General features: G+C 69.6%; 50 protein-coding genes, 1 rRNA gene, 2 pseudogenes and 1 riboswitch (1 of these 54 cut by a window edge). Of the genes and pseudogenes, 37 read left to right on the forward strand and 16 right to left on the reverse strand.

The genetic code is table 11. The annotated features are described in order from the left end of the window. Positions 1-161 precede the first annotated feature (161 nt). From rrf to ACFVKT_RS06445, 11 genes and pseudogenes are all read left to right on the forward strand, one after another. Positions 162-278: ribosomal RNA gene (rrf, locus tag ACFVKT_RS06395) — 5S ribosomal RNA — on the forward strand. Positions 279-429: 151 nt separating this feature from the next. Further along, positions 430-1,038, forward strand: coding sequence for a CDP-alcohol phosphatidyltransferase family protein (locus tag ACFVKT_RS06400; RefSeq protein ID WP_266824528.1), 609 nt, complete (start codon positions 430-432; stop codon positions 1,036-1,038). A gap of 114 nt (positions 1,039-1,152) precedes the next feature. After that, positions 1,153-3,648, forward strand: a complete 2,496-nt coding sequence (locus ACFVKT_RS06405) for a sugar phosphate nucleotidyltransferase (protein WP_385728205.1) — start codon at positions 1,153-1,155, stop codon at positions 3,646-3,648. A gap of 98 nt (positions 3,649-3,746) precedes the next feature. Further along, the gene (locus ACFVKT_RS06410; RefSeq protein WP_385728207.1) at positions 3,747-4,652 is read left to right on the forward strand and encodes a DUF881 domain-containing protein; all 906 of its coding nucleotides are present in this window, start codon (positions 3,747-3,749) and stop codon (positions 4,650-4,652) included. After that, positions 4,649-4,981 (forward strand): small basic family protein, encoded by a 333-nt coding sequence (locus ACFVKT_RS06415; protein WP_003988855.1) that lies wholly within the window; start codon positions 4,649-4,651, stop codon positions 4,979-4,981. Before ACFVKT_RS06410 ends, ACFVKT_RS06415 begins: the two co-directional genes overlap by 4 nt. Positions 4,982-4,986: 5 nt before the next feature. Continuing rightward, a complete protein-coding gene (locus ACFVKT_RS06420; RefSeq protein WP_385728209.1) occupies positions 4,987-5,853 on the forward strand; it encodes a DUF881 domain-containing protein in 867 nt (288 codons plus the stop codon). Between the two features lie 61 nt (positions 5,854-5,914). Continuing rightward, complete coding sequence (locus ACFVKT_RS06425) at positions 5,915-6,892, forward strand: FHA domain-containing protein (RefSeq protein WP_385728211.1); 978 nt, start codon at positions 5,915-5,917, stop codon at positions 6,890-6,892. A 42-nt stretch (positions 6,893-6,934) separates the two neighbouring features. Continuing rightward, on the forward strand, positions 6,935-7,678 hold the full coding sequence (locus tag ACFVKT_RS06430; protein ID WP_385728213.1) for a MerR family transcriptional regulator: 744 nt from the start codon (positions 6,935-6,937) through the stop codon (positions 7,676-7,678). An 85-nt stretch (positions 7,679-7,763) separates the two neighbouring features. Continuing rightward, on the forward strand, positions 7,764-8,237 hold the full coding sequence (locus ACFVKT_RS06435; RefSeq protein WP_006123076.1) for a bifunctional nuclease family protein: 474 nt from the start codon (positions 7,764-7,766) through the stop codon (positions 8,235-8,237). 217 nt (positions 8,238-8,454) lie between these two features. Further along, complete coding sequence (locus ACFVKT_RS06440) at positions 8,455-9,096, forward strand: MerR family transcriptional regulator (RefSeq protein ID WP_385728215.1); 642 nt, start codon at positions 8,455-8,457, stop codon at positions 9,094-9,096. A gap of 78 nt (positions 9,097-9,174) precedes the next feature. Further along, positions 9,175-10,667 (forward strand): annotated as a pseudogene (locus ACFVKT_RS06445) (DNA polymerase IV). On the opposite strand, the gene ACFVKT_RS06450 reads toward ACFVKT_RS06445, so the two are convergent. Next, positions 10,589-10,960, reverse strand: coding sequence for a PRC-barrel domain-containing protein (locus ACFVKT_RS06450; RefSeq protein WP_385728217.1), 372 nt, complete (start codon positions 10,958-10,960; stop codon positions 10,589-10,591). The pseudogene ACFVKT_RS06445 and the gene ACFVKT_RS06450 overlap by 79 nt on opposite strands. A gap of 115 nt (positions 10,961-11,075) precedes the next feature. After that, positions 11,076-11,171, forward strand: a riboswitch (glycine riboswitch). Positions 11,172-11,354: 183 nt separating this feature from the next. Between ACFVKT_RS06450 and gcvP the strand changes: the two genes are divergently transcribed. Further along, entirely contained in the window at positions 11,355-14,240 is a 2,886-nt protein-coding gene (gcvP, locus tag ACFVKT_RS06455) for an aminomethyl-transferring glycine dehydrogenase (RefSeq protein ID WP_385728219.1), read from the forward strand. A gap of 209 nt (positions 14,241-14,449) precedes the next feature. Here gcvP and ACFVKT_RS06460 read toward each other — a convergent pair whose 3' ends face one another. Both ACFVKT_RS06460 and ACFVKT_RS06465 read right to left on the reverse strand, forming a co-directional pair. Further along, on the reverse strand, positions 14,450-14,656 hold the full coding sequence (locus ACFVKT_RS06460) for a DUF5999 family protein (RefSeq protein WP_384388244.1): 207 nt from the start codon (positions 14,654-14,656) through the stop codon (positions 14,450-14,452). A 357-nt stretch (positions 14,657-15,013) separates the two neighbouring features. Further along, positions 15,014-15,598 (reverse strand): hypothetical protein, encoded by a 585-nt coding sequence (locus tag ACFVKT_RS06465; RefSeq protein WP_385728221.1) that lies wholly within the window; start codon positions 15,596-15,598, stop codon positions 15,014-15,016. Between the two features lie 544 nt (positions 15,599-16,142). Here ACFVKT_RS06465 and ACFVKT_RS06470 point away from each other — a divergent pair. Then, on the forward strand, positions 16,143-17,660 hold the full coding sequence (locus ACFVKT_RS06470; protein ID WP_385728223.1) for a glutamate--cysteine ligase: 1,518 nt from the start codon (positions 16,143-16,145) through the stop codon (positions 17,658-17,660). A 149-nt stretch (positions 17,661-17,809) separates the two neighbouring features. Here ACFVKT_RS06470 and ACFVKT_RS06475 read toward each other — a convergent pair whose 3' ends face one another. Next, a complete protein-coding gene (locus ACFVKT_RS06475; RefSeq protein WP_385728225.1) occupies positions 17,810-19,573 on the reverse strand; it encodes a substrate-binding and VWA domain-containing protein in 1,764 nt (587 codons plus the stop codon). A gap of 185 nt (positions 19,574-19,758) precedes the next feature. On the opposite strand from ACFVKT_RS06475, the gene ACFVKT_RS06480 reads away from it, so the two are divergent. Further along, the gene (locus tag ACFVKT_RS06480) at positions 19,759-20,559 is read left to right on the forward strand and encodes a CPBP family intramembrane glutamic endopeptidase (protein WP_385728227.1); all 801 of its coding nucleotides are present in this window, start codon (positions 19,759-19,761) and stop codon (positions 20,557-20,559) included. 71 nt (positions 20,560-20,630) lie between these two features. Here ACFVKT_RS06480 and ACFVKT_RS06485 read toward each other — a convergent pair whose 3' ends face one another. Then, on the reverse strand, positions 20,631-21,449 hold the full coding sequence (locus ACFVKT_RS06485; protein WP_385728229.1) for a PhzF family phenazine biosynthesis protein: 819 nt from the start codon (positions 21,447-21,449) through the stop codon (positions 20,631-20,633). 102 nt (positions 21,450-21,551) lie between these two features. Beyond that, a complete protein-coding gene (locus ACFVKT_RS06490; RefSeq protein WP_385728231.1) occupies positions 21,552-23,693 on the reverse strand; it encodes a SpoIIE family protein phosphatase in 2,142 nt (713 codons plus the stop codon). Between the two features lie 208 nt (positions 23,694-23,901). On the opposite strand from ACFVKT_RS06490, the gene ACFVKT_RS06495 reads away from it, so the two are divergent. The 5 genes from ACFVKT_RS06495 (at position 23,902) to ACFVKT_RS06515 (ending at position 31,431) form a co-directional block, all read left to right on the forward strand. Continuing rightward, positions 23,902-25,722: a glycoside hydrolase family 15 protein gene (locus ACFVKT_RS06495; protein WP_385728233.1), complete on the forward strand. Its 1,821-nt coding sequence runs from the start codon at positions 23,902-23,904 to the stop codon at positions 25,720-25,722. A 193-nt stretch (positions 25,723-25,915) separates the two neighbouring features. Then, positions 25,916-28,603 (forward strand): LuxR C-terminal-related transcriptional regulator, encoded by a 2,688-nt coding sequence (locus tag ACFVKT_RS06500; RefSeq protein ID WP_385728235.1) that lies wholly within the window; start codon positions 25,916-25,918, stop codon positions 28,601-28,603. 198 nt (positions 28,604-28,801) lie between these two features. Then, positions 28,802-30,430 (forward strand): MFS transporter, encoded by a 1,629-nt coding sequence (locus ACFVKT_RS06505; RefSeq protein WP_385728237.1) that lies wholly within the window; start codon positions 28,802-28,804, stop codon positions 30,428-30,430. Positions 30,431-30,448: 18 nt separating this feature from the next. Next, on the forward strand, positions 30,449-30,970 hold the full coding sequence (locus ACFVKT_RS06510; protein ID WP_385728239.1) for a hypothetical protein: 522 nt from the start codon (positions 30,449-30,451) through the stop codon (positions 30,968-30,970). A gap of 263 nt (positions 30,971-31,233) precedes the next feature. Beyond that, positions 31,234-31,431 carry a hypothetical protein gene (locus tag ACFVKT_RS06515; protein ID WP_385728241.1) on the forward strand — a complete coding sequence of 66 codons (198 nt, stop codon included), beginning with the start codon at positions 31,234-31,236 and terminating at the stop codon, positions 31,429-31,431. A 44-nt stretch (positions 31,432-31,475) separates the two neighbouring features. On the opposite strand, the gene ACFVKT_RS06520 is transcribed toward ACFVKT_RS06515, so the two are convergent. Further along, a complete protein-coding gene (locus ACFVKT_RS06520; RefSeq protein ID WP_385728243.1) occupies positions 31,476-32,885 on the reverse strand; it encodes a DUF2252 domain-containing protein in 1,410 nt (469 codons plus the stop codon). Between the two features lie 360 nt (positions 32,886-33,245). Here ACFVKT_RS06520 and ACFVKT_RS06525 point away from each other — a divergent pair, with 360 nt between their 5' ends. The 3 genes from ACFVKT_RS06525 (at position 33,246) to ACFVKT_RS06535 (ending at position 35,088) form a co-directional block, all read left to right on the forward strand. Then, the gene (locus ACFVKT_RS06525; RefSeq protein ID WP_385728245.1) at positions 33,246-33,908 is read left to right on the forward strand and encodes an HdeD family acid-resistance protein; all 663 of its coding nucleotides are present in this window, start codon (positions 33,246-33,248) and stop codon (positions 33,906-33,908) included. 229 nt (positions 33,909-34,137) lie between these two features. After that, positions 34,138-34,608 carry an SHOCT domain-containing protein gene (locus ACFVKT_RS06530; RefSeq protein WP_385728247.1) on the forward strand — a complete coding sequence of 157 codons (471 nt, stop codon included), beginning with the start codon at positions 34,138-34,140 and terminating at the stop codon, positions 34,606-34,608. 33 nt (positions 34,609-34,641) lie between these two features. Beyond that, positions 34,642-35,088 carry a hypothetical protein gene (locus tag ACFVKT_RS06535; protein ID WP_385728249.1) on the forward strand — a complete coding sequence of 149 codons (447 nt, stop codon included), beginning with the start codon at positions 34,642-34,644 and terminating at the stop codon, positions 35,086-35,088. Positions 35,089-35,144: 56 nt separating this feature from the next. Here the strand turns inward: ACFVKT_RS06535 and ACFVKT_RS06540 are convergent, their stop codons facing one another. Continuing rightward, the gene (locus ACFVKT_RS06540) at positions 35,145-36,122 is read right to left on the reverse strand and encodes a LacI family DNA-binding transcriptional regulator (protein ID WP_385728251.1); all 978 of its coding nucleotides are present in this window, start codon (positions 36,120-36,122) and stop codon (positions 35,145-35,147) included. Between the two features lie 147 nt (positions 36,123-36,269). Between ACFVKT_RS06540 and ACFVKT_RS06545 the strand changes: the two are divergent. Next, positions 36,270-38,192, forward strand: a pseudogene (locus ACFVKT_RS06545) (amidohydrolase). 164 nt (positions 38,193-38,356) lie between these two features. Here the strand turns inward: ACFVKT_RS06545 and ACFVKT_RS06550 are convergent. Both ACFVKT_RS06550 and ACFVKT_RS06555 read right to left on the reverse strand, forming a co-directional pair. Continuing rightward, on the reverse strand, positions 38,357-39,025 hold the full coding sequence (locus ACFVKT_RS06550; protein WP_385728253.1) for a class I SAM-dependent methyltransferase: 669 nt from the start codon (positions 39,023-39,025) through the stop codon (positions 38,357-38,359). A 26-nt stretch (positions 39,026-39,051) separates the two neighbouring features. Next, on the reverse strand, positions 39,052-40,182 hold the full coding sequence (locus ACFVKT_RS06555) for a serine hydrolase domain-containing protein (RefSeq protein ID WP_385728256.1): 1,131 nt from the start codon (positions 40,180-40,182) through the stop codon (positions 39,052-39,054). Positions 40,183-40,478: 296 nt separating this feature from the next. Here ACFVKT_RS06555 and ACFVKT_RS06560 point away from each other — a divergent pair, with 296 nt between their 5' ends. Next, the gene (locus tag ACFVKT_RS06560) at positions 40,479-41,123 is read left to right on the forward strand and encodes a PadR family transcriptional regulator (protein ID WP_385728258.1); all 645 of its coding nucleotides are present in this window, start codon (positions 40,479-40,481) and stop codon (positions 41,121-41,123) included. Positions 41,124-41,239: 116 nt separating this feature from the next. On the opposite strand, the gene ACFVKT_RS06565 is transcribed toward ACFVKT_RS06560, so the two are convergent. After that, on the reverse strand, positions 41,240-41,668 hold the full coding sequence (locus tag ACFVKT_RS06565) for an SRPBCC family protein (protein WP_385728260.1): 429 nt from the start codon (positions 41,666-41,668) through the stop codon (positions 41,240-41,242). 147 nt (positions 41,669-41,815) lie between these two features. Continuing rightward, entirely contained in the window at positions 41,816-41,983 is a 168-nt protein-coding gene (locus tag ACFVKT_RS06570; RefSeq protein ID WP_385728262.1) for a hypothetical protein, read from the reverse strand. A gap of 218 nt (positions 41,984-42,201) precedes the next feature. Between ACFVKT_RS06570 and ACFVKT_RS06575 the strand changes: the two genes are divergently transcribed. From ACFVKT_RS06575 to ACFVKT_RS06585, 3 genes are all read left to right on the forward strand, one after another. Then, entirely contained in the window at positions 42,202-42,750 is a 549-nt protein-coding gene (locus tag ACFVKT_RS06575; RefSeq protein WP_385728264.1) for a Clp protease N-terminal domain-containing protein, read from the forward strand. Positions 42,751-42,835: 85 nt separating this feature from the next. Continuing rightward, positions 42,836-43,858, forward strand: coding sequence for a DMT family transporter (locus ACFVKT_RS06580; protein WP_385728266.1), 1,023 nt, complete (start codon positions 42,836-42,838; stop codon positions 43,856-43,858). 206 nt (positions 43,859-44,064) lie between these two features. Further along, positions 44,065-45,036, forward strand: coding sequence for a DMT family transporter (locus ACFVKT_RS06585; protein ID WP_385728268.1), 972 nt, complete (start codon positions 44,065-44,067; stop codon positions 45,034-45,036). A 70-nt stretch (positions 45,037-45,106) separates the two neighbouring features. Here ACFVKT_RS06585 and ACFVKT_RS06590 read toward each other — a convergent pair whose 3' ends face one another. Then, positions 45,107-45,808 carry a pyridoxamine 5'-phosphate oxidase family protein gene (locus ACFVKT_RS06590; protein WP_385728270.1) on the reverse strand — a complete coding sequence of 234 codons (702 nt, stop codon included), beginning with the start codon at positions 45,806-45,808 and terminating at the stop codon, positions 45,107-45,109. Between the two features lie 23 nt (positions 45,809-45,831). Here ACFVKT_RS06590 and ACFVKT_RS06595 point away from each other — a divergent pair, with 23 nt between their 5' ends. Then, a complete protein-coding gene (locus ACFVKT_RS06595) occupies positions 45,832-47,163 on the forward strand; it encodes an aminotransferase class I/II-fold pyridoxal phosphate-dependent enzyme (protein ID WP_385728272.1) in 1,332 nt (443 codons plus the stop codon). A 1-nt stretch (position 47,164) separates the two neighbouring features. On the opposite strand, the gene ACFVKT_RS06600 is transcribed toward ACFVKT_RS06595, so the two are convergent. Further along, the gene (locus ACFVKT_RS06600; RefSeq protein WP_385729878.1) at positions 47,165-48,103 is read right to left on the reverse strand and encodes a DMT family transporter; all 939 of its coding nucleotides are present in this window, start codon (positions 48,101-48,103) and stop codon (positions 47,165-47,167) included. A 71-nt stretch (positions 48,104-48,174) separates the two neighbouring features. Here ACFVKT_RS06600 and ACFVKT_RS06605 point away from each other — a divergent pair, with 71 nt between their 5' ends. Further along, positions 48,175-49,077, forward strand: a complete 903-nt coding sequence (locus ACFVKT_RS06605; protein ID WP_385728274.1) for a LysR family transcriptional regulator — start codon at positions 48,175-48,177, stop codon at positions 49,075-49,077. Positions 49,078-49,100: 23 nt separating this feature from the next. On the opposite strand, the gene ACFVKT_RS06610 is transcribed toward ACFVKT_RS06605, so the two are convergent. Next, positions 49,101-49,568 (reverse strand): pyridoxamine 5'-phosphate oxidase family protein, encoded by a 468-nt coding sequence (locus tag ACFVKT_RS06610; protein WP_385728276.1) that lies wholly within the window; start codon positions 49,566-49,568, stop codon positions 49,101-49,103. Between the two features lie 202 nt (positions 49,569-49,770). On the opposite strand from ACFVKT_RS06610, the gene ACFVKT_RS06615 reads away from it, so the two are divergent. After that, positions 49,771-50,421 (forward strand): cysteine hydrolase, encoded by a 651-nt coding sequence (locus ACFVKT_RS06615; RefSeq protein WP_385728278.1) that lies wholly within the window; start codon positions 49,771-49,773, stop codon positions 50,419-50,421. 27 nt (positions 50,422-50,448) lie between these two features. Here ACFVKT_RS06615 and ACFVKT_RS06620 read toward each other — a convergent pair whose 3' ends face one another. Beyond that, on the reverse strand, positions 50,449-50,868 hold the full coding sequence (locus ACFVKT_RS06620) for a Rieske (2Fe-2S) protein (protein WP_385728280.1): 420 nt from the start codon (positions 50,866-50,868) through the stop codon (positions 50,449-50,451). Between the two features lie 334 nt (positions 50,869-51,202). On the opposite strand from ACFVKT_RS06620, the gene ACFVKT_RS06625 reads away from it, so the two are divergent. From ACFVKT_RS06625 to ACFVKT_RS06655, 7 genes are all read left to right on the forward strand, one after another. Then, a complete protein-coding gene (locus ACFVKT_RS06625) occupies positions 51,203-51,994 on the forward strand; it encodes a HipA family kinase (protein ID WP_385728282.1) in 792 nt (263 codons plus the stop codon). Continuing rightward, entirely contained in the window at positions 51,991-52,374 is a 384-nt protein-coding gene (locus ACFVKT_RS06630) for a DUF3037 domain-containing protein (RefSeq protein ID WP_385728284.1), read from the forward strand. Before ACFVKT_RS06625 ends, ACFVKT_RS06630 begins: the two co-directional genes overlap by 4 nt. Positions 52,375-52,586: 212 nt before the next feature. Further along, positions 52,587-53,348 (forward strand): 3-oxoacyl-ACP reductase FabG, encoded by a 762-nt coding sequence (gene fabG / locus ACFVKT_RS06635; RefSeq protein ID WP_384388170.1) that lies wholly within the window; start codon positions 52,587-52,589, stop codon positions 53,346-53,348. 17 nt (positions 53,349-53,365) lie between these two features. Further along, positions 53,366-54,127, forward strand: coding sequence for an SDR family oxidoreductase (locus ACFVKT_RS06640; RefSeq protein WP_385728286.1), 762 nt, complete (start codon positions 53,366-53,368; stop codon positions 54,125-54,127). 271 nt (positions 54,128-54,398) lie between these two features. Then, complete coding sequence (locus tag ACFVKT_RS06645; RefSeq protein ID WP_385728288.1) at positions 54,399-55,985, forward strand: ABC transporter substrate-binding protein; 1,587 nt, start codon at positions 54,399-54,401, stop codon at positions 55,983-55,985. Positions 55,986-56,090: 105 nt separating this feature from the next. Continuing rightward, positions 56,091-56,774 carry a uracil-DNA glycosylase gene (locus tag ACFVKT_RS06650; protein ID WP_385728290.1) on the forward strand — a complete coding sequence of 228 codons (684 nt, stop codon included), beginning with the start codon at positions 56,091-56,093 and terminating at the stop codon, positions 56,772-56,774. Positions 56,775-56,926: 152 nt separating this feature from the next. Beyond that, on the forward strand, positions 56,927-57,235 hold the 5' portion of the coding sequence (locus ACFVKT_RS06655) for a hypothetical protein (RefSeq protein ID WP_385728292.1). The gene runs 267 nt beyond the window's last position; 309 of the gene's 576 nt are visible here — the first part of the coding sequence; the start codon lies at positions 56,927-56,929; its stop codon lies beyond the right edge, outside the window.

A 57,235-nucleotide genomic window follows, 5' to 3' on the forward strand; every position in this document is an offset into this window, starting at 1 on the left:
GGTTGATAGGCCGGATCTGGAAGGCGGGTAACCGCTGGAGGTGACCGGTACTAATAGGCCGAGGGCTTGTCCTCAGTTGCTCGCGTCCACTGTGTTGGTTCTGAAACCACGAACAACCGTCGTAGCCATGCCACGGCTCCGGTTGACAAGTTTCATAGTGTTTCGGTGGTCATAGCGTGAGGGAAACGCCCGGTTACATTCCGAACCCGGAAGCTAAGCCTCACAGCGCCGATGGTACTGCAGGGGGGACCCTGTGGGAGAGTAGGACGCCGCCGAACTATCTTTAGAGCTCCGGCTCCTGGACTTATCGTCCAGGAGCCGGAGCTTTTTTGTTTTCTGATGGCGCCCCCACCCCTCCGCACAACAGGGTGAGCGCTGCGGGTAGGGTCAGGGGGCATCATTGGCTCATTTCCCACAGGAGGCCCCCGGGTGGAGGTCCAGGAGACCCGCGTCCAGACAGACCGGGTCCTCACCATCCCGAACATCCTCAGCATGGCGCGCCTCGTTGGCGTGCCCGTCTTCCTGTGGCTGATTCTCTGGCCCGAGTTCGGCGGCCCCAAGAGCGACGGATGGGCACTCCTGGTGCTCATGCTCAGCGGTATCAGTGACTATCTGGACGGGAAGCTCGCCCGTCGCTGGAACCAGATCAGCAGCCTTGGCCGGCTGCTCGATCCAGCGGCCGACCGGCTCTACATTCTGTCCACCCTCGTGGGCCTCACCTGGCGAGAGATTCTCCCGCTCTGGTTGACCGCTGTCCTCCTGGCGCGCGAGCTGGTCCTGTTGGTGATGGTGGGCATCCTCAGGCGCCACGGCTATCCGCCGCCACAGGTGAACTTCCTGGGGAAGGCGGCGACCTTCAACTTGATGTACGCCTTCCCGTTGTTGCTGCTCAGTGACGCAAGCGGGTGGATCGCGTCACTAGGTGCTATTTTCGGATGGGCGTTCGCCGGATGGGGTACAACCCTGTACTGGTGGGCAGGAGTCCTCTATGTGGTTCAGGTCCGCCGCCTTGTCAGGGCGGACGCCACGACCGATTGAGCTCGCCCATTGCGTGGCTGTAGTGGCTCGATGGCCCGCGGACGAAAAGTGCGGGACAATTTGGACGGGTGAAGTCGGCTAGACCGTCGTCTCTTCAAGGAGGACGCTTCCGACATGAAGGCCGTCGTGATGGCCGGAGGCGAAGGCACACGCCTTCGTCCGATGACCTCAAGCATGCCCAAGCCGCTCCTGCCTGTGGCCAACCGCCCGATCATGGAGCACGTGCTACGGCTGCTCAAAAGGCATGGGCTCAACGAGACCGTCGTAACTGTTCAGTTCTTGGCTTCTCTCGTCAAGAACTACTTCGGTGACGGCGAGGAGCTCGGTATGGAGCTCACCTATGCCAATGAGGAGAAGCCACTCGGTACTGCCGGGAGTGTCAAGAACGCCGAGGAAGCGTTGAAAGACGACACCTTCCTCGTGATCTCCGGCGATGCCCTGACCGACTTCGACCTCACGGATCTCATCAATTTCCACAAAGAGAAGGGCGCGCTGGTCACCGTCTGTCTGACGCGTGTACCGAATCCCCTTGAATTCGGCATCACCATCGTCGATGAAGAGGGCAAGGTCGAACGCTTTCTGGAGAAGCCGACCTGGGGCCAGGTTTTCTCCGACACGGTGAACACCGGCATCTACGTCATGGAACCGGAGGTCTTCGACTACGTCGAGGCCGATGTCTCCGTCGACTGGTCAGGAGATGTCTTTCCCCAGCTGATGAAGGAAGGCAAGCCTGTCTACGGCTATATCGCCGAGGGCTACTGGGAGGATGTCGGTACCCACGAAAGCTATGTGAAGGCGCAGGCCGACGTCCTGGAGGGCAAGGTCGACGTCGAAATCGACGGCTTCGAGATCTCGCCGGGCGTATGGGTGGCAGAGGGTGCCGAGGTGAGCCCCGATGCCGTACTGCGCGGGCCTCTCTACATTGGCGACTACGCCAAGGTGGAGGCGGACGCCGAGATTCGTGAGCACACCGTCATTGGCTCCAACGTCGTCGTCAAGACGGGGGCCTTCCTGCACAGGGCCGTCGTGCACGACAACGTGTACATCGGGCAGCACAGCAATCTGCGCGGCTGCGTGATCGGCAAGAACACCGACATCATGCGGGCCGCCCGGATCGAGGACGGCGCCGTCATCGGCGATGAATGTCTCGTCGGTGAAGAATCGATCATTCAGGGAAACGTCCGCGTCTACCCGTTCAAGACCATCGAGGCCGGCGCGTTCGTCAACACGTCGGTGATCTGGGAGTCGCGGGGCCAGGCGCATCTCTTCGGCGCTCGTGGAGTGTCCGGGATTCTGAATGTGGAGATCACCCCGGAACTCGCCGTGCGCCTCGCGGGTGCGTACGCGACAACGCTCAAGAAGGGCTCCACGGTCACGACGGCGCGCGACCACTCCAGAGGTGCTCGTGCCCTGAAGCGGGCGGTCATCTCGGCGCTGCAGGCCAGCGCCATCGACGTACGCGATCTGGAGAACGTACCGCTGCCGGTGGCCCGGCAGCAGACGGCCAGGGGCAGTGCGGGCGGGATCATGATCCGTACGACGCCCGGTGTGCCGGACTCCGTCGACATCATGTTCTTCGACGGACAGGGTGCGGATCTGTCGCAGGCGAGTCAGCGGAAGCTGGACCGGGTGTTCGCGCGGCAGGAGTACCGTCGTGCGTTCCCCGGTGAGATCGGGGATCTGCACTTCCCGGCCAGTGTCTTCGACTCGTACACGGGGTCCTTGCTCCGGAATGTCGACACGACGGGGATCACCGAGTCGGGGCTCAAGGTCGTCGTGGACGCGTCGAACGGTAGCGCGGGACTCGTGCTGCCCAGCCTGCTCGGCAAGCTCGGGGTCGACTCGCTCGTCATCAATCCTGGTCTGGACGAGTCCAGGCCGACTGAGACGGCCGATGCGCGGCGGTCCGGGCTTGTGCGGCTCGGTGAGATCGTGGCGTCCGCGCGGGCGGCGTTCGGAGTGCGATTCGACCCGGTCGGTGAGCGGCTTTCGCTCGTCGACGAGAAGGGGCGGATCGTCGAGGACGACCGGGCTCTCCTTGTGATGCTCGACCTGGTGGCTGCTGAGCGGCGCAGCGGGCGGGTGGCGCTTCCCGTGACCACAACGCGGATTGCCGAGCAGGTGGCCGCGTACCACGGCACGCAGGTGGACTGGACGACTACCTCCCCGGACGATCTGACGCGGGTCGGACGTGAGGACTCGACGATTTTCGGTGGCGACGGGCGCGGTGGTTTCATCATCCCGGAGTTCAGCGGTGTCTTCGACGGCGCGGCGGCGTTCGTACGCCTCATCGGGCTGGTGGCGCGGACACAGCTCACGCTGAGCCAGATCGATGCGCGGATTCCGCGGGCGCATGTCCTCAAACGCGATCTCGCTACTCCCTGGGCCGTAAAGGGACTTGTCATGCGGCGGGTCGTGGAGGAGGCCGGTGACCGGTTCGTGGACACCACCGATGGCGTACGGGTCGTGGAGACGGACGGGCGCTGGGTGATGGTGCTCCCGGATCCCGCCGAGGCGGTGACGCATCTGTGGGCCGAGGGGCCCGACGATGCCTCCGCGGAGGCGCTGCTCGATGAGTGGGCGGCGGTCGTGGACAGCGCCGGTCGCTGAAACGCCTGGCACGCGCGCGTGCCGGACAAGTGCCCCCAAGGGGGCCTGTCCGGCACGCCGGTGGGGCCATTCGGAGGTAGCGCCCGCGACGTGCGACGATGTGCGGCATGCCGCAGCAGCCCCCCGTTCGGAGCAGTCCTATGCGCCCCGCGCGCCCGGACGCCTCCATGTCGCTGCTCACCAATGTGATGGACCACAGCCTTGACGACGGATACGCCGAGGCGGCTGCCCGGAAGCAGGCCGAGGGTGCCGGCGGTATGCCGAGGACGGTGCGGGCGAAGCTCGGTCTGGCGGCCGGTCTGGTCCTCGCGGGCCTGGTGGTGACCCTCGGAGCGGCGAACGCGCGGATCGCGGCCCCGGTCATCGCCAAGGAACGCCAGGAACTCATCGACCGTATCGAGCGCGAGACCGCCGCTGCCGACAAACTCGAAGGGAATGTCGACACTCTGCGGGCCGATGTGAGTGCGCGGCAGCGTGCGGCGCTGAATGCAGACGGGGGCAGCGAGCAGGCCGACCTGGTGGGCATTCTGTCGGGCGCCACCGAGGTGCACGGCCCGGGCGTGAAACTCGTCGTCGACGACGCCAAGGAAGCAAGTCAGGACGGCAACGGTGATCCGCGGGAGACCTCCGGGTTCTCCGACACCGGTCGCGTGCGCGACCGTGACATGCAGCGGGTCGTCAACGGGCTGTGGGAGTCGGGCGCAGAGGCCATCTCGATCAACGGCCAGCGGCTGACCGCGCTGTCGGCGATCCGGGCCGCGGGCGAGGCGATACTGGTCGACAACAGGCCGTTGGTGCCGCCGTACACGGTGCTCGCGGTGGGGGACGGCCAGCGGCTCAGCACCAGGTTCCAGAACAGTGCCGACGGGCTGTATCTGCATGCCCTGCAGGAGAACTACGGCATCCGGACCAGCATTTCAGTCGACGACGACATCCGGCTGACCGCCGCACCGAGTGTGATCGTACGTACAGCACAGCCGAGCACAGAGAAGGGCACATCGTGATCGCCGTACTGGGCCTCGTCGTGGGAGTCGTGGCCGGATTGTTGGTCCGGCCCGAGGTTCCGGCAGTCGTCGAGCCTTACCTCCCGATCGCCGTCGTGGCGGCACTCGACGCCGTGTTCGGAGGCCTGCGCGCGATGCTCGACGGCATCTTCGACGACAAGGTCTTCGTGGTGTCGTTCCTCTCGAACGTGGTCGTGGCCGCGCTGATCGTATTCCTGGGCGACAAGTTGGGTGTGGGCGCCCAACTCTCCACGGGTGTCGTGGTCGTCCTCGGTATCCGCATCTTCTCCAACGCCGCGGCGATCCGTCGTCACGTGTTCCGGGCGTGAGGCCGATGAGCAACGACGACGAGGCATCGACGACTCCCGGCACCCCGGAGAATCGTCTGCGCAAGGAACTTCCCGAAGCGGTTCGGGCCGCGGCTCCCGCGCCACCGGAGCGGGAGCCGGAGGAGCCGCAAGTGGGCGCCGCCGGGCCGGCGCTGACCGGCCGTCAGCGACTGGTACAGGGCCTGTGGCCGCCGCGGGTGTCCCGTGCGCAACTCATCGTCGCGCTGCTGCTGTTCGGCCTCGGTTTCGGTCTGGCCGTCCAGGTGGCGTCCAACAGCGACAGCGGCAGCGCCCTGCGCGGCGCACGTCAGGAAGATCTCGTACGCATCCTCGATGAACTGGACAGCCGTACACAGCGTCTTGAAGACGAGAAGCAGGGTCTCGAAGATCAGCGCACCGAGTTGGAGAACAGTTCGGACCAGGCCGAGGAGGCACGCAAGCAGACTGTCGAGAGGGAGAAGCAACTCGGCATTCTTGCGGGCACCGTGGCCGCGCAGGGACCCGGCATCACCCTGACGATCAACGACACCAAAGGGACGGTCGAGGCGGACATGCTGCTCGACGCCATCCAGGAGCTCCGCGCGGCCGGTGCGGAGGCGATCCAGGTGAACGGTGTACGGGTCGTCGCCAGCACCTATCTGACGGATTCCGACAAGGGCGTGAGCGTGGACGGGAACAAGATCACCCAGCCCTACCGTTTCAAGGTCATCGGCAAGTCGCAGGATCTGGAGCCGGCGCTCAACATCCCCGGAGGGGTGGTGCAGACACTGGAGAAGGAGCAGGCCATCGTCACGGTCGAGCCTTCGACGAAGATCGTCGTGGACGCCTTGCGACCGGCGAAGCAGCCTGACTACGCTCGGTCGTCCGAGTGAAGAGGGGCTGCATGAGGGGTGCCCGGCCAGGGCATGAGGTTGCGGGGGGTCGGCGCACCGAATGGGTGGTGCGTGGTGGAAACTGTCAGGTGGATACGGACGTTGTGAGGATGTCCGGGTCGACCGGTGTGTTCAATCAGGGTTCGTCCTGCCCCACGGGCGGGTCTGTTTCGGTCAAGGGGAATCGCCCGTGAAGTTGTTTGCGAAGTTGTTCGGCAAGAGCGCACGAGGAGAGGGCGGCGACAACGCCACTGCCCGGCACCGTGCACCACGCCATGGAGATGCCGAGGACCAGAGTGGCGAACGTCCACTGTTCCGGGACGAGGTCGGTGGTCCTGGCAGTGACATTTCCGGTGGTCAGGGCGCGCCGTCTGTTGACCCTGCCCAGTCCGGCCGCATAGGTTTCGGGGAACCGTCAGCCTCAAGTACGGGTGGAGGGTTCGCCGCCGACCCGTACGCTTCCCATGCCCCTGGAGGGCAGCCGCGGCAGGAGGATCCGTCCATGTCGGCCCTGGTGTGTACGAGGTGCGGTAACCGCAACGCGGAAAACAGCCGTTTCTGCTCCAACTGCGGTGCGCCGCTGCGGGGCGGGGTGACCGCGGAGCGTCCGTCCGAGACGACGTCCACGATCTCCATTTCGGGCCTCGAGGCCTACGACGCCGAGGTGACGGGCCAGACGCTCTCGCCGGCGCTCTCCCCGGAGGCGCAGGCGGCTGTCGACGCGCTGCCGCTCGGCTCGGCGCTCCTGGTGGTGCGCCGCGGTCCGAACTCGGGCAGCCGTTTCCTGCTGGACGGTGAGCTGACCACGGCCGGGCGTCACCCGCAGAGCGACATCTTCCTGGACGACGTGACCGTGTCACGCCGCCACGTGGAGTTCCGCCGCGTCGCCGACGGCTCGTTCACGGTGTCGGACGTCGGCAGCCTCAACGGCACCTATGTCAACAGGGAGCGGATCGACTCGGTCTCGCTGTCGAACGGCGACGAGGTGCAGATCGGCAAGTACCGGCTGGTCTTCTACGCGAGCCAGCGGGGCATCTGACCCTCCCCCGGGCTCCGTCCGGGGGGACCCTCAGGAAGGTCCATGCTTCGATCACCGAGCGGCGGTGCCGGCCACGGTACCGCCGCCACGGACAGCGGACTGATGAGCATCGGCACGGTGCTCAACGTGCTGCGCGACGAGTTCCCCGAAGTCACGATCTCCAAGATCAGGTTCCTGGAGTCGGAGGGGCTCATCGAGCCGCAGCGGACCCCTTCGGGGTATCGCAAGTTCAGCGCCAACGACGTCGAGCGCCTCGGTCACGTCCTGAGGATGCAGCGGGACCACTATCTGCCGCTGAAGGTCATCCGTGAGTATCTGGACGCCCTGGAGCGCGGTGAGGCGGTGCGGCTGCCGACTGTGGGGCGTCAGCGCGACTCGGGCGAGGGCGAGCTGTTCACCGACCCCGACGCGCCCACGGCAGCCCGGGTCGGCCGCGCGGAGCTGCTTGCCGCTGCCGAGATCGGCGAGCCGGAACTCGAGGAGTGGGAGTCGTACGGCCTCATCGTGCCTCTCTCGGACGGGGCGTACGACGCCGAAGCGGTGACCGTCGCCGCGCTCGTCGTCGAGCTGGGCCGGTTCGGGATCGAGCCGCGACACCTGCGCGCGATGAAAGCCGCGGCAGAGCGTGATGCGGGTCTGGTCGATCAGGTGGTGGCCCCGCTGCGGCGGCATCGCAATCCGCAGACGAGGGCGCACGCGGAGGCGCGTACGAAGGAGCTGGCGGGGCTCACGGTGAAGCTGCACGCGGCGCTGGTGCAGACCGCGCTCGGCGTGCGGCTGCCCTGACCCCGGGCGCTTCGCGGGTGTCGGATCGCCCACCCGTTCCGTGCCCGACTACCCAAACGTCCCGGGCACGGCCTAGGGTTGCTGTGTGAACGAGCTCGATGTCGTAGGTGTCCGGGTCGAAATGCCCTCCAACCAACCGATCGTGCTTCTGCGTGAAGTGGGAGGCGATCGTTACCTCCCCATCTGGATCGGACCGGGGGAGGCGACGGCGATCGCCTTCGCCCAGCAAGGCATGGCCCCGGCGCGACCGCTGACCCACGACCTGTTCAAGGACGTGCTGGAAGCCGTCGGTCAGGAGCTCACCGAAGTGCGCATCACGGACCTGCGTGAGGGCGTCTTCTATGCGGAACTGGTGTTCGCCAGCGGGGTCGAGGTAAGTGCGAGGCCTTCCGACGCCATAGCGCTGGCCCTGCGCACCGGGACGCCGATCTACGGCAGTGACGGGGTGCTCGACGACGCCGGGATCGCGATCCCGGACGAGCAGGAGGACGAAGTGGAGAAGTTCCGCGAGTTCCTCGACCAGATCTCGCCCGAGGACTTCGGCACCAACAGCCAGTGAGGACACGGGCCTCGGAGAGCTCCGGGCGGCAATTGCCAGCGGCCAGTGTGGTGTGCCGCGGCTCGCTCGGAGAGCATTCGGCTAGCCTTTCCCCGCGGTGGGGCACGGGAAACCACTCCTAGGGTGATTATCACTCGGCGTGCCGAGTGTGGCGATCGTTGACGCACCCCTGGTGACTGCCTACCGTCGAGAAGGCAGGTCAAGGACGGAGGTCGGCGTGAGAAGCAGCGGCGACGGTACGGCTGGGGGTGCTCCCGGACGCGGTCTGGGGGAGAGCGGTCCGTACCCGCTTCATGGCAACACGGCCGATCACGTTTTGCGGCGGCCGACAGCAGTGCCCGGTGAAGGTGAGGGTGAGGCGGTTTCCGAGGAGATCGGCTACCGCGGTCCCACGGCGTGCGCTGCCGCGGGCATCACCTATCGGCAACTGGACTACTGGGCGAGGACCGGACTGGTCGAGCCGAGCGTGCGGTCCGCCTACGGGTCGGGGACGCAGCGGCTGTACAGCTTCAGGGACGTGGTCGTCCTGAAGATCGTCAAGCGATTCCTCGACACCGGGGTGTCGCTGCAGAACATCCGCACCACGGTCCAGCACCTCAGGGAGCGCGGTTTCCGGGATCTGGAGCGGATGACGCTGATGAGCGACGGCGCCACGGTCTACGAGTGCACGTCCCCCGACGAGGTCCACGCGCTGCTCCAGGGCGGCCAGGGGGTCTTCGGGATCGCCGTGGGTGTGGTGTGGCGGGATGTCGAGGGCGCGCTCTCGCAGCTGCACGGGGAGCGCGTGGACACCGGCGAGACGCTGGTGCGGAACAACCCCGCCGACGAGCTGGCGCGAAGGCGCAATCGCGCGGTCTGAGGATCTGTGGAGCGGAAGAGGCTGATGGTGCCCCGGCTTGCCGGGGCATTGTCAGTGGCGTAGGGCAGCATCGGAGATGTGAGAACCGCGCCCACGATCCTGCATCTCGACATGGATGCCTTCTTCGCCTCGGCGGAGCAGGCGTCCAAGCCGAGCCTGCGCGGGAAAGCGGTCGTCGTGGGCGGGCTCGGACCACGTGGAGTCGTCTCCACCTGCTCGTACGAGGCGCGGGTCTTCGGGGTGCACTCCGCGATGCCCATGGCCCAGGCACGCCGGCTCGCGCCGAACGCCGCGTATCTGGTGCCGCGCTTCGGGATCTACCGGGAGGTCAGCGAGCAGGTGATGGGGCTGCTGGGGGCTCTGTCGCCGCTGGTGGAGCCGTTGAGCCTGGACGAGGCGTTCGTCGATCTGGAGGCAGGGGGAGCGGCCTGGGACGAGGCGTCGGCGCGGCTGACCGGGGTGAAGCTGCGTGCGGAAATCCGGGCCGTCACCGGTCTCACCGGATCGGTGGGGCTCGCTGCGTCCAAGATGCTCGCGAAGATCGCCTCGGAGCAGGCAAAGCCCGACGGTCTGGTGCTGATAGAGCCGGGGACCGAGCGTGCGCTGCTGGGGCCCATGCCGGTGCGGACACTGCCGGGCGTGGGGCCGGCGACGGGTGACCATCTGCGACGGGCCGGGATAACCACCGTCGAGGAGCTCGCCGAGGCGGGCGAGGACGAGCTCGTACGGCTGCTGGGGAAGTCCCACGGGCACGCGCTGTACGCGATGGCGCTGGCGCACGACGACCGGCCCGTGGTGGCCGAGCGGGAGACCAAGTCGGTGTCCGTCGAGGATACGTACGACGTGGACATCCATGACCGGGTGCGAGTCGGTCTTGAGGTGCAGCGGCTCGCCGACCGGTGTGTGCAGCGGTTGCGTGGAGCCGGGCTGTCGGGGCGCACCATCGTGCTGAAGGTGCGCAGGTACGACTTCTCGACGCTGACCCGGTCCGAGACGCTGCGGGGGCCCACGGACGACTCCGGGGTGGTGCGGGAGGCGGCTGCGCGGCTCCTGGAGTCGGTGGACACGACCGGTGGCGTACGGCTGCTCGGTGTTGGTGTCTCCGGTCTTGCCGACTACACGCAGGAGGATCTGTTCGCACAGGCGCAGGCCGCCGCGGGGGAGCTGGCGGCGCAGGAGCACACGGAGGAGGAGGTGGCGCAGGAGTCCGCGGAGGAGCATGTGCCGCCGGCTGAGCGGCGGTGGCCCGCGGGGCACGATGTGCGGCACGCCGAGTTCGGGCACGGGTGGGTGCAGGGCAGCGGGCTCGGGCGGGTCACGGTTCGGTTCGAGACGCCGTACTCCGGGCCCGGGCGGGTGCGGACGTTCCGGACCGACGATCCGGAGCTGGAGCCGGCGGAGCCGTTGCCGTTGGTGGCAGGGAGCGTCGGTCATCACCGTGAAGGTTGAGCCGCGGGCATTGCTTTGGGGCGGGGCGGGGCGGGTCGCGGCTTCAGGCCTCGTCCGGGCCCGCCAGGCGGCCGAAGTCGCGGTCCGGTAGGGGAGGCGGGGATGCCAGGTCGAGGCCGTAGTGGTGGTAGAGCTGGAGTTCCTGTTCGGGGGAGAGGTGGCGGCCGACGCCGAAGTCGGGCGCGTCCTTGATCAGCGCTCGCTCGAAGGGGATGCGCAGAGTGCCTTCGACGAGTTCGCTGGGCTCCAGGGGCACGAAGGCGTCCCTGCTGAACAGTCCCGTGCGTATGGCCGCCCACTCCGGGATCCCGGTCGCGTCGTCGAGGTAGACCTCGTCGATCGTGCCGATCTTGGCGCCGTTGCGGTCGAATGCCTTGCGGCCGATCAAGTTGCGCGGATCGATGTCGGTCTGCACGGTGCCCTCCATTTGGTCGCAACTCATCCGTAAGCACTACAAAAGAGCAGATTCAGGAAGGTGGCCACTCGAAGGCTCGGGAGTTGTCCTCGCTGGTAGGCTGGCAAACGGCTGCTGACCCTGTGCGGGAGAGTCCTCCGGACACCACCGGAGGCGCCGAAGGAGCAAATCCTCCCCGGAATCTCTCAGGCCCACGTACCGCACGGACGAGGTCACTCTGGAAAGCAGAGCGGGTGCCGACGACGGCTCCCGCTCTCACCGACGGTGAAAGTCGGGTCGCAGCGGGCGGGCGGGCCGGTGAAACTCTCAGGTTGAGATGACAGAGGGGGAGGCCGTCGGGGTACCCGTGCCGGGGTGCCCCTCGAAGGTCGCGTCAGACCAGGAGGCCTCCGCAATGACCGCCCCTCGCATTCCGCTCTCCGAGCTCGAACAGGGAATCCCCTTCGAGCAGCGCCATATCGGCCCCGACACCGAAGCCCGGGCCAAGATGCTCGCGCAGGTCGGATACGGCTCGCTCGACGAGCTCACCGCCACCGCGGTGCCGGACGTGATCAAGAACGCCGAGGCGCTGGAGCTGCCGGGCGCGCGCACCGAGGCCGAGGTACTGGCCGAACTGCGCTCCCTCGCGGACCGCAATCAGGTACTCGACTCGATGATCGGGCTCGGCTACTACGGGACCTTCACTCCGCCGGTGATCCTTCGGAACGTCATGGAGAGCCCGGCCTGGTACACGGCGTACACGCCGTATCAGCCGGAGATCTCGCAGGGCCGCCTCGAAGCGCTGCTGAACTTCCAGACCGTCGTCGCCGAGCTGACCGGGCTGCCGACGTCCGGCGCCTCGCTGCTCGACGAGAGCACCGCGGCCGCCGAGGCGATGGCGCTGTCCCGGCGCATGGGCAAGAACAAGAAGGGTCTCTTCCTGGTCGACGCGGACGCGCTGCCGCAGACCGTCGCGGTCATCCGGACCCGCGCCGAGCCGACCGGCGTCGAGGTCGTCATCGCCGACCTGGGCGAGGGCATCCCCGCCGAGATCGCCGGGCGTGAGATCAACGGCGTGCTGATCCAGTACCCGGGCGCCTCTGGTGCCGTACGCGACATCAAGCCGCTCGTCGAGCAGGCGCACGAGCTGGGAGCGGTCGTCACCGTCGCCGCCGATCTGCTCGCCCTGACCCTGCTGACCTCGCCGGGTGAGCTGGGCGCGGACATCGCGGTCGGTACGACGCAGCGGTTCGGGGTGCCGATGGCCTTCGGTGGTCCGCACGCCGGGTACATGGCGGTGCGCGAGAAGTTCGCGCGCAGCCTGCCGGGCCGGCTGGTGGGGGTGTCCGTCGACGCGGACGGACACAAGGCGTACCGCCTGGCCCTGCAGACGCGGGAGCAGCACATCCGTCGCGAGAAGGCGACGAGCAACATCTGCACGGCTCAGGTGCTGCTCGCGGTGATGGCCGGCATGTACGCCGTCTATCACGGTCCGGAGGGGCTGAAGACGATTGCGCGGCGCACGCACCGCTACGCGACGATCCTCGCCGAGGGGCTGAAGGCGGGCGGAGTCGAGGTCGTACACGGCGCCTACTTCGACACGCTGACCGTGCGCGTCCAGGGCCGGGCCGCCGAGGTCGTGGCGGGCGCGCGCGACCAGGGGGTCAACCTGCACCTGGTCGACGCCGACCTGGTGTCGATCTCGTGCGACGAGACCACCACGCGCAGGCAACTGGCCGCTGTGTGGAGCGCGTTCGGTGTCGAGGGTGATGTCGAGGCGCTGGACTCGACCGCCGAGGACACGCTTCCGGCCGCACTGCTGCGCACCGACGAGTATCTCGCGCACCCGGTGTTCCACTCGTACCGCTCCGAGACGGCGATGCTGCGCTACCTGCGCAAGCTCTCCGACCGTGACTACGCGCTGGACCGAGGCATGATCCCGCTCGGCTCCTGCACGATGAAGCTCAACGCGACGACCGAGATGGAGCCGGTCACCTGGCCCGAGTTCGGGCAGTTGCACCCCTTCGCGCCCGCCGAGCAGGCGCAGGGCTACCTCACGCTCATCCATGAGCTGGAGGAGCGGCTCGCCGAGGTCACCGGGTACGACAAGGTGTCGCTGCAGCCCAACGCCGGTTCGCAGGGCGAGCTGGCCGGGCTGCTCGCCGTACGCGGATACCACCGTGCGAACGGCGACGAGCAGCGGACCGTGTGCCTGATCCCGTCCTCCGCCCACGGCACGAACGCGGCGAGCGCCGTGATGGCCGGCATGAAGGTCGTCGTCGTGAAGACGGCGGACGACGGGGAGATCGATGTCGAGGATCTGCGGGCCAAGATCGAGCAGTACCGCGACGAGCTGTCCGTGCTGATGATCACGTACCCCTCGACGCATGGCGTCTTCGAGGAGCACGTCGCCGACATCTGCGCCCAGGTGCACGAGGCGGGCGGCCAGGTGTACGTGGACGGCGCCAACCTGAACGCCCTTGTGGGGCTTGCCAAGCCGGGGCACTTCGGCGGTGACGTCTCGCACCTCAACCTGCACAAGACCTTCTGCATCCCGCACGGCGGCGGCGGTCCGGGCGTCGGTCCGGTCGGGGTGCGCGCGCACCTGGCGCCGTACCTGCCCAACCACCCCTTGCAGCCGGCGGCCGGTCCCGAGACCGGTGTCGGCCCGATCTCGGCCGCTCCCTGGGGTTCCGCGGGCATCCTGCCGATCTCGTGGGCGTACGTCCGGCTCATGGGCGGCGAGGGGCTGAAGCGGGCCACGCAGGTGGCCGTGCTCTCCGCGAACTACATCGCCAAGCGCCTTGAGCCGCACTACCCGGTCCTCTACACCGGTCCCGGCGGGCTCGTCGCGCACGAGTGCATCATCGATCTGCGGCCGCTGACCAAGGCGACCGGTGTGAGTGTCGACGACATCGCCAAGCGCCTGATCGACTACGGGTTCCACGCGCCGACGATGTCCTTCCCGGTGGCCGGCACGCTGATGATCGAGCCGACCGAGTCCGAGGACCTGGTCGAGCTCGACCGGTTCTGCGAGGCGATGATCGCCATCCGCGCGGAGGTCGAGAAGGTCGGCTCGGGCGAGTGGGCGGCGGACGACAACCCGCTGCGCAACGCTCCCCACACCGCCGCCTCGCTCGGCGGGGAGTGGGAGCACGGCTACAGCCGTGAGGAGGCCGTCTTCCCGGCCGGTGTCTCGGTCGCGGACAAGTACTGGCCGCCGGTGCGCCGGATCGACCAGGCGTACGGCGACCGGAACCTGGTCTGCTCCTGCCCGCCGCTGGACGCCTACGAGGACTGACCTGGTCTGCGGTCGGGGACTGGATGCCTACCGGGACTGATCAGCGCTGACACCTGAACGCTTGCTGGGACTGATCAGCGCTGGCGACCTGGACGGCTACGGGGAGTAATCACCCTCGGATGCGCGTCGGGGCCGGTTCGGAGAATGCGTCTCCGGGCCGGCCCCTCTATGTTCTGGGTGGCTCTGCCGCAGCCGCCCGGTGGTGCGGTTCAGGCCGCCGTCATCACGTGCTCGCTGCCCAGCGGGCGGTGCGGGGCGATGATCTGGCCGTCCGGCAGGAGCTCACCGGTGTCCTCGAAGAGCAGAACGCCGTTGCACAGCAGGCTCCACCCCTGCTCCGGGTGGTGCGCCACGAGACGGGCGGACTCCCGGTCGGCGGATTCGGCTGTCGGACACGGCGTCTTGTGCTGGCACATTGGTGGGATCTTTCGCTGGGTTGAGAGGTGAGTGATGGCTGTGGTGTCTGTCCCGCGGCTCGATGTGGTCATGGCCGCCCCCCGTTGCTGTGTGGTTTGGAACCCAGTGTTGCCCTACGGGCGTCAATCCGCAGGGATTTAGCGGCAGCACTCCTCACAGGTTGATGACGCATCACCCGTGCGGACGGTTCATTCCAACTGTGCCGTCTTTTCGGGTGGTTCGCGGTGGCCGAATAGGGCTAGTCCGGTCGGGAGCGGGCTGCGTTTTCCCTCGTACGAGCGGTATGGGGCCCGAACGAGCGACGTGCCCCGCTGCCGAGGGAACGGTGGCGGGGCACGGAAGCCGGCGTGCGGGTGCTACGCGGGGGAGCTGAGCAGAGGTGCGGGAGTGAGCCGGTGGGTGAGGACCGGCAGGAGCTCGGCGACGCGGTGCGGGCGGTGTGCCGCGATGCCGGGTGGGGCCGGTGCCAGCGGGACCAGGATGTCGGTGGCGGCGGGGTGGCCGTCGGCGCCGTCCGCGGTGGTGTTGCCGTGCAGCCAGAGCGTGAGCATGTACAGCTCCGGCACGGAGAGGAGACGTGCCTGGTAGGGCTGTTTCATGGCCTCGGCCTGACGCAGCGCGCGTTCGGTGGCGGCGATGTACGGGCCCTCGAAGAAGCGTGAGAAGGCCCAGCCGTCGGGGGTCAGCATGGTGTCGGCCGCCGCGACCATGCGGTCGCCGCAGCGGATCAGGAAGCGCCACCCGGTGAGCCGGGTGGCGGACGCGCCCGCGGGGGCGATGCGGTCCAGGATGTGTACGGGCAGCGGGAGTTCGGGTGTGACGGGTCCCTGAGCCATACGCAGGGACGGCGTACGGGCCTCCCGGACGGCGGTGGGGGAACCGAGTGCCGTGAGGACGGAGCGCAGGGCCGGCGCGGGAGCCGGGGGTAGGTGCAGCGGCATGATGGGTCGCCTCTCGTTCGACAGGCAAGGTGGCGCGAGGGAGGGGGCGGACGGCGTTGTCAGCTCTCGGGGCCGAAGGGGCGAGGGATCTGGATCCGCCGACAATGTGTCGCCTGCCGCGTGGCACCTGGACAGCAGGACCTAGGACCGCGAGCGCCAACTCTCTGCCTCGTTCGCGGAGTTTATACGAGCCGTGTTCACGCGGTGTTTCGTCTAGTCGTCCCACATATGAAGGGCAAGGCACTATTCGGTCGCCGAAACGAGAGGTTTATCCTGGTTCTGTGCGAAAGCGCGGCGATGACCTCGGAATGCTTCGTCGGAGCGGTCGGCCGATTCTCGTCGGCGTTTTTCACGAGATCGCCTCGGAACGAAACCGGGCGCTGGTTCATGCCTGGTGAATGTGCCTGTGGGTACTCGAGTCCAGAGTAGCGGGCAGCGGGTGCCTCCAGGACGTTATCGATCGCGTTGCCTGGGCATTATCCCCGGTGACCCGGGACGCCAGAGGCCGGAGTAACGGCCTGCCCATCCGAGGAAGGACGCTTCGATGGGAGAGAAGGTCGAGGCAGGGCTGTTCGACCTGTCCGATCGCCGGCACTACCGCGACAAGCTCCGGCAGTGTCTGACGGGGCTGGCGCGGTTGCTGGCGGAGGAGCGGTTCGATCGCCCGAAGAACCTCATGGGCCTGGAGATCGAGCTGAATCTCGCAGGGACCGACGGCACGCCCAGAATGATGAACGCGCAGGTACTGGAAAGGATTGCGAGCCGCGATTTCCAAACAGAACTCGCCATGTTCAACCTGGAAGTCAACATAGCCCCACACAGATTGGGCGGCCGGGTATTCGACCAGCTCGCCGAGGAGCTGCGTACCTCCCTCGCATACGCCCACAGGAAGGCGAAGGAAGTCGACGCCGGAATCGTGATGATCGGCATTCTGCCGACACTCGCCCAGGACGACCTGGTCTCCTCGAACCTGTCGGACGTCGACCGCTACACCTTGCTCAACGACCAGATCGTCGCCGCCCGCGGCGAGGATTTCACGCTCGACATCGAGGGAGTGGAACGCCTCGTCTGTACGTCGAAGTCCATCGCGCCCGAAGCCGCCTGCACCTCCGTGCAGTTGCACCTCCAGGTCACCCCGGGGCGGTTCGCCGATGTGTGGAACGCCGCGCAGGCGGTCGCCGCGGCCCAGGTCGCGGTCGGTGCCAACTCGCCCTTCCTCTTCGGTCACGAGCTGTGGAGCGAGTCGCGGCCCCCGCTGTTCCAGCAGTCCACCGACACCCGGCCGCCCGAGTTGCAGGCCCAGGGAGTGCGGCCGCGCACCTGGTTCGGGGAACGGTGGATCTCGTCCGCCTACGACCTCTTCGAGGAGAACCTGCGCTTCTTCCCGCCGCTGCTGCCCATCGGCGACCAGGAGGACCCGCTGGGTGTCCTCGACGCCGGGGGCATCCCCAAGCTCGCCGAACTCGTGCTGCACAACGGCACGGTGTACCGCTGGAACCGGCCTGTGTACGGCGTCGCCGAGGGCGTCCCGCATCTGCGCGTCGAGAACCGCGTGCTGCCGGCCGGTCCCACCGTCACCGACGTCATCGCCAACGCCGCCTTCTACTACGGGCTCGTCCGCGCCCTCGCCGAGGAGCCGCGGCCCGTGTGGACGCGGCTGCCCTTCGCCTCGGCGGCCGCCAACTTCGACGCCGCCTGCCGCCATGGCATCGACGCGCGCCTGGAGTGGCCCGGGCGCGGCCGGTACGGCGGGACGCACGAGGTCGAGGCCGTCGCCCTGGTACGGGACGAGCTGCTGCCGCTCGCCGCCGCGGGACTGGACGCGTGGGGGATCGAGCCCGCCGACCGGGACCTCTACCTGGGCGTCATCGAGGAGCGCTGCCGGCTGCGGGTCAACGGAGCGAGCTGGCAGGCCGCGACCTTCCACCGGGCGCTGGAGAAGGGGCTGGCGCGGGATGTCGCGCTGGCCGCGACCACGCGGCGCTACGGCGAGCTGATGCATCTCGGGGAACCCGTGCACACCTGGCCGGTGGGCTTGCCGGAGCCGGCTTCGTTGAGCTGAGAAGTGGGGGCTTGGAGTGGCGGTGGGCGTCAACTACGGCTGTCCGTCTCCGTGATCGCCTTTTCGTGAGCTGAGAGGCAGGGTTCCGGAGTGGCGGTGGGTGCCTGCTGCCCGTCTCCAAAGCGGAGGTCCTGGAGTGGCCGTGGGCGTCAGCCTTGGCTGCCCGCCGCCACGATCGCCTTGAGGATCACCGAGTGGATCTGCGACGGGTCGTTGACCTGGTGGCCGGAGCCGCCGGTCGCCTGGGCGATCTCCTCGACCTCCGCCTGGTCGGCGTCCGGGCCCACCGCGATCGCGATCAGCAGCACCGGGCGCTCCGGGGTGGTGAGCTCCTGCAGCCTGGTGACGAGGGCCGAGCGCGAAATGCTTCCGGGGTCCTGGTTGACGCCGTCGGTCAGCAGGACCAGCGCGTTGAACTTCTCCTCCTCGTAGGAGGACGTGGCCGCCTCGTACGCGGCGAGCGTCGTGTCGTACAGGCCGGTCGCCCCGCCGGGGACGGGCTCCAGGGCGCTGAACGCGGCCGACAGCCTGTCCCGCTGGGTGCCGTCGCCCACGGCGCCGCCGAGCCGTTCGGTCGGCACGACCAGCTGGTAGTCGCGGTTGCCGTCGAGACGGGTGGAGAACCTCCACAGCCCGATCTCGTCCTCCGGAGTGAAGGTGGCGAGCGCCTGCAACAGCGACGCTTTGGTGACATCCATCCGGGACTGGTCGGTGCCCGGCACCGGCTCGGTCATGGAGGCGGAGGCATCGACGACCGTGGTGATCCGGGCGCTCTGCACGGTGATCGTCCACATGCCGAGGGCTTCCTCGATCGCCTTCGTCGAGGCCGGTTCGGCCGCGGCGCGGGCGAAAGGCTGTGGGGCGCGACCGCCCGCCGCGGTGACCAGTGCGGCCGAGGGGTTCTCGTCGTCGGTGCGGAAGCCGTGCCTCTCCAGGACCTTCTGGGGTTCCGGCTCGCCGAGCAGCGCCATGAACCGCAGCGCCGCGCGACTCTCGTCGGTGCTCAGCCGCACCTCGTCTACCAGCGTGAACGGGTAGTCGAGCTGCGGCGATCCGTCCTTGGGGTAGAAGAGGTCGAGGCTGTCGGGACTGTCGTCCGAGGAGTTGTGGGCGAAGGCCGCCTGTTCGGAGAGGATCAGCGCCTGGTTCCGCTTCGGGTTGCCCTGCTCGGTGCCTGAGGAGTCGCGGGGGAGCGTGTCCAGGACCTGGCTGTCGCTGTCGGAGGTGCGCTGCGAGAGTGCCTCGGCCATGGCGGCCGCCTGGGTGTCGCCGCCCTCGGTCTGTCCCGCCGCGGTGCTCAGCTGCGTCAGTGCGAGCAGGCCTGTCGCGCTGCGAGCCGGGTCGGCGGCCCCGAGCTTGAGGCGGTCGCTCGTCATCGTGGCGCCGGCCAACTCGGTCCAGGTGTACGTCTTCTGGGGCCACCCCAGCGACTTGGCGGCCGTCGGGACCATCGCGACGCCGACCGGAGACGACGCGACGTTGCCCACATCGCTCACCTGGGTCGCGTCGTTGTCCCCGGTGACGCGCTGCACCCACAGGTTCGAGTCGGGCACCCACGCCTGGACGTCGGACTTCTTGCCGGTCAGCAGCGCGTCGGCGACCTTGTACGACTCGCGGGCGGTCACGCCGACGTCGAGGCAGCGGCCGTCGGAGGTGATGTCGCGCTCACGGGCGTAGTCCGCCGTAGCCGTGAGAGCGGGTGCCAGGTCCGGCGATACGGCGATGTCGACGTGCACCGCGTCGTCCTGGCAGGAGGAGCCGAAGGAGAGCAGGCCACCGCGCGCCGCGGCCGCCGTGCCCCCCGCCACCGTGAGTACGAGCGCCGTCGCGATGGCCACTGTGCGACGGCGCGCGCGTGGTCGGGGGTCGGCGGTGCCCGCCCCGTACTCGTCGGGCAAGCTGTGACGTCCCATGAAGGTGGTGCCTCCCTGTTGAGCCTTGAGCCGTGAAACGGTCGCAAGGCAGGTAAAAGGGGAGGTACGCCCCGTACGGCGCCCGTCCCCCCGACGGCCAGTCGCGCACGATCTTCGTAACTTCTTTCGAGACCCTAGCGGGGGGAAGATGGGGATGAGGCGGGATTACTCAACTGGAGGCGGGAGTGCAGGTGGAGGCAGGGGCGGTGGCCGATTCTTTTCCGACGAAGGGGCTGACGCGACGAATTTTCCGGGACGAGACGCTGCTCGTCCTGGGACTCTCGCTCGGTGCGAGCGGGGTTTCCGCGCTGATCAGCTTTGTCGGGTCGGCCACCAAGCCAGGGGGGCTCAAGGACCAGGCGGCCACCCTCAACGCCTCGGCCGCGCCCGGGCGTCCCTGGCTTGATCTGGCCTGGCAGCTCTTCGGAATCGCGTCGGCGCTGGTGCCGGTCGCGCTCGTCGCACACTTCCTGTTGCGCGAGCGCGAGGGGCTGCGCGTGATCGGCTTCGACCGCTCGCGCCCCTGGCCGGACCTCGGGCGCGGGGCCGTGATCGCGGCGGGGATCGGCAGCACGGGCATCGCCTTCTATCTGGCGGCCCGGGGGTTCGGCGCCAACCTCACGGTGGTGCCCGAAGCACTGCCGGACGTGTGGTGGAAGTACCCCGTGCTGATCATGTCCGCGATCCAGAACGCGGTCCTCGAAGAGGTGATCGTCGTCGGGTATCTGCTGCGCCGCCTGGGCCAGTTGGGCTGGACGCCGGTCACCGCGCTGGTGGCGAGCGCGGTGCTGCGTGGTTCGTACCACCTTTACCAGGGCATCGGCGGCTTCGTCGGCAACATGGCGATGGGCGTGGTCTTCGTCTACCTGTACCGGCGCTGGGGCCGCGTCGGGCCGCTGGTCGTGGCGCACTCATTGCTCGACATCGGGGCCTTCGTGGGCTACGCGCTGCTGGCGGGGAAGGTGGGCTGGCTGCCCACGGCATGACCCCGCACTGAAGGGCGCGCGCGGAGATGTTGGAGGGGCGTACGGCATTCTCGTACGCCCCTTCTGCTCTGTTACGCGAGCAGCTCGCCGTCGATGACCGTGACCGCGCGGCCGGTGAGGAGCGTGCGGTCGCCGCGCAGTTCGGTGCGGACGAGGCCGGAGCGGGCGGAGGCTTGCAGGCCGGTGAGGTCGGGGCTGCCGAGGCGCTCGGACCAGTAGGGCGCGAGGGCTGTGTGGGCGCTGCCGGTGACCGGGTCCTCGTCGATGCCGAGGTTCGGGAAGAAGCCGCGGGACACGAAGTCGTAGCCCTGGGAGGGGTCTTCGGCTCGGGCCGTCGCGATGATGCCGCGTACCGAGTACCGCGCGAGGGCCTTGTGGTCAGGGGTGAGGCCGCGGACCGTCTTCTCGTCGGCGACCTCGATGACCAGGTCGCCGATGTTCGGGCCGGTGTCGAAGACCGCGAGCGGCTCGGCGCCCAGGGCTTCGGCGACGCCGTCCGGGATCTCGACCGGGGTGAGCGGCGCGGTGGGGAAGTCCAGCGTGATGGAACCGTCCTCGTGGGGCGTGGCGATGAGGACGCCGCTGAGGGTGGCGAACCGTACGGGTCCCTCGTGGGCACCCGTGGTGTGCAGCACGTGGGCGGTCGCCAGCGTCGCGTGCCCGCACATCGCGACCTCGGCGACGGGTGTGAACCAGCGCAGCGCCCAGTCGGCGTCGGCGCCCTCGGGGAGGCGGTGGGTGAACGCCGTTTCGGCGTGGTTGACCTCCCGCGCCACGTTCTGGAGCCAGGTGTCTTCCGGGAAGGACGGGGCCGGGTCGAGGAGGAGGACCCCGGCCGGGTTGCCGGCGAAGGGGCGGTCGGTGAACGCGTCGACGATTCGAATCCGCATGGGAGCGACGCTAACCGCTCCGCGAAACAGTCCGCCAAGGCCAATTCCGTTGTGCTGGCTCGGTTTTGGGCGGAGGTGCTCCCCGGTCCGGACATTTGGGGGTCAGCCCACGCCGTCAGGCCCCGTGACGCCGGGCAGTGCCTGCTCGGTCCAGATCGTCTTGCCCGGCGCCGTATAGCGGGTGCCCCACGTCTGGGCGAGCTGCGCGGTGATGAAGAGACCGCGTCCGTCCTCGTCGACCGTGCCGGCGTGGCGCAGGTGGGGTGCGGCCGCGCCGGCGTCCCGTACCTCGCAGGTCAGGGTGCGGTCATGGATCAGGCGGAGCTCAAGTGGCGGGCTGCCGTACTTGACCGCGTTGGTGACGAGTTCGCTGACGATGAGCTGGGTGCTGAAGGCCGTCTCGTCGTCCACGTGCCACGCCGCGAGCTGTCCGCGCGTGCGGTGTCGGGCGAGGGACACGGCCGCGGGGTCGGGGTCGAGCGGCCACGCGGCGATCCGGTCCGGCGGGAAGGACCGGGTGCGCGCGACGATCATCGCGGCGTCGCCGGCGCCCAGACCTGCCGGGAGGGCGTAGACGAGGGCGTCGCAGAGGTCCTGGAGCGGGCGCTCGCGGTAGTCCGGCGCCGACGGCAACGGGCCTGAGGGTTCGGCGAGATACGCGGTGAGCAGCGGATCGCTCGTGAACACCAGGACGCTGCCGTCCGGCACCTCGATGTCGACGGCGGCGAAGGGCGCGCCCTCCGCCGTGCCCAGCCGCGGCCCGGCAGGTGCGCCGGGGCCGGTGACCGTGCGGTCGGGGCGCACGACGAGGGGAGCCAGCTGACCCCCTGCCGCCATCGTGCACGTGCCGGTGAGGGGGTCGTGTACGGCGTACACGCAGTCGGCGGTGAGCGCCTCCCGGCGCAGTGGATCGCCGAACGGGAGGTGTGACCGTTCGGCGGCGAGCTGTCCCGCCGTGTGGTGCAGACGGGCGAGGAGTTCGTCGGGGGCGAGGTCGAACGCGGACAGGGAGCGTACGGCGGTGCGCAGCTGCCCCATGGTCGCGGCCGCGTTCAGGCCGCGCCCCGACACCTTGCCGACGACGAGGGCGGTGCGGGCGCCGGACAGGGCGATGGTGTCGTACCAGGCACCGGGGTCGGCGCCGGAGATGGCGAGGTAGGCGGTCTCCAGCGACGGGTGGGTCACCGGGCGGCGGGGCAGCAGCTGGCGCTGGACCGTCGCGGCGACCGTGTGCTCCCGTGTGTAGCGCCGCGCGTTGTCGATGCACAACGCCGTGTGGGTGGCCAGCTCGACCGCGAGCTCCCGGTCGCCTTCGTCGAACGGGGGAGAGTTTCCGCTTCGGTACAGGCTGACCACGCCGAGCGCCGAGTCGCGCAGTGCCAGGGGGACGACGAGGAGGGAATGGGCGCCGGATGAGTGGATGGCCTCCGCGCGCGGGGGATCGACGGAGAGCCACGGTGCGGTCGGGTGGAGCGCGACCACGCGGGGACTCAGGTCGGCCAGGGCCTGGGTGAAAGGGGTCGGGGCCGGCAGGCGGCGTACGTCGCCCACCGGATGGGCCTGCGGCGGCTGCGCCCGGCTGCTGCGGAACGCCGTGCGCATCAGGGGCGTGCCCGCGGGCAGCGGGGCGTGCGGTGGGTCGTCGCCGCGGATCACGGCCTCCACCACCTCCACGATCGCGATGTCGGCGAACGCGGGGACCACGGTCGGGACGAGCTCCTCGCCGGTCACGGCCGGATCCAGGGTGCGTCCCACCTGTCGGCGTACGGCGGCCAGCACCTCGGTGCGGGTGCGGGCCCGTTCCCGTTCGGTGACGTCGATCGCGGTGACTGCCGCACCGAGCACGGACCCGCGTGGGCTCTCCAGGCGCAGCGCGCTGATCTCGAAGCGCCGCTCCTGAGGCGGGTTCCCCTTGACGCGCGCCCGGACGACGCGCTGGAGGAGGGGGACTCCGCTGTCCAGCACCTCGCGCAGGAGTGTCTCGAGATCGCTGCCTTCGACGATGTCGTAGACATCGCGGACCGGGCGTCCTTGCAGGTCGCCCAGGGGCACTCCGCGCATGAGGGGAGTGGCGGTGTTGACCCGCACCACCCGAAGGTCGGTGTCCAGCAGGTGGAGCCCGATCGGTGACTGCGTGAACAGCGCCTCCAGCATCGAGAGTGCCGTCTCGTCCACGTCCCGGCCGGGATCGCTGTGCGCCACGGCGACCACCTCCGAGCTCCCACTGCGCTTGGTCCGGCGCACGGCTGCCCCATCTCCGGGCGCGCTTCCAGCCTGCTCCGCGGTGGGCTCGACCGCACCCGCAGAGCGCCGGACGCGCTGATGTCCGAGAACTCACCCGTGGCGGGGGAGGCCGGGCGCGCCCCGGCGCGGCGAGGGTGGCAGATGCGGGGCCCACGGTGCCCGGGTTGCCCGGGTCCCCAGGACGATCCGGCCGGAAGGGAACACCGACATGCGACGATATCCCCCGATCGCGGACCATGGGCTGGTCGGAGACCTGCAGACCGCCGCGCTGGTCTCCTCCGACGGCACGGTCGACTGGCTGTGCGCGCCCAGGTTCGACTCGCCCAGCGTGTTCGCCTCGCTCCTCGACCATGACCGCGGCGGGCACTTCACCGTCGCCGCCGATACCCAACGCCCGCCGGTGCAGCTGTACTTGCAGGACACCGCGATCCTGGTGACCCGTTTCCTGGGGGAGGCGGGGGTGGGCGAGGTGATCGACTTCATGCCGGTGGAGCATCCGGAGCGCGCGGCGGCCCGGCACCGGCTGGTCAGGATCCTGAGGGTGACCCGTGGCCAGGTCCGCTTCACCCTGGAGTGCCGGCCCCGCTTCGACTACGGCCGAGCCGGGCACCGCACCGACGTGGGCGAGGACGCGGTCCGCTTCGAGGCTCCCGGCGCCCAGGCGTCGCTGCGGACGGCCGGTCCCATCCGGTGGAGCAGGGAGGGGGACGACGTACGCGGTGAACTCACCCTGGCCGAGGGCGAGTTCGCCGCCGTACTGCTGACAGTGGGTGATGCGGACGACGCGCCCGTGCCACCGCTGACGGAGGAGGGCGTGCGGACACTGTTCAAGGGGACCCGGGACTTCTGGCATGCGTGGGTACGCCGCAGCCGGTATCGCGGACGCTGGCAGGACATGGTGAACAGGTCGGCCATCACCCTGAAACTGCTGACGTACGCGCCGACGGGAGCACCCGTCGCGGCGCCCACCATGGGGCTGCCCGAGCAGCTCGGCGGCACACGCAACTGGGACTACCGCTACACCTGGGTGCGTGACGGCTCGTTGTCGGTCGGTGCGCTGCTGGGACTCGGCTACATCGAGGAGGCCTACGCGTTCCGCAAGTGGCTCGGCGACCGGGTCCGGGCGGGCCGCACCGTGAGCGGTGAGCCGCTGCAGATCATGTACCGCATCGACGGCGAACCGGACCTGCCGGAGGAGGCTCTCGACCACTTCGAGGGCTACCGGGGATCGGCGCCGGTACGGGTGGGCAACGGCGCCGCCGGCCAGCTGCAACTGGACATCTACGGTGAGGCGGCGCTGGCGCTGGCGCAGGCGACCGAGGACTCCGGCGAGGTCCCGCCGTACGACGGCTGGAAGGCCCTGTCCGGGGTGCTCGACTGGCTGGTGAAGGCCTGGGACCGGCCCGACGAGGGGATCTGGGAGACCCGGGGCGGGCAGCGGGACTTCACCTACAGCCGCGTCATGTGCTGGACCGCCTTCGACCGGGGCATCCGGATGGCACGCGACTTCGCCCGGCCCGCCGACCTCGTGGAATGGGGCGCTGCACGGGACAACATCATGCGCCAGGTCATGGAGCGCGGCTGGAGCACGGAGCGCCGGGCGTTCGTCCAGCAATACGACGAGACCACCCTCGACGCCTCCCTGCTGCTCATGCCCACCGTCGGATTCGTGGGGCCGAAGGATCCGCGCTGGCTGTCCACGCTGGAGGCGATGGAAGAGGAACTCGTCTCCGACAGCCTCGTCCACCGGTACGACCCGGAGGCGTCTCCGGACGGACTGCGTGGCAGCGAGGGCACGTTCTCCCTGTGCAGCTTCCTGTACGTCGACGCGCTCGCGCAGGCGGGACAGCTCGGTCCGGCCAGGTACGCCTTCGACAAGATGCTCACGTACGCCAATCACGCGGGTCTGTTCGCCGAGGAGATCGGTCCGACGGGCGAGCAACTCGGGAACTTCCCGCAGGCCTTCACTCACTTGGCGCTGATCACGGCCGCTCTCTCGCTGGATCACCAGATGGACGCGATCCACTGAGGACGGGCCTTTCCACGGACTCGGCGGAGTGCACGGCGGTCGTCGATCGCTCCGCCGGACGAGAGGCCGGGCCCGGCAAGCACATGCGCGCGAACGCTGGGGCGAGGGGCCGGATCCCGCGCACATGCGCGGGAACGCTGGGATGCTGGAGGGAGCGCTGCCCATGAGCTGACGAACAGTGGCGGTGAGTTCCATGGCCGGGTTGGCGGAAGACGGTCCGGAAGCGACCGCGCCGCGCACCGATCCCCAGGGAGACCCGTTTCTGCGTACGCGGTTCGCGATACCGACGCGGCCCGCGACCTTCCTGCGCCGGGAGCGGTTGGTCAGGCACCTCGATCAGGCACTTCTGACTCCGTTGACCCTGGTCAACGGAGCTGCCGGGGCGGGCAAGACACTGCTGGCCGCCGACTGGACCGCGGCACGGGACACGCCCGTCGCCTGGCTCACCACGGACGCGGACCAGGGGTGCGGAACGTTCTGGGCGTATCTGCTGCAGGCCCTGCGCGTCTCCGGTGTGCCGTTGTCCGCCAAGGTCGGTTTCCCCGCCGACCCGAGCCGCGTCGACCACACGCTCCTGGTACGACTTGCCGCCGAACTGAGCGATCGGGACCGGCCCGCCATCGTGGTGCTCGACGGATACGAGCGGGTGACCGACCCGGAGATCGCGGAGCAGTTGGAGTTCGTCCTGCACCACTCGGGACAGGGCATGCGCCTGATCGTGGTCACCCGCACCGAGCCGCTGCTGCCGCTGCACCGTTACAGAGCGGCCGGCGACATGACGGAGATCAGGGACGCGGAGCTGGCCTTCACCCCCGACGAAGCGGCCGTGCTGCTGGAGTCGCACGGGCTGCGCCTTCCCGTGCACGCCGCCCGCGCGCTCGTGGAGCGGACCCGGGGATGGGCCGTCGGACTGCGGCTGTGCGCCCTGGCCGCGCGGGAGAACCCGGATCCCGAGACGTATCTGAAGGAGTTCGAGGCCGACCACACCACAGTCGCCGACTTCCTGCTGGCGGAGGTGCTCAAGGGGCAGAGCCCCCCGACGCAGGACCTCCTGCTGCGGGTCAGCGTCCTCGAACGCTTCTGTCCCGAACTGGCGAACGCGCTGACGGAGCGCACCGATGCCGCGTCCGTCCTGGCCGCACTGCACCGCGAGAACGCGTTCGTGGAGCACCTCGGGCACGACTGGTACCGCCTCCACCCGCTGTTCGGAGAGATCCTCCGTGCCCAACTGCGGGCACAGTCTCCCGGCCTGGAGCCCGAACTCCACCGGCGGGCGGCAGCATCGCTGCGGCGCTCCGGATCCCTCGCGGAGACACTCGGGCACGGTGCGGCCGCGGGCGACTGGGAGTTCACCGCCGGTGCCCTCGTCGACGATCTCGCCATCGGGCAGCTCTTCACCGGCCTGCGCTGCGACGACCTGACCGAACTGTTCTCACGGATGGGGCCCGAGGCCACGAGCCCCGCCACGGATCTCGTCCGTGCGGCCCGCGAGCTGTCCCGGTACGACCTGGACCGCGGCCTGTCCCACCTGCGGCACGCCGAGCAGGGCCTGGCGGGGCAGCCGGTGCCCGCGCAGGGCGGCTCACCCGGCTTCGCGGCGGCCCGGCTGAGCTGTGCCCTCCTGGAAACCCTGGCGGCCCGGCTGACCGGTTCGCCGGGAAGGGCGGAAACGGCCGCGGCGGCGGCCCAGGAACTCCAGGAGGGAATGCCCACCCGCCTTCTGGAAGGGCACCCCGAACTCACCGCCCTCCTGATGACGCATCTTGGCTCGACGCGGCTGTGGGCCGGGCGCTTCGACGACGCCCGTGCCGCCCTCACCACGGCGGTCGGCTGCTCCGGGGGAGCTTCGACGGCACTCCCGCGCGGGGAGGCCCTGGGACATCTGGCCTTGATCGACTACTTGAACGGCTGGCTCGGCAGAGCGGAACGCAAAGCGCTGGCGGCGATGCACACGGCGGAGCGGTTCAGTCTGCCTCAGGAGTCCGGCTCCGGCCTCGGGCTACTGGTCCTGGCGGCCGTCGCCGTCGACCGGAACCAACTGGCTGAGGCCCGGGGTCTCCTCGACGCGGCGGCCGGCCCGCAGCGCGAGATGCGGGACCCGGTGACGGAAGCGGGGCGGGCCATCGCCACCGCAGGCCTGCTGTCGGCCAACGGCCACACCAGAGCCGCGCTCGCAGTGGCGGAACCGGCGGTCGCAGCCGACGTGGTCTCCCCCTGGGCAGTGGGGCAATCCGCGCTGGTCGCCTCCGCCGTGCACCTGTCGGAGGGCAGGCCGGAGACGGCCGCCGAGCTGCTGCAAGCGGTGCCCGACGGCCAGGCGGCATGCGTCGTGGGGGCCGCGCGGGCTCAGCTCGCCGCGGGCAGGCCCGCCGCGGCGATCGACCTGCTCGACGGCCTGCGCCCCGAGGGCCGCATCGGACCGGCGGTGACCGTCCGGGCCTCGCTGGTGCGGGCGCGGGCCGCCCACCAGGCGGGGGACGTCACCGCCTCGCGCAGGCTCGTTCGCCAGGCTCTCCACGAGGCCCGGCGTGAGCGGCTGCGGCGTCCCTTCATCGAGGCCGGGCCGTGGATCCGGCCGCTGCTGGGCCTCGTACCGCTGCGGGGGTTGGCCGCGGGCTGGCTCACTCCTGGCCCGCCACCGGACGGCGGACCGCCCCCGACCGAGGACAAGTCACCGGCGCCTGTCGTGGAGGAGCTGACCGGACGCGAGCGGGATGTGCTGCGACGGCTGGCCCAGATGATGTCGACGGACGAGATCGCCGCCGACCTGTATGTCTCGGTGAACACGGTGAAGACCCACCTCAAGAGCGTCTACCGGAAGCTGGCGGTGAGCCGGCGTTACGACGCGGTGCGCCGCGCGCGAGAGCTGCGGTTGCTGTGACCGTCTGGGCGTGAGTGAACCCGTGGAGTGAACCCGTGGAGTGAGCCCTGCGGTGGGCGGGCTCGGCCGGGCTCGCCCGTGGGGGGTGAGGCGCAGGGGGAGCTCGTCGGCTGCGATAGGGGTGGCGGCTGGGAACTTCTCCGCCGCTGCCCGGCCGACTTCGCCGCCGTCCCGGGCCGACTCGGCGAGGTGGACACCGTGACGCACTGGCGGGCGCTGATCGTCCTGGGTACCGCTCAGTTCCTGATGGTTCTCGACACGTCCGTCATGAACGTGTCGATCAGCCAGTTGGTCGAGGACTTCGACACCGAGGTCACCGCCATCCAGGCCGTCATCACGCTGTACGCGCTGGTCATGGCGGCATTCATGATCATCGGCGGCAGGCTCGGAGACATCTTCGGCCGACGCCGCCTCTTCCTCGCGGGCCTCGTCGTCTACGGCACGGGGTCGGCCCTGACTGCCGTGGCTCCCACCCTGTGGGTCCTCATACTGGGCTGGTCGGTCATCGAAGGGCTCGGTGCCGCGATGGTGCTGCCGGCCATGGCGGCCCTGGTGGCCGAGTCCTATCGCGGTCGGGACCGGGCCGTCGCCTACGGGGTCATCGGCGGACTCGCCGGGGCCGGGATCGCGGTCGGCCCGCTCCTTGGCGGCTGGGTGACGACGTACCTCACGTGGCGGCTGGTGTTCGCCGGCGAGGTTGTGGTCGTCATCGCCGTACTGTGCTTCCACCGGGCGATCACGGAATCGCCCCGTACCGGTCCGCACCCCCGGCTCGACGGAGTCGGCGCCGTGCTCTCGGCGGCCGGGCTGGCGCTGGGTGTGCTCGGCGTGCTGCAGAGCAGCACCTGGGGATGGGTCCAGCCCCGCAATCCGCCCTTCACCGTTGTGGGCTTCGCGCCCACGCTGTTCGTCATCGGCGTCGGGGTGGCCGTACTGGCCGTCTTCGTGCACTGGGAGCGGCGACGGGAGGCCCGCGGTGCCGAGCCCCTCGTACATCTGCCCCTGCTGCGCAAGCCCGCGCTGCGCTCCGGCCTGATGTCACTGCTGAGCCAGAACCTCATCCTGCTGGGGCTGTTCTTCACCATCCCGCTGTACCTGCAGGTGGTTCAGGGGTTCGACGCCTTCCAGACCGGTCTGCGGCTGCTCCCGGTGTCCGTGACCATGCTCGCGGCCTCGATGTGCGCCGCACGGCTGGCGCGGGTGGCCGGACCGCGCCGGGTGGTCCGACTGGCTCTGACAACCCTGGCCGCCGCCATCGTGTGGCTGCTGGCCACCATCGACCCGGTCATCGACGACGCGCAGTTCGCCGGCGCCATGGCCCTGCTCGGCGTGGGTATGGGCCTGCTCGCCTCCCAACTGGGCAACGTCGTGCAGTCCAGCGTGAGCGAGGAGGAACGCAGCGAGGCCGGCGGACTGCAGTTCACGGCCCAGAACCTGGGCTCCGCACTGGGTACCGCGCTCATCGGTTCGCTGCTCATCGGTGCTCTCGCCCACGCCTTCACCACACAGGTGGAGAACCACCCGCGACTGTCGGAGGAAACCCGTCAGCAGACCGGTGTCGCCCTCGAAGCAGGGATCACCTTCGTGCCGACCGAGCAGGTGCGCTCGGCGGCCGAACGGGCCGGGCTGCCGGCGCCCGAGGTCGACGCCCTCGCGGACTCGTACGCGTCGGCGCAGTTGGACGGTCTGAAGGCGGCGATCCTCGCCACCGGTGGAATCACCCTGGTCAGTTTCCTGGTCACACCGCATCTGCCGAACCGGCGGGCCGACCGTCCGAAGCGGTCCGACACCGGCGCACCGGCCGATGCACTCGGCTCGGCCGGCTGACTTCGAGGGAGGGCCGCGATGTCCAAGGCGGAGCAGGTCACGGACCGAGCGCGCCGCGTCGAGGAGCGCCGGGCCCGTGCCGACTACACCGGTGGGGTGTACGGGTCCATGCTCGCCGCCTCGGTGGTGGTCGGCGCCGGCGCACTGGGATCGTTCCCGCGCCTGGAGCTGGTGCTGCTGTTGTTGCTCACCGGCGTGGTGTTCTGGGTCGCGCATGTGCACGCCCACCTTTTCGGGGCGCGCCTGGCGGAGCACCGCCTGGACCGTCGGATCGTGTTCGAGGTGTGCCGTGACGAGTGGCCGATCGTCAGGGCGGCGGTACCGCCTGCCCTGGCTGTGGCCGTCAGTCCCCTCCTCGGCCTCGATGTGACGGGCGCCCTCTGGCTCGCGCTCTCCGTCGCCGTGGCCGGCCAGGTGGGCTGGTCTGCGGCCGCGGCGCGGCGTGCCGGTGCCTCGTGGCGCCTGGTGACCGTCACCGCGTCGGTGAATCTGCTGCTGGGCCTGCTGATCATCGCGTTCAAGATCTTTGTGACGCACTGATCTTCCAGATGTATTTGTTTGCTGTGTTTGTTTGCGTGCTCTGGAGCGCCGGCCTATTTGAGGCGCTGCTTGAGGCGCTGTTCCAGGGTCGCGCCGACGGCACGGTCCTCGGCGAGCCCCTCGGGCCGGTGCAGTTGCCGCAGGTGGAGCGCGTGCCGGGGCTATCACCTGTACGGGGTGAGGCCCGCCGGCGGCTTGCGGCGGACGATCGCAGAGTAAGGGCGCAGCCCGCCTGTCCCAGGCCTCCCGGGGGAGAGCAGCTCATGCGCTACGAGATCCGTGTCGACGGACACATGTCGGAGACGCTGACCAAGGTCTTTCCCGAACTGGACCATGTGGTCATGTCCGGCCAGACCGTCCTGTTCGGGCACGTCATCGACGAGGCGCACCTGTATGGGCTGCTGGCCCGCTGCCAGTCGCTGGGGCTACGGGTTCTGGAGATGCGTCAGATGCCGGAGTAGCCCGTAGGCACGGCGAGCGCCGTCCGCTGTGCGCGCTGCGGGCCTCAGAGGCTCGCCGTCCGGATCCGGCCGGAGCGGGCGGCGGCGCCCAGCGCCTCGAAGTCCCGCTCGTTCTGGTCGGCGTAGGCCTGGGCGAATTCGATGAGCGCGCGCTCGAAGCGGTCGCTACCGCCCAGGTAGGCGCCGATGGCGACAGGGTCGCCGGAGCGGGCGTGCGCTCGCGCGAGACTGGCTCCGCACAGTTGCGCGAACAGGCTCAGAAGGTCGGGGTCCATGGTCTCCGGCCGCGCGATGCCCTTCCAGTCCCGCAGTTGGCGCACGTAGAAGTCCCGGCCGCGTCCGTCGAGGCCCACGACGTGGGTCCAGCCCAGGAAGATGTCGCTGGTCGTCTGGATCAACCGCTGACCCGCCACCACGCGGCGGCCCTGGTTGTCGTAGGGGTCGCCGCCCATGTGGGCGGCGAGCACCGATTCCTGCGCCTCCTTGGCCTGCAGCAGCAGGGGGTCGCCGTCGTCCCTGCCGAGGAGGAGCAGGATCCAGCAGCGTGTTCCGACGCTGCCGACGCCCACCACCTTCCGGGCCATGTCGACCAGGCGGTAGTGGCGGAGCAGGTGCCGGCGCTCGGACGACAGGGTTCGCGCGTAACCGTCCACGATGGCCTGGAGTTCTTTCTCCTCCGCGTCCTCGGAGGAGTCCGTGAGCAGCTCCCGGAGCGGGGTGACCAGCGGTGGATCCGGTGCGATACGCCGTCCGTCGGCCGTGACCCGGGTGAGCTTGGCGAAGGCCTGGAGGTGGGTGCGGGTGCGGGCTCGTGACGTCGCCTCGGCCGTGCGGCGCCTGGCCTCCTTGTCCATCGACGAGGCCAGCAGTTCCCGCATGTGGTCGGCGTCGTCCTGCGCGTACCAGATGTCCAGGGTGCGGATGCCGGCGAACTCCCGCATCCGCTGCCGGTAGGCCCGTACGCATGCCCGCACAGCGCCGCTCTGCTCCTTGACGGAGAACCCATTGGCCCTGCCCGCGATCGCGAAGCTGGCCGCCAGCCGTTTGACGTCCCATTCGAACGGCCCGGCCAGGGTCTCGTCGAAGTCGTTGATGTCGAAGACCAGATGTCGTTCCGGAGAGGCCAGCAGCCGGAAGTTGAGCAGATGAGCGTCTCCGCAGAGCTGCACCGTCAGGCCTGTGTCGGGGAGGGGCCCGAGGTCCCTGGCCATGATTGCGGCCGCGCCACGGTAGAAGCGGAACGGGGCCTCGAGCATGCGGCTGTGGCGGATCGGCACCAACTCCGGCAGTCGCGACTCGGATTGACGCCCTATCACCTCGACGGGGTCGGGTCGCTTCTCGTCGGCCTCGAACCGGCCGTGGCAGGAACGCGAGGCCCGTTTGCGCGCGCTCCTGCCGTACGCCGCTCTCTCGGCCGGTGACAGGGATGCCGTGAACGCGCTCGGAATGGCCATGGCTCAGTCCTCCTGAACGGTTTCTCTTTCCCTCGTGCGGCCCCGTCGCTCCGGCGGCGCCCCCCGCGAGTAGCCGTGCGGCGAGGTCGCCGAACCCGGGCGGCGGTGCAGAACGTGGTCGGCGGCGCTGAACGTGGTCGGCGTGGTGGGACGCGTACAGGGGCCGTCCGCGTACATGGGGGCGTGAACCTCCACACATGTCCTCGGGCTCCCACCTCATCGGCTCGGCGGCGGGCACGGATCACCCGCCGGGGGTGACCCGGTGGCCGACGCCTGGAGAGATGCTGGCCCGGTGAGATCTCCGCACACCGCCCCGTCGGCGGTCCGGAAGCGACTCGCCCGATCGCGTGAGGAGGAGCCATGACCATGTCGCGTGATCCGGCACCGCGTACCGAACCGGAACACATGCCCGGCGGGGCGGCTCCCGCACCGGCGGGTGATCCCGCGGACGTGCTGGCCAGACTCGGGCGCTCGTGGGAGTGGATCCTGGGTTCGGCGATCGCGACGCTCGTTCCGGGCGTCCTCGTCCTGGTCTGGCCGGACGAGACCCTGCACGTTCTTGCGGTCCTGATCGGTCTGTACCTGCTGGTGACCGGGGCCTTCCGGTTCGTGGCGGCCTTCGCCCGGGACGAGCACGAGGAACGGCTGCCAGAGCTGCTCCTCGCGGTGCTGTTCGTCCTGGCCGGGGTGCTCTGCCTGAGGAATCCCCTGCAGACCGTCGCCGCGCTCTCGCTGATCGTCGGGATCGTCTGGCTGGTGTCCGGCATCCTCACCCTTTACACCGCCATCGCCGCCAAGGACCTGCCTCACCGAGGCTTCGTCGTGGGTGCCGCGGTGATCGCCGTCCTCGCGGGGATCGTGGTGCTGGCCCTGCCTGCCGAGTCGGCCCGGGCTCTGACCCGGCTGCTCGGCCTCTGGCTCGTCCTGCTCGGCCTGGTCGAGGTGGCCATCGCCTTCGCATGGCGAGCGGCACTCCGCCGGTCCGGCATCGCGGGAACGCACGGCTCCGACGGGACGGTCTGAGTCCTCGGGTGTCCTCGGGTGTCCTCGGGTGTCCACGGGTCGACCCGCGGGCCGATCGGAGAGTCGCCGTGCCGACTGTGCGGGCCCGGGATGCGACCGGCCCTCCCGGCCCGGGATGCGACCGACCGTCTGCTCACCCTCCGCGGGTGAAGCCGACCCGTCCTTGCCTGGGCAGGCTTGAGGCGGCAGAGAAAGGCTGCCGGGCGAACGCCCGGGACGGAGGAAAGACATGAGTGGGCAGATGTACCTCGCGTACGACTATCCGCTGCTGAGCGTCTTCTGGTCCATGCTGTGGTTCTTCCTGTGGATCATGTGGATCGTCCTGCTCTTCCGGATCGTCGTCGACATCTTCCGGGACGACGTCCTGAGCGGCTGGGCCAAGGCCGGCTGGCTGGTGTTCGTCATCGTCCTGCCCTTCCTGGGCGTCCTCGTCTACGTGATCGCCCGCGGCAAGAACATGGGCCGCAGAGAGGCGGCCCAGGTACGCGCGCAGCAGGAGGCCTTCGACAGCTACGTCCGGGAGACCGCCCAAGGCGGTGGCGGCCGGCCCAGCAGTGCGGACGAACTCGCCAAGCTGTCCGAGATACGTGCCCGCGGCGACATCACGGACGAGGAGTTCCGCAGGGCGAAGGAACTGGTCCTCAGCGACCACGGCCCGGCGGCACGGGCGGGTGCCGTCGCCTCCGGCTCCGGTCACTGACATCACCGCACGAGCCTGAAACGAGGTAGCACCATGACCGCGACCCACACCGCGCATGCGCAGACGACCGAACGGCCATGGGCCGAGGGCCTGACGGTCTTCGCAGCCGTCATGCTCGTCATCGCGGGCGTACTCGACATCTGCCGGGGCGTGATGGCGATCGCCGAGGACGACGTCTTCGTCGCGACACGCAACTACGTCTTCGAGTTCGACCTCACGAGTTGGGGCTGGATCCACCTGGTTCTGGGCGCCCTCGCCGTGATCGTCAGTTTCGGACTCTTCCAGGCGACACTGTGGGCGCGCGTCGCCGGGGTGGCCATCGCCGGCCTCATCATCATCGCCAACTTCCTCTCCCTGCCCTACTCGCCTGTCTGGTCAATCGTGATGATCGCCTTCTCGGCGTTCATCATCTGGGCGCTGTGCGTGGTCCGGGCGGACGAGTCCACCGAGCCTTTCGAGGGTCCGCCGCAGGACGTGTGACCGAGACACGCTGAACGACACGTCGTGAAGGGGGCCTGCCGGGAGGCCGCGCCGCGCTAGCCGCGGCGGGGCCGGCGCAGGGTCGAGTCCCGTACGGTCAGGCGGTGGGGCACCATGACCGGGGCGTGGGCCCCCGGTGATTCGATGGCATCCACGAGCGCGGTGACCGCAGCCTCCATGGCCAGCCGGGGGAAGAGGCTCAGCGTGGTGACCGGCGGTTCCGTGTCCGTATAGACGGGGTCTTCGCTCATGCACGCGACAAGGAGGTCGTCGGGCACCCGCAGACCGTGGTGCCGGGCCGCGTCAAGCAGTGAGCGTCCCGACATGCTGTAGATGCCGTAGACGGCGTCCGGACGGTCGGCGTGCCCCAGCAGTGTGTGTGCGGCGGGGTCGGAACCCACTCCTGGGACGAGCGGCGCCGACAGCGGTTCCTGGCCGTGCTCGGCACACCAGTCCTGGTAGGCCTCCAGACAGACCCATGAGTAGTACTCGGGGCCCGGGCCCGCGATCAGGGCGATCCGGCGGGCGCCCTGATCCGCGAGGTGATCGAGGACGGAGCGTACGGCCAGGGTGTGATCACTGCCCACCCAGCGGTCGCCAGGGCGGCCGTCCACCGGTCGGCCGACGAAGACCAGCGGTGTCCCGGCCCGACGCAGGGCGTCCGTGAGGGAGTCCTTGGCCGGCGCGTCGATCAGGACCACGCCGTCGAGGTCGAGGGCTTGCCCGCTGCCCGGCGTGGACGGCAGCACGCTGAGCGCGTAGCCGTGGCGGTGGGCGACGGACGTGGCGGCGGTGACGGCCTGCGCGTAGTAGGCCACGTTGACGAAGTTCCACGCCAAGTCCCGGTGCGTGGGCACCGCGAGGCCGAGAGTCCCGGTGCGGACGTGCGCCTCCCGGGTCGGGTAGCCGAGCAGCGAGGCGATCTCCAGTACGCGGCTGCGGGTCGTCTCGGTCATACGGCCCGTGCCCTTGAGGGCGTGCGACACGGTCGCCGTCGACACCTCGGCCGTCCGCGCTATGTCCACGATTCTCACCGCATTCATCATCCAAGAATACGGATCCCATTGTTACAGCGGCAGTCCACGACTAATTCCGTTTCCAAGTCGTACTTGTGGTTAACCACGTAACCAATGACCGTTTGAGCCAACAACTCCGGGCGACATCCTGGTGAAAGGACGGTCATGACCCAACGGACCGATCGCAGAACATTCCTCGTCGGCGCGGGCGCTGCGGCGGCAGCCGCCGCCTTTCCCCTCACGGCTGCCACGCCTGCTTCCGCCGCCACGCCGGCCCCCACTTCCACGCGGCGTCGCTCGGCGGCGACGGTACTTCACAGCGGGGTGATTTTCACCGGGAGACCCGATTGTCGTCCCGCGCAGGCACTGGCCGTCGGCCGTGACGGGACCATCCTGGCCGTCGGCTCCAACGGCGAGATCCGCCGGTTCGTCGGCAGTGACACCGAGTCGGTCGACCTCAAGGGCGGCTTCGTCATGCCGGGCCTGCACGATGGGCACGTCCATCCCGTCTCCGCGAGCCTTTCCCTGCACACCGTCTCGCTCGGCGACGCCCAGCTGACGATCGCGCAGATCAGGTCCGTCATCACCTCCGCCCTCACGGCGTCCGCCGACCAGGAGCCCGACGGCTGGCTTCAGATCGGCATGTGGAACTCCAGCGGCGTCCTGCCGGCCGGGACCGTCGTGACCAAGGCCGACCTGGACTCGCTCGCCACCCAACGGCCCATCTACGTCCGCTCCTCGGACGGCCACAACGCCTGGGTCAACTCCCGTGCCCTGGCCGTGGCGGGGATCACCAGGAGCACCCCGGACCCGGACGGCGGGACCATCGTGCGCGATGCCTCCGGTGAGCCCACCGGCCTGTTGAAGGACACCGCCGGAAGCCTGGTCGGAGATGTCATCCCGGATTCCACCCCGTCCCAGCAAGTGGCGGCGTTGGGCGAGGCGTTCGCGATGCTGGCCGCCGCCGGGGTGACCTCGGCCATGGACGCCGCGACCGGAGACGACTCCGTCGCGCTGTACTCGGCCCTCGCTGCGGCGAACAAGCTGAAGCTGCGCACGCGCCTGGCCTACCGCCTCTCCGCCGAACAGGCCAAGGACCCCCGAGCCGCCCTCGCCACGCTCCGGGCCTTCAAGAAGAATCTGGCCGGCTCCGACCTGGTCACCACGGGCACCGCCAAGGTGTTCATGGACGGCGTCATGGAATACCCGGCGCACACCGCCGCGATGCTCGACCCCTATCTGGTCAACACCGGAACCGACGCCCACCCGCACTGGGAACCCGGCACCGACCGCGGCAACCTCTACTTCGACCAGGACACCGTCACCAACCTCGCCCTCGTACTGGACCCGGCCGGCTGGCAGATACACGCCCACGCCATCGGCGACCGCGCCGTACGCACCGCGCTCACCGCGTACGAGACGGCCTTCCGTCACGGCGGACGGCACCGCGACAACCGGCACACCCTCGCGCACATCGAGCTCGTCGCCGCGTCCGACATCCGCCGAATGGCCCGCGCCCGCGTCCTGGCCTGCCTCCAACTCCAGTGGACGGAGTACGACTCGTACACCACCGACTCGCTGCTGCCGTACATCGGCGCGGGGCGGCAGGCCCGCATCTACCCCGCGCGCGCGATGGAGCGGGCCGGGGTCCGTCTGACCGGAGGCACGGACTGGCCGGTCGACGACTTCAACCCCTGGCGCCCGGTCGACTAGGCCATCACCCGCACCGGTCCGGACGGCACCCCGGCCTTCCACCCGGAGGAGGGCCTGTCCAGGCTCAGTTCGCTGCGCATGCACACCCTGGGCAGCGCCTACCAACTGCACCAGGAGCACCGCACCGGCACTCTCGAAGTCGGCAAGCAGGCCGACCTCGTCCGCACGGACCGCGACCTGCTCAAGATCAAGGCGAGCGAAATCCACGGCACCCAGGCCGAGTTCACCATGATCGGTGGCGAGATCGTCCACGACGCCGGTTCGACGACGGCGGCCACACGGACGACGCACGCATCGATCGCCGCGGCGAAGACCCTGCGCGCCACCGGAGCCGTATGCCGGCCGAGCCACTCGCACGCGGCCTGCGGACATTGACCGCGGCTGTGCACCGGTAAGTAGCCGCACAAGGAACGGACTTCACCTCGGCCAGGGCGGGACGGCAGTGCTCCGGCACCGCCGCCCGCGTGCGGGCTCGGGAGCGATCTGCATCCTTCTGTTGGGTGAGACGCGTGGACTCGGTTCGTCGGGAGGACGGTTGGCTATGACGACAAGGGCGGTTCGGGCTTTCGTGCCAGAAAGGTGGCGATGGTCCTCCGCGCTCCTTCGCCAGGCTCCTGCAGTAGTTGAGAGGTGACGACCAGTCCGGCCCGGCCCAACAGCGTGACGATCCGATCCGGCGGCTGCAGGTGGGACTCGTAGGACACCGGATGGCCGCCGTACGCATGCGTGGGACGCAGATGTACGTCGTCTCCCACGTGGCCGGCCAACATCAGATGGCCGCCGGGCGCGAGCGTGCGATGGAACTCGGCGAACACGACGGGCAACTGCTCCGGCGGCGTGTGGTGGGTGGAGTAGTAGGCCAGGATGCCGCCGAGTTCGTTGTCCTTGATCGCCAGTGCGGTCATCGACCCCACGGCGAAGTCCAGGCTCGGGTAGGCCTGCCGGGCGAGTTCGATCATCTTCGGGGACAGGTCGATACCGAAGGGGCGTATCCCCAGGTCTGCCAGATGCGCCGTGACTTTGCCGGGGCCGCATCCCAGGTCTGCGACCGGCCCACGGTCGGCGGCCCGCACGACTTCGGCGAACGCGGCCAGCATCGCGCGCGACAACGGATCCAACTCCGTTGGTTTCTGGACCAGTTGTGCGTAGTCGGCGGCGACGGTGTCGTACGACTCCCTGACCGCGGCAAGGTAGGTGGGCTCAGTCACGCGGGCGACTCTAGAGGTGTTGGTGGTTACGAGGGGCAGAGTGCGGCGGTCATCAGGGCGAGGGCCGCGGGGCTTGCGTCGGTGTCGGGGCCCCAGTCGGTCCAGTTCACGGTGACTTGGCGGGCGCCGTCGAGCGAGTGGAAGGAGACGGTGCGGTAGCCGGGGGCGCCGCCGCCGTGGCCCGCGATCGTGCCGCAGGGGAGCGTGGCCGTCTCCAGGCCGAGGCCCCTGCCGGCGCCGCTGGTGTCGGTGGTCATCTCGTGCAGCTCGGCCGGGCGCAGGAGGCCGCCGCTGAGGAGGGCGCGGAAGAAGTGGTCGAGGTCGGCGGTGGTGGAGATGATCTCGCCGGCGGGGCCGGCGATGGACATGTTGACGGTGGTGTAGTCGACCGGGACAACGCTCCTGTCCCCTTTCTCCACCGGTTCGTAGCCGTGGGAGTGAGGCCCGGTGATGAAGGTCGAGGAGCCCGGAAGACGGGTGTCCCGGAGTCCGAGGGGCCGGATGACGCGCTGGTCGATTTCGGTGCGGTACGAGCGGCCGGTGACCCTTTCGACGATCATCCCGAGCACGATGTAGTTCGTGTTGGAGTACTGGTGATCGGTGCCCGGCGGGAACAGCAGCGGGCGGATCCGGTCGCCGTCCTTGACGGCCCGGCGGACCAGCTCGGCGGATGTCCAGGTGCGGAAACGGTCGTAGGGGGCGTCGCCGTCGAGCAGTCCCTCGGTGTATTCGGGCAGACCGCTGGAGTGGTCGAGCAGTTCCCGGACCGTGATCCGGTCGCCTCCGAGGGCGGGGACGAGCCCCGGGAGCCACCGCTCGGCGGTGTCGGAGAGGTGCAACCGCCCCTCGCCCACCAGTTGGAGCACCACGGTGGCGGTGAACGTCTTGGTGACGCTCCCGGCGCGAAAGCGGCCGTCCACGGGCGCCGACTGCCGCCCGTTGAGCCTGGACTTGCCACTGCTGCCGCGCCATACGGCAATGCCCTGCCGTACCTCGGCGACCGCACCAACCGCACCGGTCGCCGTCACCCGGTCCAGCGCCGTCTGTAACGCGGTTCCGTCGGGTACGACGGCGGGCGCGGCGACCGCACTGCCCGCCGTGGGAACCAGCACGCACAACGTCAGGAACGCCAACGCCCCGAATCGTGAGCCCCTCATCCTTCTTCTCCCGCCCTCGCTGTCCCCGTGGTCCGCGTCGTGGTGGCGAGGACGATGCTGCCCGTCCACGCCGACGCGACGGATCCACCCGGGGAACGAGGGGGATTCCCGGATCCCTGGGCTCTCCCACCCCTGGTCCGAGGCCGGGGGTGCACCTAGGGGTGGCCGCGAACGCGCGCGGATGACCGAGCCCGGCGGAGTGGGTGAATTTGATGCCATGGAGGATTGCCAGGATCGTCGTTCCGATATATCGTTGACGCATCGCGACCGATCAACGATGGAATGGAGTGATTGCGATGCGTTCCCATGGACAGGAATTCGGATACGAGCGTGGACAGGGAGAAGGCGGGTCCGGCCATCGGGGTCGGGGCGGCTTCGAGGGGCGGCGCAGGGCTTTCGGGCCCTTCGGACCGGGTGGTCCCGGTGGCCCCGGCTTTGGCGGACCGGGCTTCGGCCCTGGTCCCTGGGGTGGACGTGGCGGCCGGGGCGGAATGAGGGGGAGGGCGCGGCGCGGCGACGTGCGCGCGTCGATCCTGGCTCTGCTCAAGGACCGGCCCATGCATGGTTACGAGATGATCCAGGAGATCGCCGAGCGCAGCGGCGGGGCGTGGAAGCCCAGCCCGGGTTCGGTGTACCCGACCCTTCAGCTGCTGGAGGACGAGGGCCTGATCACCAGTGCGGCCGAGGGCGGCAAGAAGCTGTTCTCGCTCACCGAGGCCGGCCGCACCGCGGCCGACGAGGGCCCCGACGCGCCTTGGGAAGAGGCCGGGCGCGGGGTCGACTGGGAGACGCTGCACGAGATCCGGCAGGCCGGGTTCGGCCTCATGGAAGCCTTCGGGCAGGTCTGGAAGACCGGCAACAAGGACCAGCGCGACAAGGCGCTGGCGGTCATCAACGAAACCCGCAAGAAGCTGTACCTGATCCTCGCTGACGAGGACTGACGAGAGCTGGCGAGGCCTTACGGCAGCGTGCTGTCGTACCTCGTACCTCGATGCGCCCCGCGGAAGCCTTTCCGCGGGGCGCATCTCCGTGTGCGGCCCTGTGTGGCCGGGTGTGCTCAGGTCACCAGCCCGGCGAGCTTGCGCAGCGACTCGTCGAGCGCGGCCGTCGCCGAGTCCTTGAGCTTGCCCGCCATCAGGGAGACGGCCGCGCCGGTGAACTCCCCGTCGATGCGTACCGTCGTGGCCTCGCCGTCGGGGGTCAGGGTGTAGCGGGTGGTGACGTTCACCGACATCGGGCCCTTCCCGCTGATGGCCAGCGTGCGGGCGGGTTCCAGCTCGTCGATGGTCCAGTTGACCTCGGCCGGGAAGCCCATGAGCTTCATGTTCTCCTCGAACGTGGCGCCGGTCTGGAGTGAGGCGGGGCCGCCCTTCGGGAAGTTGGTGTGGGTCGAGTTCCACTCGCCGTACGAGGAGAAGTCCGTGAGTTGCGCCCAGACCTTCTCGGCAGGCGCCTCGATGCGTGCTTCCGCGCTGACTTCGGCCATCCGGCCACCCCTTTGTGTCGGGTGCTGCGTCCGGCGCAGCTACGGTGTCGCGGAAGGTAGCCGCAGGCTCCTCAACATTCAATACTGATGAACCGTCAGGAATGGGCGGAGTGCGGGCTCGCCGCTGGAACGGGCCGAGGCGGAGAATCAGCCCACCCGCTGTATCACCGCCGCGTCGAACAGGTCCCACGCGCGGGGGAAGGGCCCTTCGTCGTGACAGTGCCAGGCCTCCCAGAACAGGTCGGCGAGCAGCGCGTCCCCAGGGGCGTACACCCGGTACACGTACTGCCTGCCGTCGACCGCAGGCAGGGCCACCAGCCAACACCTGCTCTCCATGTCCCTGAGGGACGAGCGCCGGAGCGTCCCGGTTGCGCATGGGGCGCGAAGCGAGAGGGCACGCGCCCCTGGGATGAAACGGCGCGATGTCATCCGTAAGGAGGAGAACCCGCGCAGGCATGCCCACCTTGTGTCGGACGTGAGAATGCTGCCCGCCGGGGATGACCCGGCGCGCAGGGACTGATGAGGTAGGGGTTGTGCCATCCCGTATCCCTCAACAGCCCGCCGCCGAGAGCGGCCCGCACCGCACCGAACTCGATGCCAGGCTCAGCGCCGAGCTGGCTTCGATGATCTCCGGTGCGCGCAGGAGAGCGCTGAGGGACGGGGACAAGCAGATCGACACGGCCCATCTGCTGCACTCACTGCTGGAATCCGACCCTGAGGTGCGCGCGGTCTTCGACAGCGGACCGCAGGTCGCCCGGCTGCTCGGCTACCTCGTGCAGCGCAGCATCGGCTACGGGCTGCGCTGGCAGAGCACCGTCGAGGACTCCGGTGCCGTACCGATGGTGGCCGAGGCGGGCTGGTCCCCGGCGGCGGCCGGTGCCATGGAGGAGGCGTGCGAGCGGGCCGTACTGCGTGGCGACGAGCGGGCCCGCGGCGTCGATCTGCTGGCGGCGGTCGTCGTCGATCCCCAGTCGCGGGCCGTCGAGGTGCTCGGGCGCGCGGGCGTGGACGCCGGGGTGCTGCTGGGGCGGATCCAGGCCGGGTTCGAGGAGTACGTCGGCGGCGGCGACGTGGGGTCCTGAGTTCACTCGCAGTCGCTGAGGCCGGCGTCCAGACGCTGAGACAGGTGTCATCGGGGGTGACGCTCATGTCGCCTCCTGTCATCATGTGCCAGTGCATACGTCTCAGGGCAGTCAGGGCAACCGTGGGCGGGGTATCGGCCTCGGCCTCGCGCTGGCATCGGCGGTTGCCTTCGGCGGATCGGGTGTCGCCGCCAAGCCGTTGATCGAGGCGGGTCTCGATCCGCTCCACGTGGTGTGGCTGAGGGTCGCGGGCGCCGCGCTGGTGATGCTGCCGCTGGCCGTACGTCACCGGAGCCTGCTGCGCAGCCACCCCGCACTGCTCGCCGGCTTCGGACTGCTCGCCGTGGCCGGTGTGCAGGCCTGCTACTTCGCCGCGATCTCCCGGATCCCCGTCGGGGTCGCGCTGCTCGTCGAGTACCTCGCGCCCGCGCTCGTGCTCGGCTGGGTGCGGTTCGTGCAGCGCCGGCCCGTGACGCGCGCCGCGGCCCTCGGAGTCGTCCTCGCGGTCGGCGGGCTGGCCTGCGTGGTCGAGGTGTGGTCGGGGCTGAGCTTCGACGTCGTAGGACTGCTGCTGGCGCTCGGTGCCGCCTGCTGCCAGGTCGGCTACTTCGTGCTCTCCGACCAGGGCAGCGACGCGGGGGACAAGGCTCCTGCCCCGCTCGGGGTCATCGCGTACGGCCTGCTCGTCGGCGCCTTCGTGCTGACCGTGGTCTCCCGCCCCTGGAACATGGACTGGTCCGTGCTCGGGGGCACCGCGGAGATGGACGGGACCGCCGTCGCCGCCTCCCTGCTCCTCGGCTGGATCGTGCTGATCGCGACGGTCGTCGCCTACGTCACCGGAGTGCTCTCCGTGCGCAGGCTCTCGCCGCAGGTCGCGGGCGTCGTGGCCTGCCTCGAAGCGGTCATCGCCACCGTCCTCGCCTGGGTGCTGCTCGGCGAGCACCTCTCGGCGCCGCAGATCGTCGGCGGTGCGGTGGTGCTGGTCGGCGCGTTCATCGCGCAGTCGTCGGCGCCGGCCAAGGCTTCCGAGGGCGCGGTCGCCGCAGGCGCGGGTGACGGTCCGGAAAGCTCCGAAAGGGAGTTGTCGGCCCGTGGGAGCGCCGTCTAGGGTGTCGATCATGCATTCGGACGCACTCGTTCTTCCGCCTCCGGCCGCCTGAGGCGGGCCCTCCGGAGTACATTGCCCGGCTGAGCCGCCGGGCACAACGGTGCTGCCCGCAGACGAGGTCCGAGGACCCTCCCGTTGCCTGTGCCTCCGTGCACGGACGGAGACGTGGTCCTTCCTGAACTTCTGCGTATCTGCGGAGAGAACACGTGTCGAATGCCGTTTCCGGCCTGCCCGTCGGGCGAGGCCTCCTCTATCTGATCGTCGCCGGTGCCGCCTGGGGCACCGCGGGCGCCGCCGCGTCGCTGGTCTACCGGGCCAGTGACATGGGGCCGATCGCCCTTTCCTTCTGGCGCTGCGCGGGCGGACTCGTGCTGCTGCTCGCCGTGCGCCTGCCGCGGCGCCGGGTCAGGCCCGCCGTGCGTGAGCCGCTCAACCGCAAGATTCTGCGGATCGGCGTCACGGGCTTCGGGCTGGCCGTCTTCCAGACCGCCTACTTCGCCGCCGTCGAAGCGACCGGCCTTGCCGTGGCGACCGTTGTCACGCTGGGCGCAGGCCCCGTACTCATCGCTCTCGGGGCACGCGTGACCATGGGTGAGCGGCTCGGCAGGGGCGGGATGGCCGCTGTCGTCGGCGCGCTGTGCGGGCTCGCGGTGCTGGTGCTCGGCAGCGGGGAGGCGACGGTGCGGCCCTACGGGGTCGTGCTCGCGGTCGTGTCCGCGGCCGGGTACTCCGTGATGACCCTGCTCACGCGCTGGTGGGGGCGCGACGGCGGCGCGGACGCGTCCGCTACGACCGTCTGGGCCTTCGCCGTGACCACCGTCTGCCTGCTCCCCTTCGGCCTGGCCGAGGGGATGGTCCCGCATGCCGCCCAACCGGCGCACGTACTGGCCCTGTTGGCGTACATCGCCGCCGTCCCCACGGCCCTGGCATACGGCCTGTACTTCGCCGGGGCCGCTGTCGTGCGGTCGGCGACCGTCTCCGTGGTGATGCTCCTGGAGCCGGTGAGCGCCGCCGTGCTGGCCGTCGCACTGCTCGGTGAGCGACTCACCACGGCGACGCTCGCGGGCACCTTGCTGATGCTGGGATCGGTCGCCGGGCTCGCGGTGGCGGAAGCGCGGAGCGCGGCGGCCGGACGGCGTCAGCCGGAAGGGGAGCGGGGGGAGAAGGTGCTGATCTGACGTGACTGCGGGGGAGCGACGACGGGGGCGGCCCTGCCCTCGTCGGCGCCGCTGAGTCCGTTTATCGGCATCACAGCGCCGCCAGGTAGTCCGGAACCTCGATGCCGGCGGCGAGGTCCACGGAGGGGATCGGGGCGCCGTACCCCCTGGTCAGGGGGAGAACCCCGGTCCAGTGGGGGAGCGAGAGGTCCTCGGGCTCGTCGTTCGGGCCGCCGGTGCGGAGCTTCGCGGAGACCTCGTTCAGGTCGAGGCTGATCACGGCGGTGGCTGCCAGTTCCTTGGCGTTGGCGGGGCGCGAGTCGGACGAACGGCCGGGCACGACATGGTCGACGAGTGCGTCCAGAGCCGTCCGCCGCTCGTCCGGGTCCGTCACCTCGTGGGCGATGCCGTGCACCACCACCGAGCGGTAGTTGATCGAGTGGTGGAAGGCGGACCGGGCCAGCACCAGACCGTCCACATGCGTGACGGTCAGGCAGACCGGCAGTCCGGGATCGGCCTGGCCGGTCATCCGCAGGGGGCGCGAGCCCGTCGAACCGTGTACATAGAGGCGCTCGCCGACGCGTCCGTAGAGGGTGGGGAGCACGACCGGAGCGCCGTCGCGGACGAAGCCGAGGTGGCAGACGTAACCCTCGTCGAGTATCGAGTGGACCAGTTCCTTGTCGTACGCGGCGCGCTTCGCGGAACGGGTGGGGACGGTGCGGTCGGTCGGGGTGTAGGCGGCGGGCTGCGCCGTCCCGGGCTGCGTGCTCGTCTCCGGCATTGCGTTCTCCATTGTACTAGTGCATAATCTTGTTTGTGCTAGGAGAGTATCGGATCGAAGGCCGGGGCGCAGCCGAGATTGCGGCGAGCGTCGAGCGTGCGGTGGGGGCGGGGGAGCTGGAACCGGGGCGACTGCTGCCGCCCATGCGGGAGTTGGCCGCGCAGCTCGGGGTGAATCCCAATACCGTCGCGGCCGCCTATCGCACGCTGCGGGAGCGCGGGGTGATCGAGACCGCGGGCCGCCGGGGCAGCCGTATCCGCGCCAAGCCGGCCACGACGGGGCGCGACTACATCCGGGTCGAGGTGCCGGACGGCGTACGGAATCTGGCGGACGGGAATCCCGATCGCGCGCTGCTGCCCGGCCTCGCCGAGGCGTTCGCGGTGGCGGCGGAGCGGTCGGACCGGGAGCCCGTGATGTACGGGGAGGCGGCTGTCGAGCCGGAGTTGGCGCGGCTCGCGCGCGCCGAACTCGACGCCGACTCGGTGCCCGAGGGCCCTGTCGTCGTCACCTCCGGATCGCTCGACGCCATCGAGCGAGTGCTGGTGACCCACCTCAAACCCGGGGACGCGGTCGCCGTCGAGGATCCCGGCTGGGGCAGTCTGCTCGACCTCGTGCCGGCGCTCGGGCTGCGTGTCGTCGCCATGGGCGTCGACGACGAGGGCCCGGTCCCGGACGACGTACGGCGCGCGCTGGACGCCGGTGCGCGGGCCCTGATCGTCACGGGCCGCGCACAGAACCCGACCGGAGCCGCCGTGACCGGCACGCGCGCGCGTGCCCTGCGTTTCGTGCTCAAGAAGTATCCGTCGACCCTGCTCATCGAGGACGACCACGGGCACCGGATCGTCGACCTGCCGCTGCATCCACTGGCCGGTACGACCCGGCACTGGGCGCTGGTCCGCTCGGTCGCCAAGGCGTACGGGCCTGATCTGCGGCTCGCCGTGCTGACCGGAGATCCCGTCACCATGGACCACGTGCACGGGCGCCAGCGGCTCGGGCCTGGCTGGGTGAGCCACCTGTTGCAGCGTGCGGTCGTGGAGCTGTGGACCAGCGGCGCGGTGGACGTACCGGCCGTGGCGGCGTCGTACGAACGGCGACGCGACGCGCTGATCGGTGCCCTCGACGAGCGGGGTGTCGCGGCGCGGGGGCGCAGCGGGATGAACGTGTGGGTTCCCGTGCCGGACGAGACCGGGGCGGTCGCCCGGCTGCTGCACGCCGGCTGGGCCGTGGCGCCCGGGGCGCGATTCAGGGTGAGCGCGCCGCCCGGTCTGCGGATCACTGTCTCCACTCTCACGCCGGGCGACATCGAGCCGTTGGCGGACGCGGTGGCCTCCGCCGTCGCACCCGCGTCAGCCCGCCATTACGCGTGAGTCATCGGCGTGCCTTGGACTGGGTGAGCGCCGCCCCCGCCAGCACGATGACCGCACCGACCGGTGTCGACCAGGCCAGCGACTCGCCGAGGATCGCGACGCCGGCCGCCGCGGCTACGACCGGGATGAAGTACGTGACCATCTGGGCCGTCGTCGGGCCGACTTCCGCGACCAGGCCGTACTGGATGAGGACGGCGAGACCCGTGCCGAGGGTGCCCAGGGCGGCGATCGCGAGCAGCGGGACGAGCGGGAAGCGGCTCGGCAGGGTGGTGAACAGCGGGGTGACGAGGGCCAGTTGGACGGTGGCAAGGAGCAACTGAGCGCCGGTCATCGACAGATGCGAGTGGCCGGTGCCGGCCAGTGTGCGGCGAATGTAGATCCAGCCGATCGGGTAGCACAGCGAGGCCGTCAGGGCCATCGCCGTGCCCGTGGCGTCCAGGCCGTGGAAGCCCTGCCAGGCACCGAGGACTGTCAGTACGCCTATGAAGCCGATGCCGAGACCGGCGACCCTGCGCCTGGTCGGCCGGTCCTCGGAGAGGGCGACCATGGACAGGGCCATGCCCCAGAGTGGCGAGGTCGCGTTGCAGATGCCCGCGAGGGTGGAGGGGATCGTCAGCTCGGAGTAGGCGAAGAGCGAGAACGGCAGCGCGTTGAGCAGGAGGGCCGCGACCGCGAGGTGCCCCCAGGTCCGTGCCCCGCGCGGCAGCCGCTCCCGCTTCACCGCCATCGCGGTCGCGAGGACCGCGGTCCCGAACACCAGCCGTCCGAGCGTGACTTGGAACGGCGCGTACCCCTCCGTGCCGACCTTGATGAGCAGGAAACTGAAGCCCCAGATCAGGGAGAGGACGCCGAAACGGATCCGCCAGTCGAGGGCGGCGCGGCGGCGGGGACTCTCGTCGGTCGGGGGGACGGTGCGGGCGTGACGACGGCGCTCATGGATCCAAAGATGAGGCAGAACGATCTCGTAGCACAAGCGAGATTTAGAGTCAGATATCTCGTAGCATTGCTTACATGTTGAACCTGGAGCGCCTGCGCACTCTCGACGCCCTCGCCCGGCACGGCTCGGTGAGCGGCGCGGCCGACGGGCTGCATGTCACCACGTCCGCCGTCTCCCAGCAGATGTCCAAGCTGGAGCGTGAGGTGGGGCAGCAGCTCCTCGCCAAGAACGGGCGCGGGGTGCGTCTCACCGACGCCGGTCGGCTGCTCGCCGATCATGCCGCGCGGATCCTGTCGCAGGTCGAACTCGCCCAGTCCGACCTCGAGGCGCAGCGCGGGCAAGTGGTCGGGGAGCTGCGGCTGGCCGCGTTTCCGACGGCCGCGCGCGGGCTGTTCCCCGCCGTGCTCGGTGCGCTGCGGGCCGAGCATCCCGGGCTGCGGGTGCGTTCGCGGGAGCTGGAGCCCGAGCATGGAGTCGCGGGTCTGGTCCGCGGCGATCTCGACCTGGCCGTCGTGCTCGACTGGTACAACAAGCCGCTGCCCGTGCCCGAAGGGCTGGTCAAGGCCACCCTCCTCGACGATCCCGCGGACGTCGCGATGCCCGAGGGGCACCCGCTCGCCGGCCGGGACACGGTCGACCTGGAGGACTTCGCGGACGACGAGTGGATCTCCTGGCCCGAGGGTGAGTTCTGTCATGAGTGGCTGGTGTACACGCTGCGCGCCAAGGGGATAGAGCCCCGGATCGCCCATCTCGCAGGTGAGCATCACACCCAACTCGCCTTGGTCGCGGCCGGGTTGGGTGTCTGCGTCGCACCCCGCCTCGGCCGCGACCCGATGCCGGCCGGGGTGCGGACCGTGCCCGTGCGGCATCGAGTCCACCGGTATGTGCACGCGGTGTGGCGCGAGGACGCCGACCGGCGGCCGTCCATCAGGGCGGCGGTGGAGGCGCTCAGGAGGACGGGGCGGGCGGTGGCCTGAGCCGGGGCGCAACTGACCGAGGGCTACAGCGCGGCGAGCTTCCGGAAGTCCCAGGAAGCGATCACGTCCGGCGTCAGCCGCATCCACGCGTGCCTGCCGTCGTGCGGCAGCTCGTCGAGGCCGAAGTTCTTCCGGGCGAACAGGCGCTCCACCGCGGTGAGTTCGGGGACGTCTTCGCCCGTGCGAGGCACCTCGCCGACGAACTCGACGGTGCCGGACAGCTCGGCGCCCCGCAGCTCGTCGTACTCCTCCCCGGCGTCGACGACCACGGCGACGCGCGGATCGCGGCGCAGGTCGGCCCAGCGTTTGCTGCGGGTGATCGAGTACAGCCAGAGCGAGGTGCCGTCCCAGACGAACCACAGAGTGCTCGCGTGCGGGGCGCCGTCCGCGGAGACGGTCGCGACCCGGCAAGTGCGCTCGCTGCTCAGGAACTTGTCCAGCTCGCCGGGCGTCATCATGATCCTCCGGCCCCGGCGCTGAGTGACGGCCATACGGTCCCCTCTTCTGTGACGTACCCGGTGTACATGGCGGGATCTGGCACCCAAGGTATCTGACGGTGCGTCAGGAAAGCATGGGCTCTCTTCCGTCCTGGCGCAATGGTCGTTAGTCTCGCCCGCTCTGACAGTTCCCGCCCGACAGTGTTGCCCGCTCCGACAGTCTCGCCGCTCCGACCGCCCGCGACCAGGGGGAGCCATGCCGTCGTACGAACAGCTCAGTGAACTCCTAGACCCCGTCACCACCGTGCTGCTCACCGTCGAGTGCCAGCAGGGTGTCGTGGGGCAGGACAGCGCGCTGCCCGAACTCGCCAAGGAGGCGCGGTCGTCGGGGGCGCTGGTGAACGTCGCGAAGCTGGTCGCCGCCGCGCACGAGAGCGGGGTACAGGTCATCCACGCGATCGCCGAGCGCCGCCCGGACGGCCGGGGCGCCAATCGCAACGCCAGGCTGTTCCGCGCGGCCGAGCGGCTCCCCGTACAGCAGTTGACGGGGACCACGGCGGTGCGGATCGTGCCGCCCATCGAGGTCGCCGAGGAGGACTTCGTCGTACGGCGTCTGCACGGGCTGTCGCCGATCACGGGTACCGATGTCGACGCGCTGCTGCGCAACCTGGGCTGCCGCACCCTGGTCGTGACGGGCGTCTCGGCCAACGTCGCCATTCCCAACACCGTGTTCGACGCCGTGAACCGTGGCTACACGGCCGTGGTGCCCGCCGACGCCATCGCGGGTGTGCCCTCCGACTACACCCCCGTGATGATCCGCAACACGCTCTCCCTGGTGGCCACGATTACGTCGACCGACGACGTACTGGCCTGCTTCAAGCGTCCGCGTCGCGTCCCGCGGACGTGAATTCCGCCTCGTACACACGGAACCGGTTCACGCCAGGGTGATCGAGTCCCCGTCCACCGTGATGTTCGCGGCGGCCAGGGGCTGGGTCGCCGGGCCCTTCTTGACACTGCCGTCCGCGGCGGAGAACTCGCTGTTGTGGCACGGACAGGTGATCACGTTGTTCGCGATGCCCTTCACGGCACAGCCCTGGTGGGTGCACTTCGACGAGAACGCCTTGTACGTGCCCGCGGCCGGCTGGGTCACCACCACGCCCTGCGCCTCGAAGACCTTGCCGCCGCCCTCGGGAATGTCCGAGGTCTTCGCGAGAACGGTACCGGCGGCGGAGCCGGAGGACTCGTTCTCCGACCCGCACGCGGTCAGCGCGACGGCGATTCCCGCGGCTCCCACCGCTGCCACGACTGTGCGGCGGGACGGCGCCGAAACGGGCTGAAGCGATTCGCTGGTCATGCTGGTTTCCCCTTTACGGTACGAAATGTCGATCCGCACAGGAGTACGGCCCGGCCGCGGGCACCGTTCAGGGTGAGCGTCCTCTTGACGCGATCGAGATCCTGGGAACGGCCGGCCTGCTCAGATGGACCCCGCCTGGTCCTGGGCAGCCTCCGCGGGCACCGTTACCGGCTGCGGCCCGGGTGCCATGGCGGCGGGGTCGGTGTGCAGTCCGAAGAAGACGCGCCGCCGGCGCGTCGGCCGCATCGAGACCTGGCCTCAACTCCCGGCGTGAGTCGCGATTCGGGCAGGTGCGCCTCGATCTTGGAGATCAGCCGCCCGATAGCCTGGGGAAATGCTCAACGAAGTGATCGCGACCCGCTACATCACGCCCCTGCGTGAGGGCGGTTCGTTGCCCGGGCTCGTGGAGGCCGACGATCTCGGTATGTACGTCATGAAGTTCATCGGCGCCGGGCAGGGCCGCAAGACGCTGGTCGCCGAGGTCGTGTGCGGTGAACTCGCCCGCCGGCTGGGTCTGCGCGTGCCCGGGCTCGTGACGATCGGCCTCGACCCGGTCCTCGGGCTCGGCGAACCGGACCAGGAGGTCCAGGCGCTGCTGAAGTCGAGCGGTGGGCTGAACCTCGGGATGAACTTCCTCTCCCGCGCGATCGGCTTCGACTCCCTCGCGCACCGCGTCAGCCCCGAGGAGGCCGGACGGATCGTCTGGTTCGACGCGCTGGTCAACAACGTCGACCGCTCCTGGCGCAACCCCAACATGCTCGTGCTCCACGGCGAGCTGTGGCTCATCGACCACGGCGCCACGATGATCTGGCACCACAACTGGCCCGGAGCACAGGCTTCCGCCGCCAAGCCGTACGACGCCACCGACCACGCACTCGCGCCCTTCGGGCCGGACATCGCCTCCGCCGCCGCGGAACTGGCGCCCCTGGTCACGGAGGAACTGCTCGCCGAGGTGACCGCCCAGATCCCGGACGAATGGCTCGACGGGGAACCCGGTTTCGACACGACGGACGCCCTGCGGCGGGCGTACGCCGAACCGCTGCTCGCGCGCGCCGCCGGCATCCATGAGCGCGTCAAGGGCATCGACGGCAGCGAGAGCGCCGACGGAACGAAGGGGACCAAGTGAGCGAGCGGGACGTCTTCGAGTACGCGCTGCTGCGGGTGGTTCCCCGCGTCGAGCGCGGCGAGTGCTTCAACGCGGGTGTGCTGGTGTACTGCCGGGCCAAGTCGTTCGTCGCCGCCCGCACGCATCTGGACGAGACGAAGTTGCGGGCGCTGGATCCGGAGGCCGACGTGCCGGGCGTACGGGCCGCGCTGCGCGCTGTCGAAGGGGTCTGCGCGGGAGGGGAAGCGGCAGGTCAGGCGGCGCACGACGACGCCGGACGGCGCTTTCGCTGGCTGATCGCGCCCCGCTCCACAGTCGTGCAGCCCGGGCCCGTGCACACGGGGCTGACCGCGGATCCGGAGTCCGAGGTGGAGCGGCTGCTCGCGCTGCTGGTCAGGTAATGGATCACACGCGCGCGGTGTGACGTTGACACCGGGTGCCAGGGCTTCTAGCGTCACGTCTACCGAAGGTACTAAGCGGTCGCTCACTGGACGGGCGTACCGTGTGAGCCGCAGGGCAGGTCAGGCTGCGGGGCCCATTCGGACCGCAGAGCTTTTCAGGCCGCAGGACAAGTTCAGGCCGCAGGGCTTTTCAAGGGCGAGGAGAACCAGCAATGTCCACCACTGAGCAGCGCGTCGCCGTAGTCACCGGTGCCGCGCGCGGCATCGGTGCCGCGACCGCCGTACGACTGGCCGCCGAGGGCCGCGCCGTCGCGGTGATCGACCTCGACGAGGCCGCGTGCAAGGACACCGTCGAGAAGATCACCGCCGCCGGTGGCAAGGCCATCGCGGTCGGCTGCGACGTCTCCGACGAGGCCCAGGTCGAGGCGGCCGTCGCGCGGATCGCCGAGGAGCTCGGTGCGCCGACGATCCTGGTGAACAACGCGGGCGTGCTCCGCGACAACCTGCTGTTCAAGATGAGCACGTCCGACTGGGACACGGTCATGAACGTGCATCTGCGCGGCGCCTTTCTGATGGCGAAGGCCGTTCAGAAGCACATGGTCGACGCGAAGTTCGGCCGGATCGTCAACCTTTCCTCCTCCTCCGCGCTCGGCAACCGCGGCCAGGCCAACTACTCCGCCGCCAAGGCCGGTCTGCAGGGCTTCACCAAGACGCTCGCCTTCGAGCTCGGCAAGTTCGGTGTCACCGCGAACGCCGTGGCCCCCGGCTTCATCGTCACCGACATGACCGCCGCGACGGCCGCCCGCATCGGCATGGGCTTCGAGGACTTCCAGGCCGCCGCCGCGACCCAGATCCCCGTGCAGCGCGTCGGCAACCCGGACGACATCGCCAACGCGATCGCCTTCTTCACGGGCGAGGCGGCCGGATTCGTCTCCGGCCAGGTGCTGTACGTCGCCGGCGGACCGCTCAACTGAAGCCGGGGGACACGGACATGACCACACTCCCCGAGCTCTCGGGCAAGGTCGCGCTCATCACCGGCGCGAGCCGCGGCATCGGCTACGGCGTCGCCGAGGCCCTGATCGCCCGCGGTGACCGCGTCTGCATCACCGGCCGCAACGAGGACTCCCTCAAGGAGGCCGTCGAGGCACTCGGTGCCGACCGCGTCATCGGCGTCGCGGGCAAGGCCCACGACGAGGCGCACCAGGCCGTCGCCGTCGAGCGCACCATGGAGGCCTTCGGCCGCGTCGACTACCTGGTCAACAACGCCGGTACGAACCCGGTGTTCGGCCCCATCGCCGACCTCGACCTGAACGTGGCGCGCAAGGTCTTCGAGACCAACGTCGTCTCTGCGCTCGGTTTCGCCCAGCGGACCTGGCACGCCTGGCAGAAGGACAACGGCGGAGCGATCGTCAACATCGCCTCCCTGGCAGGCATCTCGGCCTCGCCGTTCATCGGCGCGTACGGCATGAGCAAGGCCGCCATGGTCAACCTGACCCTGCAACTGGCGCACGAGTTCGCGCCCAAGGTGCGGGTCAACTCGATCGCGCCCGCCGTCGTCAAGACCAAGTTCGCGCAGGCGCTCTACGAGGGCCGTGAGGAGGAGGTCGTCGCGGCCTACCCGCTCGGCCGGCTCGGTGTCCCCTCGGACATCGGCGGCGCCGCCGCGTTCCTCACCTCGCAGCAGTCGGACTGGATCACCGGCCAGACGCTGGTGATCGACGGCGGCATCTTCCTCAACGCCGGGGTGGGATGACGTCAGCGCCGGGGCGCCGCGCCTTGACACGGACGGCGCCCCTGTCGACGTAGAAAACGGGCCAGCCTCGACGCACGAAATCGCCCCCTGTGCCGACATACAAGTTGACAGAAATCGCACCCGCGTCAACGCATCGCGGACGCACATCAGCATGACAACGTAGTCACATACGTGCTGATCAAGTGCCCTGCCGGGAACACGGTTCCCCCGGCGGGGTACTGCGGTATGGTCTGCCGTCGTCCCTTGGTACGGCAGATCGAGGAGCGAGCGCGTGTTCAACCGGAATCGGAACCGATCGCTGCGGCAGCTGGCGACGCTGACGTCGATATCCCTGGTGGCCGGGTGCGGCGTCCTGTCCTCGGGCGCGCCGGCGGACGAGGGGCCGATCGTCGTGGGTACGACCAGCGCGCCGAGCACGCTGGATCCGGCGGCCTCCTGGGACGGCTCCTGGGAGCTGTTCCGCAATATCTACCAGACGCTGCTGAGCTATCCCAACGGCTCGGTCGAGCCTGCGCCCGACGCGGCCGAGAGCTGCAAGTTCACGGACGCGTCGAATCGTACGTACAGCTGTCGGCTGCGTGCGGACATGAAGTTCTCCGACGGGGACAAGCTCGACGCCCGGGCGGTCAAGTACTCGATCGACCGGATCAGGACCATCGGTGTGGTCGGCGGCCCCGCGGGACTGCTGGGCAGCCTCGACCGGGTCCAGGCTTTGAGCGACCGTGACGTCGTCTTCCACCTCAACCAGTCAGACGCGACCTTCCCGTTCGTGCTCGCCACGCCCGCGATGTCGATCGTCGATCCCGATGACTACCCCCTCGACGCCCTGCGCAAGGACGGCCACGTCTCCGGGTCCGGGCCCTACATCCTGCGGTCCTACGAAGAGGGCAAGCAGGCCGAACTCGTCGGCAACGACCGCTACAAGGGCTTCGCCGACCGCAAGAACGACGCGGTGTCCATCCGCTACTTCCAGGACTCGGCGCAGATGGTCGCAGCTCTCCGCGACAAGGACATCGACGTCACCTACCGCGGCCTCGCGGCCGCGGACATCGTCTCCCTCCGCGGGCAGGACCGGGACAAGGGCATCCAGCTCATCGAGGGCGCGGGCACCGAGATCAGCTACCTGGTGTTCAACCCGAAGGACAAGTGGGCCGCAATACCCGCCGTGCGCAAGGCCGTTGCCCAGATCATCGACCGGCCGGCGATCGCGAACAAGATCTACAAGGACACCGTCGAGCCGCTGTACTCCATGGTCCCGAAGGGGCTGACCGGCCACACGGTGGGCTTCTTCGACGACTACGGGTCCCCCAGTTCGTCCAAGGCACGGCAGTTGCTCCTGGAGGCGGGCATCACCGAGCGCGTCCCGCTCACCTTCTGGTACACGACCGACCGCTACGGCTCCGAGACGGCACCCGAGTTCCGGGAGCTCAAGAGGCAGTTGGAGGACTCCGGCCTGTTCACGGTCACCCTCAAGAGCCGTCCCTGGAAGACGTATGAAGAGGGCTACCGCAAGGGCGAGTACCCGGTGTTCGGGCGAGGCTGGTTCCCCGACTTCCCGGACGCCGAGAACTTCATCGCGCCCTTCGTGGGCGAGGAGAACGCGCTCGGTACGCCGTATCCGTCCCCGTACATCACCAGCAACCTGCTTCCCGAGTCACGCCGTGAGACCGACCGCGGAGCCGTGGTCAAGGAGTTCGAGGAGGCCCAGCAGATCCTCGTGGACGACGCCCGGCTGCTGCCGTTGTGGCAGGGCAAGCAGTACGTGGCCGCGAGCGAGGACATCTCGGGTGGCGAGGTCGCCCTGGACCCGTCGACGATCATGACGATGTGGGCGCTGTACCGGAAGACCAGCTGGTAGCGCGGAGGCTCGGACCCGGATGCAGCGCGGGGCCCGGACTCGATTGTCAGTGGGCGGCGGTAGGTTCTGTGGTCTGGAAGTGACCGCACATCGGAGGAAGTTGACGTGACCGATATCGCCATGCTGCCCGAGTCCTGGCGCGACGTCCTGGGCGACGAGCTGCAGGAGCCCTACTTCAAGGAACTCACCGAGTTCGTCGAGGAGGAGCGCGCGAAAGGCCCCGTCTATCCGCCGCGGGAGGAAGTCTTCGCCGCGCTCGAAGCGACACCGTACGAGCGCGTCAAGGTGCTGATCCTCGGTCAGGACCCGTACCACGGCGAGGGCCAGGGGCACGGTCTGTGCTTCTCCGTCCGCCCCGGTGTGAAGACCCCGCCCTCACTCCGCAACATCTACAAGGAGATGAAGGAGGAGCTGGGCACCCCGATCCCGGACAACGGCTATCTGATGCCGTGGGCCGAGCAGGGCGTGCTGCTGCTCAACGCGGTGCTGACGGTGCGCTCCGGTGAGGCCAACTCGCACAAGGGCAAGGGCTGGGAGAAGTTCACGGACGCGGTCATCCGGGCCGTCGCCGCCCGGCCCGACCCGGCGGTCTTCGTCCTCTGGGGCAACTACGCACAGAAGAAGCTCCCGCTCATCGATGAGGAGCGGCACGTGGTGGTGAAGGGGGCTCACCCCTCGCCGCTGTCCGCGAAGAAGTGGTTCGGCTCGCGTCCGTTCACGCAGATCAACGAGGCCGTGGCCGCCCAGGGCCACCAGGCGATCGACTGGCGGATTCCGGACCTCGGCTGAAGGCTGACGGCTGCCCGCTGGGGCCTCCGCCGGGCCAGGACCGTCACCGGCCTGGTCCAGCGGAGTACGGAGGCGCCTGAGCGTGATTGTCAGTGGCTGCCGTTAGCGTCGTTGGCGTCGTGATGATCAGTGACGAGCCTGTGGAGGACGCGATGGCGGAGCAACAGGAGCAGGCGGCGCCGGATGCCATGATGACCCGGATCGGGCAGGTCATCATGTTGCACCACGGCGGTGACCGCGAGGAGGCCCGGGGCCGCTTCCTGGACCTGTGGGCGGAGATCGGCGAGGACGGCGACCCCCTGCACCGCTGCACGCTGGCGCACTATATGGCCGACACGCAGGAGGATTTCTCGGACGAACTCGCCTGGGACCTGCGGGCGTTGTCGGCGGCCGAGGAGCTCACCGACGGGCGGATCGCCGAGCACCACGAGTCGCTCGCGGTCCGCGCGTTCTATCCGTCC

Source organism: Streptomyces sp. NPDC127595 (assembly GCF_042671685.1).
In the GTDB taxonomy this organism is placed as follows: Bacteria; Actinomycetota; Actinomycetes; order Streptomycetales; family Streptomycetaceae; genus Streptomyces.

Bases quoted from the DNA above. Each gene is read 5' to 3' on its own strand.
- ACFVKT_RS06405 (WP_385728205.1), top strand. From the start codon at position 1,153: ATGAAGGCCGTCGTGATGGCCGGAGGCGAAGGCACACGCCTTCGTCCG.
- ACFVKT_RS06410 (WP_385728207.1), top strand. From the start codon at position 3,747: ATGTGCGGCATGCCGCAGCAGCCCCCCGTTCGGAGCAGTCCTATGCGC.
- ACFVKT_RS06420 (WP_385728209.1), top strand. From the start codon at position 4,987: ATGAGCAACGACGACGAGGCATCGACGACTCCCGGCACCCCGGAGAAT.
- ACFVKT_RS06425 (WP_385728211.1), top strand. From the start codon at position 5,915: ATGGGTGGTGCGTGGTGGAAACTGTCAGGTGGATACGGACGTTGTGAG.
- ACFVKT_RS06430 (WP_385728213.1), top strand. From the start codon at position 6,935: ATGCTTCGATCACCGAGCGGCGGTGCCGGCCACGGTACCGCCGCCACG.
- gcvP (WP_385728219.1), top strand. From the start codon at position 11,355: ATGACCGCCCCTCGCATTCCGCTCTCCGAGCTCGAACAGGGAATCCCC.
- ACFVKT_RS06460 (WP_384388244.1), bottom strand. From the start codon at position 14,656: ATGTGCCAGCACAAGACGCCGTGTCCGACAGCCGAATCCGCCGACCGG.
- ACFVKT_RS06465 (WP_385728221.1), bottom strand. From the start codon at position 15,598: ATGCCGCTGCACCTACCCCCGGCTCCCGCGCCGGCCCTGCGCTCCGTC.
- ACFVKT_RS06470 (WP_385728223.1), top strand. From the start codon at position 16,143: ATGGGAGAGAAGGTCGAGGCAGGGCTGTTCGACCTGTCCGATCGCCGG.
- ACFVKT_RS06475 (WP_385728225.1), bottom strand. From the start codon at position 19,573: ATGGGACGTCACAGCTTGCCCGACGAGTACGGGGCGGGCACCGCCGAC.
- ACFVKT_RS06485 (WP_385728229.1), bottom strand. From the start codon at position 21,449: ATGCGGATTCGAATCGTCGACGCGTTCACCGACCGCCCCTTCGCCGGC.
- ACFVKT_RS06495 (WP_385728233.1), top strand. From the start codon at position 23,902: ATGCGACGATATCCCCCGATCGCGGACCATGGGCTGGTCGGAGACCTG.
- ACFVKT_RS06500 (WP_385728235.1), top strand. From the start codon at position 25,916: ATGGCCGGGTTGGCGGAAGACGGTCCGGAAGCGACCGCGCCGCGCACC.
- ACFVKT_RS06510 (WP_385728239.1), top strand. From the start codon at position 30,449: ATGTCCAAGGCGGAGCAGGTCACGGACCGAGCGCGCCGCGTCGAGGAG.
- ACFVKT_RS06515 (WP_385728241.1), top strand. From the start codon at position 31,234: ATGCGCTACGAGATCCGTGTCGACGGACACATGTCGGAGACGCTGACC.
- ACFVKT_RS06520 (WP_385728243.1), bottom strand. From the start codon at position 32,885: ATGGCCATTCCGAGCGCGTTCACGGCATCCCTGTCACCGGCCGAGAGA.
- ACFVKT_RS06525 (WP_385728245.1), top strand. From the start codon at position 33,246: ATGACCATGTCGCGTGATCCGGCACCGCGTACCGAACCGGAACACATG.
- ACFVKT_RS06530 (WP_385728247.1), top strand. From the start codon at position 34,138: ATGAGTGGGCAGATGTACCTCGCGTACGACTATCCGCTGCTGAGCGTC.
- ACFVKT_RS06535 (WP_385728249.1), top strand. From the start codon at position 34,642: ATGACCGCGACCCACACCGCGCATGCGCAGACGACCGAACGGCCATGG.
- ACFVKT_RS06555 (WP_385728256.1), bottom strand. From the start codon at position 40,182: ATGAGGGGCTCACGATTCGGGGCGTTGGCGTTCCTGACGTTGTGCGTG.
- ACFVKT_RS06560 (WP_385728258.1), top strand. From the start codon at position 40,479: ATGCGTTCCCATGGACAGGAATTCGGATACGAGCGTGGACAGGGAGAA.
- ACFVKT_RS06565 (WP_385728260.1), bottom strand. From the start codon at position 41,668: ATGGCCGAAGTCAGCGCGGAAGCACGCATCGAGGCGCCTGCCGAGAAG.
- ACFVKT_RS06590 (WP_385728270.1), bottom strand. From the start codon at position 45,808: ATGGAGAACGCAATGCCGGAGACGAGCACGCAGCCCGGGACGGCGCAG.
- ACFVKT_RS06605 (WP_385728274.1), top strand. From the start codon at position 48,175: ATGTTGAACCTGGAGCGCCTGCGCACTCTCGACGCCCTCGCCCGGCAC.
- ACFVKT_RS06610 (WP_385728276.1), bottom strand. From the start codon at position 49,568: ATGGCCGTCACTCAGCGCCGGGGCCGGAGGATCATGATGACGCCCGGC.
- ACFVKT_RS06615 (WP_385728278.1), top strand. From the start codon at position 49,771: ATGCCGTCGTACGAACAGCTCAGTGAACTCCTAGACCCCGTCACCACC.
- ACFVKT_RS06620 (WP_385728280.1), bottom strand. From the start codon at position 50,868: ATGACCAGCGAATCGCTTCAGCCCGTTTCGGCGCCGTCCCGCCGCACA.
- ACFVKT_RS06625 (WP_385728282.1), top strand. From the start codon at position 51,203: ATGCTCAACGAAGTGATCGCGACCCGCTACATCACGCCCCTGCGTGAG.
- fabG (WP_384388170.1), top strand. From the start codon at position 52,587: ATGTCCACCACTGAGCAGCGCGTCGCCGTAGTCACCGGTGCCGCGCGC.
- ACFVKT_RS06640 (WP_385728286.1), top strand. From the start codon at position 53,366: ATGACCACACTCCCCGAGCTCTCGGGCAAGGTCGCGCTCATCACCGGC.